The organism is Kordia periserrulae, from assembly GCF_003054265.1.
Classification (GTDB): domain Bacteria; phylum Bacteroidota; class Bacteroidia; order Flavobacteriales; family Flavobacteriaceae; genus Kordia; species Kordia periserrulae.
In genome coordinates, this window is sequence record NZ_QBKT01000008.1 from 115,344 (window position 1) to 173,014 (window position 57,671).

The following is a 57,671-nucleotide window of genomic DNA, read 5'->3' on the forward strand; positions in this document are numbered from 1 at the left end:
CTATGGATGTCGCCAAGAATATTAGTGAAGGTTTTGCCAGAAACGTGATTTCTGCAAACTTTAATGGTACCACAGTAGAAACTACTACGCCACTTACCCAAGATGGAAAGCTCACTTTATACACCTGGAAAGATGATGAAGGAAAGAAAGCGTTTTGGCATTCATCTGCGCATATTTTAGCACAAGCAATTCTGGAATTGTACCCAGAGGCGAAATTATGGGTGGGTCCTGCTATTGAAAATGGTTTTTACTATGATATCGATATGGGCGAAGAAACCATCACAGATAAAGATTTTACAACCATTGAAAACAAAATGCTAGAGATTGCTCGCGGAAAGCACGATTTCAAAATGCGTTCGGCTACCAAAGAAGAAGCTTTGGCATATTATAAAGATAGAAACGAATACAAAGTAGAATTGGTAGAAGGCTTGGAAGATGGCACTATCACGTTTTGCGATCATGATACCTTTACCGATTTATGTCGCGGTGGACACATTCCAAACACAGGAATTGTAAAAGCAGTCAAAGTAATGAGTGTCGCAGGTGCCTATTACAAAGGCGATGAAAACAACAAGCAGTTGACGCGTATTTACGGTATTTCGTTCCCAAAACAAAAAGATTTAAAAGATTACTTAGAACTTTTAGAAGAAGCCAAAAAACGCGACCATAGAAAACTTGGAAAAGAACTAGAATTGTTCACATTTTCACAGAAAGTTGGACAAGGATTGCCATTATGGTTACCGAAAGGTGCTGCATTGCGCTCGCAATTGGAAAACTTTTTGAAAAAAGCACAGCAAAAAGCAGGATACGAAATGGTGGTTTCTCCACATATCGGACAAAAAGAATTGTATGTGACTTCTGGTCACTTTGCGAAGTATGGAGAAGATAGTTTTCAAGCTATTAAAACGCCTAAAGAAGATGAGGAATTTTTGTTAAAACCTATGAACTGTCCGCATCACTGCGAAATTTACAATACGAAACCATGGAGTTATAAAGATTTACCAAAACGTTTCGCAGAATTCGGAACGGTATATCGCTACGAGCAAAGTGGAGAATTGCACGGATTGACACGTGTTCGTGGATTTACGCAAGATGACGCACACATTTTTTGTACGCCTGACCAACTCGATCAAGAGTTTAAAAATGTGATTGACTTGGTAATGTACGTATTTGGTTCCTTAGGATTTGACAATTTTACCGCGCAAGTTTCTCTTCGCGACCCAGAAAAACCAGAAAAATACATCGGTTCTGATGAAAACTGGGAAAAAGCAGAATCAGCAATTATCAACGCTGCAAAAGAAAAAGAGCTCAATTATGTAGTTGAATATGGAGAAGCTGCTTTTTACGGACCAAAGCTCGATTTTATGGTAAAAGATGCCTTAGGAAGAAGCTGGCAATTAGGAACAATTCAAGTAGATTACAATTTACCCGAACGTTTTGAACTTACTTATAAAGGCAGTGATAACGAGCTTCACAGACCTGTCATGATTCACCGTGCTCCTTTTGGAAGTATGGAACGATTCATCGCTATTTTGTTGGAACATACAGGTGGAAATTTCCCGTTATGGTTGATGACAGAACAAGCTATTTTATTACCTGTAAGTGAAAAATATGAGAATTACGGGAAAAAAGTTTTAACTTTGTTAGAAAATCACGAAATTCGCGCCCAAATCGACAATCGTAACGAAACAGTCGGAAAAAAGATTCGTGAAGCAGAAATGAGCAAAGTTCCTTTCATGTTAATCATTGGTGAGCAGGAGGAAAAAGATGGCACAGTTTCTGTACGAAGACATGGCGCAGGTGATATAGGTACAATAACTATGGAAGCGTTTGCTGACTTAGTGACATCAGAAGTACAAAATAGCTTGAAACCATTTAATGTTTAATTTAAAATTTTAGAACCATAGCAATACGAAGAAAAAGAAGTAGAGCTCCAAGACGAGAAGTCAAAGAGGATCCACACAGAATTAACAGAAAAATCAATGCTCCTGAAGTACGACTTGTAGGAGACAATGTAGAAGTTGGCGTTTATCCTACTAGGAAAGCACTAGCCATTGCCGAAGAACAAGAATTAGATTTAGTTGAAATTTCACCTAAAGCTGATCCTCCTGTTTGTAAGGTAATGGATTATAAAAAATTCCTATACGAACAGAAGAAGCGTGAAAAAGCAATCAAAGCCAAAGCTTCTAAAGTTACTGTTAAGGAAATACGTTTTGGACCTCAAACTGATGAGCATGACTACGAATTCAAAAAGAAACATGCGATGAAATTCCTTCAAGACGGTGCCAAGTTAAAGGCATACGTATTCTTTAAAGGACGTTCCATTATCTACAAAGACCAAGGACAAATTTTATTATTAAAATTAGCCCAAGAACTGGAAGAATATGGAAAGGTAGAACAAATGCCAAAATTAGAAGGAAAGCGAATGATTATGTTCATCGCACCGAAAAAGAAATAATACTTCGACTTCGCTCAGCATGATATAGAATTTGCTGTGAGAAATCGAATCGAAGAAAATAAGCGAAATATTTTTAAATACTTAGGAAATATGCCTAAAATGAAAACAAAATCCAGCGCTAAGAAGCGTTTTAAGCTTACTGGAACTGGTAAAATTAAAAGAAAGCACGCTTTTAAAAGTCACATCTTAACAAAGAAGTCTAAAAAGCGCAAGCTAAAGTTAACGCACAGTACATTAGTACACGATAGTGACGTTAACAGTATTAAAGAACAATTACGTTTAAAGTAATCCGTTCTTTCGGTTAAAACAATTTATAAACCCTGGAGTTAGGCCTTTGTGATTGCAAATTTAAGATTTTAGATTTACGATTTTAGAAAAGACTAAGTGTCGATTATCGACCGCCTACTACAAAAAATCATTTAAAAATATGCCAAGATCAGTAAACGCGGTAGCTCGTAGAGCCCGAAGAAAAAAGGTATTAAAACAAGCCAAAGGTTACTTTGGAAGACGTAAAAACGTTTGGACAGTTGCAAAGAATGCGGTTGACAAAGCTATGAGTTACTCATACAGAGACCGTAGAAATAAGAAAAGAACATTCCGTGCATTATGGATTACTCGTATCAACGCGGGTGCACGTTTGAATGGAATGTCATATTCTCAGTTTATGGGGAAAGTAAAAGCTAATAACATCGAATTGAACCGTAAGGTTTTAGCCGATTTAGCAATGAATCACCCAGATGCTTTCAAAGCAATTGTTGATAAAGTAAAATAAATCGTCAAACATATATATTTCGCTTAGAAACCGATACTTTTTAGTGTCGGTTTTTTTTATGCGCTAATTTGAAATATGATTTTCATCAAAACCAAAAAAAGAGGTTGTTTACAAAGTATAAAATTCGTCAAACCAAACTTGATTTGGTTTCTCATAACAATTGAAAATCCATCTAGTGAGATTTTGAGTCAAGCTCAGAAGGATGTTTGTAGTAACTTTTTAAACAACCTCTTTACTGTTAATCGGGCTTTCTCCATTTTGCCAAATCATCGGTAGCTGTAGTGCCACCTTTTACCAAATGTGGTTACTGGATTGAAAATTTCTTGAATTTTTCTAACATGACTTATGGTTTAAAAATTTATACTGCTAGAAGATACATAAAATACTGCTATAAACTGCTAAACTCATAAATCCTTAAACTAAAACAAAATCACGTTTTCTGTTTTTTCTTCTTCGCTGCTGGAAATAGAATATTGTTTAAAATCAATCGGTAGCCTGGCGAATTTGGATGTAGTTCCAATTCCGTTTTTGGATCTCCTACTCTATGTTGATAATCTTCTGGATCGTGTCCGCCATAAAATGTAAAAAAACCTTTTCCTTTAATGCCGTGAATATAACGACCTTCGCCGTTAGTCCTATTTTCGCCTAAAATTAATACGGATGGTTTTATTTGCGAACGATCAAAACTGGTGGTTTGCCCCATAAAACCTTTTACCAATGCAGTATGGTTTTGACATAGCATCGTCGGAATCGGATCCCATTTTGCTGAAAAATCCATCAATGTGAAGTAATCAGCATCTTTTACAATACGTCTTTTGGACGTCATATCAATCGAAGAAAACTCGTATTTCGTCGGACTGCGCTCTAGTTCAAAATTTGTAAACGCAAAGGTTTTATTAAAATCAATTTTACTTTGGTAATTTCTATCCGACACATCGCCATCAAACATTGGTTCGCAAATATCTACACCTTCTGCCGCCAAGGCAATATCAAAACTATCCGTAGCACTACACATGGCAAACATAAATCCGCCACCAATCACATAATCACGAATTTTTAATGCCACTGCTAATTTTGCTTCCGAAACTTTATCGTATCCTAACTTTTTTGCCAATACTTCCGCTTCTTTCTTCTCACGAATATACCAAGGCGCTGAACGATAAATACCGTAAAACTTTCCGTATTGCCCTGTAAAATCTTCATGATGTAAGTGCAACCAATCGTATTTTATCAGCTCATTTGACAACACTTCTTCGTCATAGACAACTTCATACGGAATTTCCGCATACGTCAACACCATGGTCACCGCATCGTCCCAAGGCACATTTCCTTTTGGAGAATATACCGCAACTTTAGGTGCTTTTTCCAAAATAACTGCTTCCTGATTTTTACTCGGACTTGCAATTTCTTCCAGAATTGTCGCTGTTTTTGCATCTGATAAAATTTCATACGAGACACCGCGAATTTTACATTCCTTTTCAACAGCTTCCACAGCAGGCAACAAAAACGAGCCGCCACGATAGTTGAGCAACCATTTTACTTTGATTTTTTTCTCAAGCGACCAATAGGTAATTCCGTACGCTTTTAAATGGTCTTTTTGCGACTCCGCATCCATCGGAATTAGGATGTACGAGGCATAACTACTCACTGAAAACAAGAGCAGTAGCATCAATGCAATACTATTTTTTAATTTCAATTTCATCATCTTTATAAATGGAAAGATACGCAAAAATTATTCCTATAGGAAAGATTTATCTTTTCTATAACAATTCTTACAAAAAAGTGCATTTCACCGACCGTTCATCGATATTTTTTTAATCGTTTTTAAAAATCAAACGAACAATTACACCCATAAAATCTACTCAAAATGTGATTATTAGCCGCTTTCAAAACTCATTAAAAAGGTCTCAAAAAGCATGAAAAAAAATCTTTCCTACAAAAAAAGGGAAAAACACCAAGCGAAAAAGCATAAAAACACCAATAACTACAAATTGATGTGTTATTAGTTTTACGAATCTCAATTTAAGTACAAATTTTATGGAAAACACAGTAATTATCAACTCCATCGGAAATGCAACTCCTGGAGCCTCAAAAGTATTGTCGGATGCGCTCAAAGTTCCGCAAGATTATATTTTAAAACTATTGTACAACGCGCCTTCAATTTTATTTCAAAAAGTAGACAAAGCCACTGCTGAAAAGGCGGAAGATACACTGACCAAATTAGGATTAGATGTTTCTATTTGTTCAAAAGATGATGAAATTGACCTCACTACAGAATTGATTGACATTAGCGTGAGTTTGGACAATATTTTAATGCTACCGAAAATTATTGAACAATTGGCGTTTTTTTTAGGTTGTAAGCAAGCGGAAGTATTGAATTTAATGCTGAATGAGCCAAGTATTGTGCTTGGAAATGTATCGGTTGCTACGGCAAAAGCTTTACAGAAACGCACAGATGCGAATGTGCATTTTTCAAACCCTAGAAAAGACTTGTATACCATTTTAATCAGTAAGCAAGCTGAAAATACACAACTTAAAAATATTGAAAAAGTACTCAAAACTAAGGCAACGGAAACAGACACTGCTTTTGTGATTGAAGACGTTTCGTATGACCATTCACAATTATTGTGGAGACAATACCAAGCAAATAAAACGGTAAAATTGTTGAATCAAAGTCATCAATTAGTAACAATCATTTTAGAAGATTTTGATGTAACCAACGAAGCGCATACTACATTTTTGACTGAAAAAGTTGGCATGCCTGCGGAAATTTTATCGGATGTATATGAAGCGCTTCCAATTTCACTTTTTGAAAATGTAAACAACATTCAGGCTTCTGCAATTATGGACGATTGTGCATCAATCGGACTCACGACGACTATAGAAAAAGACTTCAACTTTAAGAAAAAACTACACATTACAGAGATTGAAGATGCTGAAAATGTCACTAAAATTTTAGCACAATTTATCCCAGAAAAAGATTTACCAAAAGCAAACGCAACAAGCTGGACAAGTAACGAAGAAGTTCCACCGCTTATTGCGAGATATCTCTTGGCACAACTTGAACAAATAGAATGTAACCCAGAAATTATCAACTAATTATGGAAAAAACAATGCTACACTACCGCATTGCGGAACGTGGGAAAATGCACGCTTTGGACAAAAATTACAAAGAAGCATTACGTCATTACAAAGAAGCTATGAAATTAACGCAGCAAGAAAAAGACAGCGAACTGTTTTATCAGCATTACAGTCAATGTGTGATGGAAACGTTGGAGCTTTCTGGCGCGTATGATCAAGTAATTTCATTTTGCGAAAACTATCGTGAGTTCTTACAAGACAAAGAACAAAACGTATTGGTGAGAAAACACAAAGCTTTTGTTAGTGAACGTCAAGCAATTCAACATGTACTCAAAGAAGAACAAGAAGAAGCAAAAGCACTATTGCAAGACATACAAAAAGACCTCGGAAAAGGCAAGCAACCGATAACGGATGAACTGTTGGGTTGGTTGGTACGAGGCTACAAAGTCAATAAAGATCAATTGACCAAACTTCAGAGGAAACACAATTATTTTATAGTGAGAAAAGAATCAGTCAATCCAAAAATTGCCATGGATTTACCTGAGGGCATTTCTCCTTTTTAACTTTAAAAACAAAAAATGGCAGACGTAAACACATTTGATCAAGGATCAAAAATACTACAAAACGTAGACGTGAGTAGTATGGTCACAGCGCTCGCCTTGGGTATTGCAGAAGCTCAAGAACGGCTCGACACGAACTCGGTTTCGCAGCTTATTCGACTTTCCGAAAGTAAAGTCGCTGGGAAATCATTATTGGAATTAGGATTTCAACCGGCATTTTATGCTTTTGACTTTGCAGATATTTCCGCAAAAATTAGCTTAAAAATGGCGGTGAAAGAAGAAGTTGAAGTTGATTTTAGTCTCTCCGTAGATTATAAAAACAACCAAACTTTTGACCAAGACTTTTTTGACGAATTAAAAGAAAGCAAAAAGAACTCGGTTAGTAAATATTCAAAAACACAAAAAGACATTGCACTAAAAGCAAGTACTTCCGAAGACATTAGCATTAACGAAAAAACCACAAAAGTTCACGAAGAAGAAGGCTCGTATTCAAAGATTGAAAAATCGAAAGAGCAAATGCGCGATGCAGCGCAAAACATTCGTGTAGAAAGTGTAATTGAAGACAAAAGAGTATTAGACCAGAACTCTTTAACAGATGTCTACATTGCAAAAGAAGGTGGCTATGTAGTTGTGACTGAACCTTACATTCACACAGACACAGAAGGATTATTGAAGTTAGATCAAACCTATCTTCCAGCTGCTGATCCTAGCAACCCAGTAATCACTCTCAAAACAGCAAAAACATTTGAGAAAGAAGTAGACTTTGCAACCACATTGGCAAATGCTAGAACTGAAAATGGCGGAACGGTTGTTGGAATTTCTTCCACAGGAATCCACAGAGCTAGCGGAACCAAAGTATATGAGTTTTTCTTTGATTGGGATAAATCGGTGATTGATTATTCGTATTCTACGGGCGTAAAATCAGACTCACTCAACGAAGCAGACGTTACGGCGTTAGCAATGACATTAAAAAGAGATCCTGCATTAGTAATTACTGTAACAGGTTATACAGATGGAAGCGGAAGTGCTAGTCAAAAAAATGCGGCTTACAATGAAGCTCTTGGTAAAAAAAGAGCAGAATCGTTCAGAAATAAACTCAGCAAAATTGCAGGTGTCACCTTTACGGATGCACGTGTAAAAATTGCAACCGAAGGAGAATCACTAGCAAACGGAAGTACTTCTAAAGATGCAACTATTCGTAAAGTTACTGTAACATTTGCAAGTGGCGCACCAGATTATATTCTTTTCAATGGTGGAGAAATTACAAAAACAGGGGCAGCTCCTAAAAACTCAGGACCGAATCATTTTGTATATGTTGAACCAACAAATGTAACTGCAAATACAGGTTTAGACATCACTTTTATGTATGGTGGAGAAACCTATTTACTGCGCCAAGGAGCTACAGACAACCTATCGTCTTTGGTAAATAGCAAAGGAAAATATGAAGAGTTGTTTATTGAAAAAGTAGACGAATCGTATTACCTATTACACGAAGAAACAAAAGTAAATTATTTTGTGCATTCATCAGAAAACAAAGAATTGAACGTAAAAGTGAATAACGAGTCTTCTGAAGAAATGAACAAAGAATCAACTGAAGTATATGTTGGTGAAACACAGAACGAATTATCCAAACTCAAAAAATCACAACAAGATTTTAAAGGAGACCGTTCATTGGCAATTAGTGGTTCACTTGACGTACGATATGCGCGTCAATTCAACATGTCTGTAGAAGGAAACGCTTCTGTTTCGGCACGTATGATTTCGGTACCGCCGCCAACAGCGTTGGAAAACTACATTCAATCGTTGACAAACACGAACACAAATTCAAACTAAATAATCGATGAGCACGACACCTAAAGTAATACAACAAATTACCAACGCTCCATTGCCAATGATGCTGGAAAAGCTGGGAATGTCTATTGCCAATGCGCAAGCGGCATTAGATGCAAATTCTATTCGATTGGCAAATGAGTTAGCTGCGGTAACGATTGATCTAGGTGGTGAAGAATACAATTTATTAAGCCTTGGTTTTGCACCCACATTTTACGCTTTTACAGAAGCTTCTGTAGAAATGAAAATGGAATTTTCTATGGCTGAATCTGAAAGCTACGGAGGCGCATTAGGATTCAGCTATGGAAATAGCAGCAACTCCAACAACAACGCAAACTCCAACAACAGTAGTAGTGACAGCACTTCTACGCAAATGTTTGGTGTTTCTGTTTCGGCTCATTATTCTCGAAAGTATTCTACATCGGTAGAAGGCTCTTCATCAATTGCGGCAAAAATTGTTTCCTTACCCGCACCTGATATTTATTTTGAAATTTTAAAATCAACCATAAACAAAGACGAATAATAAATTAAAAAACAAAAACTATGTTTCATAAAAATCCAGAAATAGGGCAAGAATTACTCAATGTACCTATGGGACAAATGATTGAGAGCATGGCAACATCTATTGCCAATGCACAAATGGCGTTGGATTCCAACTCAATCGAAGTAGCAGAAATGATGGGAGGATTGAGTCCTGTCAAATCTACCATTAACGGTAGAGAATTTATCAACTTTAAGGACAGTCGTGTATTTTTTGGAAAAGAAAAAGTACAAACTAGTGATGCTGTTGAGTTATACAACTCTAATTCAGATGCAGCCTACAGAGCAGCAATCATTGCAAAAATTGATCCAGCAGATATTGAAGACGGATACGACAAACCTGTAGTAAATGTTGACAAAAATCCTGTTGGAGCAAACGATGCTGTGTTTACTCCAGACAATCCGAAAAATGCGGATGTTTATTACAGACATGGTGGCGATTGGTATGAGTATAACGCTGGAACCGAAGTATATGCTTCTATTACAGCTCCGACAGTTGTTCCAGGAAAGAAGATGAAAAAACCTGAAAAGGCAGAAAAAACATTGTACTTACCACAACGTTTATCCATGTTGGAATTGGGCTTCTCTCCTACTTTTTATCAGTTTGTAGATACTATTATCAAGGTATCAATCAGCATCAAGTTTACGCGTGAAGGTTCCTCTTCGTATCAATATCAGCGTAACTCAAAAAGTACAGACAGAAGTGCGAGTTTTAGCTGGAGAAGAGGTTTAAAAACTAACAAAACGGTTACTACAACACAGGTAAACGCTGGATTCTCACAAAAATATAGCTATTCGGCAGAAGGTTCTAGTTTGTTACAAACCAAATTAGTTCCGATTCCGCCACCAGCAGCATTGGAAGAGCGTGTTCAACAACAAATGGCATTGGCTAGAGAAGAAGCTGAAAACTAAGATTTCATGGGAAGAATCACCAGAGAAATACAAAATGCACCCTTACCCGAGATGATTAAATCTCTGGGTATAGGGATTGCAGAAGCGCAACGAGCTTTGGATCGGGTTTCAATGGATTTAGCAAAAGAACTTGTAGAAACCAAAGTAGAAATGGGCGGTGAAGAATATAGCTTACTAGCTTTAGGATTTACACCAACATTTTATCAGTTTGTTGATACTTTTTTTGAGTGTAAAATGTCTGTTTCTATGATGGAATCGAGAGAATTTGGAGCTTCTGTGACTGCGAGTGCAGGTTTTAATGTCGGATTTGCCGCAGTAAGCGCTTCCGTAACAGCTAGCTATTCGCAAAAATATCAGTATTCCGCAGAAGCGAGTTCTTTAGTCAGAACCAAATTAGTAACCGTTCCAAATCCACCTGTTTTTGAACAACGCTTGCAAAGCATGATTCAAAATGAGTTGGATAGTAAAAGACCACAATAACATTCTAATACCAGTATATTAAAATGGCAAAACATTGGAAAAAATTTGTAAAAAAAGAAAAAGCACCAGCGCAAGAAAACGAAGAACTCAAAGATATTACTTCGTTACTATCGCCAAACGCTAAAAAATCAGACAAATCCTTAGAAGATGTTGCCGAATTTAATTCGAGTTTAAAGTCATTGATTGACGAGCAAAAACAGCTTGAAGAGCAAATGGCTGAACTCACTGGTAAAAAAGAAGCATCAAACACTGATAAACGATACGAGCATGAAATAAAAACGATTGATCAGAAACGAAAAGAAGAAGCAGCCGCTGAAGCAAAACGTAAGAAACGAAAAGAAAGTCATCGCAAAAAAGAAGACGATCGTTGGGAAGTAACACCTTCTTTCCATAAAAAAAGGAAAGAAAACACAAACATTCCGCCTGTTTCTAAACAACGTACAACAGCTATTCCAAATACCGATTTTATTCAAAAAAAGAAAGCTGACAACTCTTCTATTCCTGTTCCTGAAGTTCGCAAAAGAACAGCGCCATCAATCGAAACTAAAAAGAAAAGAGAAAAAACATCTTTATTAAATTTTGGTGAAACGATTGAAAAAACAAAAAAGGTTGTAGACGATTTTACAAAGCGACCAAAGAAATCCGTAGCTACGGTTGCTAAAAAAGCGAAACAGAAGTCACCAACAGTCACACGAAAAGCGCCAAAAAGAAACACGCAAAAACCAAAAAGGCAACAACAAACACTGTTACAGCAAGTTGAAAAACGAATCAAAGAAACACCGCTTCAACCGAAAAAGAAACTGGTTGAAACGGTTTCTAACACCACAAAAAAGGTAGAAAAGAAACTAGATTCTTTTGTCAATAAAACTGTTAAAAAGAAAGAAGTACAAACAGTAAAAACGGTGGTTCAGAAAGCTTCTAAAGCTATTGATACATTGGATACAATTGGCAAAAAAGTTTCCGAAGTAAACGATACATTCCATACGGTTCGCACGAAAGGAAATGAACTGCAAACAGGCATCGAAAAAGTTACCAGTGTAGTAAAATCACCCGAGCTGCAATCACTCAGTAAAAAAGTTTCCAAAAGCGTTGGTATTGTGAACAAAGTAGGAAACAAACTCAATAAGGTAGACCAATTATTTAATACAGCGAACAAAAAATTAGACAAAACAAAAACAGTGACAACTCTCTTTGAGAAAAAACTGAATTCTGTTGATTTTATCAGTGGAAAAGATTCCAAAACGAACAATGCTTTCGATTTTGGTTTCATTCAACAACAAGAAACAAAAAAAGAAGAAACTAACAGCTTTAATGTAGGAAATAAAAAGTTAGATGTAGCAGTCAATGTCATTAAAACCGCTCAAAATGTAAAGAAAGGTATTGATATATTGAAAGACACAAAAAAGCAAAAAGATAGTTTCGCACTTTAAAAAAATACTCATGAGCACAGCAAATAACGCATTAACCCTAAAACAAATACTATTGGGAATTTCCGATAGTTTAAATGAGGCACAAAATCATTTGCGGAATGTAAAACCGTATGACGAATTTGGACGACCAAACACATTGTATACATTGCCGTATTTGGATTTTAATTTACAGGTAGAAGCTGAATTTGAGAAGGAAACTAGTAGTACTAGTTCGCCTACAACTGCCGCTAAAACAACTGCAAATACAGCCGTTATGGCAGAATCGTATGAAAAAAACTATGCAAAAGTAATCTCCTTTAAACCTGTTGCCGCTACTAATGTAAATACGGATACGAAGGAAACTAATAAAATTACCAGTACGATTTCTGGTCGTTTTATTGCCATAGTTCCTAATGAAGGTTTACCGCAAATGATTATCAATGCTACACCTAAAGCAACTACAAATATTCACATTTTTGATATTGATGTGGAAGTTTTTAACGCTGCGGGCGAAAAAATTTCAGACGCATTGGTAGAGTTTAATTACAATCAGGAGAAAACTAACAAACTAAATCCTGGTGAAATTTTATCACACGGCACCACGTTTTTAAACACAAGCGAAATTAGAACAGATGCTACCGGAAAAGCAACTACACAGGTAAAAGTTGACGGTGTCGATTTTGCAAAAGGATATATTTTAATCATTGAAGTCAATGTAGGAAATGTGTTGACTAAAATTTCAATTCAACAATAATCATGGCAGTTAATATACAAACCATTCAGTTTGCGCATCTTTTGTACGATACGTACAATAAGCCTATTAAAACGGGAAAAGTCCAAATACAGTTCTATAATGTCAATTTAAAATCGTGGTTATCACTTACAGATGTATTGATTGTTTCGAATGGAAAATTAGCGCATTCGTTAGCAATTCCATATAGAATTTCAACAACCGATCAAACGATTCGTGTAGTTCGAGAAATGCTCAAATCTGGCGGAACACCTTCGTTTCGTATCATAAATGCAAGTTCGTCATCTAGACTTCCCGAAGTAATTGAGACAAACTTTAAAGCTGTCATTAAAGATGATATAACACTTACAATCGATTTTGATAAAAGTTGGTTGTTAGACCCGAAAAAATACATCGCAAAAGATGATCATATCGTAATTGCGACGCAAGTTCCAATGTTTGAACTTACAAACACAATTCAAACCATAGAAATAGAAAAAGACAAAGCTATTGCACAGGTTTCAGAACTTAACGCAACAATAACATCACTTTCTGACGAACGCCAGCTGTTACAAAATCAGCTTTCTAACATTCAAAATGATATTGAAACGCAGCATCAACAATTGGCCGATTTGAATACTAGTTTGCAAACGGTAAGTTCTAATTTAGAAAGTGAACGCACATTGAGAGAAACGTTGGAAGCTGACAAAACAAATTTGGAAACCCAACTCGCCGCGCAACGCGAAGAAATGGCAGCCATGGAAGCCATAAGTAACGACGGTTCTAATTTTGAAGTCTTATACAATGAATTGCAAATTGAAGTCGCTGATATCCATAATTTGAATACTGATTTACAGCAACAGATAGATAGCATCACGATTGAACGCGACGATTTACAGCTTCAAATTTCTACCATTTCCCTAGAAAAAGAAAACTTACTCGCACAAGTTTCTGAAATTTCGACTGAAAGAGATAATTTACAACAGCAAGTTGCTGATATTTCCATTCAAAAAGAAAATTTAGAACAGCAAAATGAATCGTTTTTAGCAAATATTTCGGAATTGCAAACCGCTGTTCAACGTGAAAAAGAATTGACCAAAGCTACGCAGTTGGAGTTACAGAACACAAAAATACTCATTGAAACTTTAGAGCAAAACAACACAAAACTTCAACAGCAATTGGAAGAAGCGCAAGATTTCTCCATTACCGATCATCCTAATAAATTGTCTGCGAGTAAAGTCTACAGCAGTATCGTAAACGACGTTATAAAAGCGGATGCAGAACTTGCAAACTCTAACTATAAACTGTCTAATATTTCAGTAAACTTAAAAACAACGGTTGAAAAAGGCCCTGAAGGAACCATTTTTGGCTTGTTAGATTATGAATCTGCGAAAGACGTTAACAGTGCCGCTATCAGTGATATTACGCTAGATATTGTACCGTCACAAAACACGGTAACGATTGAAAAAGATGAAATGCCAAATGTGTTAGGATTGACGGAAACTGCCGTTAGAAAAGTATTGCAAACGTATGGCTTACGACTCGACGCTGTATATCATGCTACAAAAGATGAAAACTTGGTGGAAGGACAGTCCTTTAAACAATCGCCAGCACCAGGAAATCCAGTAGAAGAAGGACAAGAAGTACTAGTAATTTTCGCAAAACCATTAAACTAAAAAAATTATGTCAAGCAACTCGTATGATTATGTAAAAGATGCCTTTGCCGCACCGTTAGGAGATTTTATCGCCTCAATTGGCGAAGGTGTTGGAGAAGCACAAGCCGCATTGGATGAAGGCTCTTTACGACAAACTTTAGAAATATATAACAGTGATCCTGATAAAGCTTCAGAAACCTTAAAAATGCTTCGTGAAGTTGGGTATCAACCGACATTTTACACGATTCCAAAAACAACAGCGAAAGCAAAAATTTCATTGTCGATTTCGCAGCAAAGTACTGGGAATTCTTTGCCAAGTTCGCGTGCCTTCAGACCTAAAATGTATGCAACGCCCGTGAATGCGTCTAATACGAATAAATACAATTTAGGATTGAACGCTACGGCAGAAATTGAATTTGATATTGTTCCAGTGCCACCGTCAGAAGCACAAATCATTCGTTTTTTACCGAATATTATCGAAAAGGAAGATGAAAACGGAAACATGGTAAAACGAACCTTTGGTGAAATTAAAAACTTATTGACGGAATACGGACTCAACTATGAATTTGGCGAAAATATAGACCAAGAAACCATCACCGACGAAACCACCTTTGATACGCAATCGCCTGCTTTTGATGTCAACAAACCAAGTATGATAAGAGCTGAAGATGTGATTACGTTGGATGTGGATGTTTGATGTTGGGTTTTGGGTGTTGGGTTTTGGGTTTTGGGTTTTGGGTGTTGGGTTTTGGGTGTTAGGTGTTAGGTGTTAGGTGTTAGGTGTTAGGTGTTAGTAAAATTACTTTTACATTTTTTCTGTTTGATGTTGAATGTTGAATTGTTCTTAAAAGCTCAATGTTTCAAGAGAAAAACAAATAAACAAATCCTCGAATTAACAAATTGACAAAACACAAAACAAACTCTTACACCATATCAAAGCTGCTTCACGCCCGAAGTCAAAAACGGCATAATTGGCAAGCAACTCATGACTTTGACATCTTCCCAAACGGAACTTTCATTGCCTAAAAATGCTAAAATGGTTTCAATATCACGATTTTTAAAAATGGTAGCGAAAATATCTTTTCCTGCCATTTTTTCGGATAAAATCACTTCTAGCAATGTTCTGTCGTACCATTGAAACATCTTGTCGCGAAACGTTACTCTTGGATTTGGATGTTTTCCTTTTTTAAGTAGATGGATAATGTTTTCGGTATGTTTTTGCACAAATTGAAACGTATATCCACTACTCGCTTTCGTAAATCCGCCCGCCGTTCCTAGATTGATGATGTTTTTTTCGTTGGGAACTTTTCTAGAGAATTTCGCCAATGACATGGGAATGATTCCAAATTCAGTGTGTTGAATTTCGTACTCATCAATGTGTAAATAGTCTTTGATATACGATTTAAGTGCTGTTTTGTATTGTTCTTTCTCCAATACTTTTTTTGTGAATAAGGTATATTCTACCAACGCTTCGGTTTCGCTCGTTGGCAACACATACATAAAGGTGTCTCCGTGTTCTTGTGACAATCGGAAGTCCATCAAACGTCCGACTTTAGCATCAAAAACGGGCTTTTTTGCGTTGATTACCCAGCCTTCAAAATGTTGCAATAAGGAATTTTGCGTGTCCATTTTCGGATAAAACAAAGAGGTAGAATTGAACACGTACGTTGCGTTATATTCAGCGTTTTCAGTAGCCACACGCGCTTCTCCATCTACGGAAGTGATAGAACTTATGGCTTCATGAACAAAAGTTACATTTTCATGTTTCTTAGCGAAATCCAACACAAAGTTATAAAAGTCAATACCTTGAATCATTTTATAACGATAGTTTTCCATAGCATATTGACGCTGAAAATCATCTGATAGAAACTCCAAGGTTTTCCATTGATGGGTAACAATTTCTTCAAACAAACCTTCGCCTTTTTCCCAAAAACACCAGGTTCGATCGTTTTTATTTTTTTGCGATTTGTCTATGACTAAAATTTGCTTCTGACGCAAGTCGTTGTCGTTCAGCATTCGATACAACAAACTTAATCCCGCACAACCAGCTCCTGCAATAATGTAGTCATATTTCATGTAGAAAATATTGTTTTTTTGTCATTCCTGCGCAGGCAGGAATCCATTGTGTTTCGAAAGTGGATTCCGCAACGTACTGAATCAAGTTCAGCACATGAGTGCGGAATGACAAATTAATTCATTGCAAAAATACGGAATTCTACCCTAGAACGGAACTTCGTTATCATCTGGATTGAAATCGTCATCGTTCATCGAGCTTCCAAACGCTTCGTCCGCGCTTGGCAGATTGTCGGTTCTGAACGTGTCGTCATTGGCTGCGTCGTTCATTTTGGAATGGAATTCAAACGGCGAATCAAAAGTTTCCAAGTTATCAAACTTACCTAAGTGTCCTAAGAATTTGAGTCGAATGTTGTCCAAACCACCATTTCTGTGTTTTGCCACGATGAATTCTGCCTGACCTTCCGTTGGTGAACGTTCTTCATCATCCCATTCTTCAATTTTGTAGTATTCTGGACGATAGATGAATGATACAATATCCGCATCCTGCTCAATCGCTCCCGATTCACGTAAGTCAGACAGCAACGGACGCTTGCTTCCTCCACGCGTTTCCACCGCACGCGATAACTGCGATAAGGCAATCACAGGCACATTCAATTCTTTTGCCAACGCTTTTAGGTTACGCGAAATGGTTGAAATTTCCTGTTCACGGTTTCCTCCTTTTTGACTTCCACCGGCAGTCATTAACTGCAAGTAGTCAATCATAATCATTTTGATGCCATGTTGCGATGCCAAACGACGCGCTTTTGCTCGCAAGTCAAAAATGGACAACGACGGTGTATCGTCAATAAATAACGGTGCTTTTTCGAGCCCTTTTACTTTTACGTTCAATTGTTCCCACTCATGTTTGGCTAGTTTTCCTGTACGTAATTTTTCGGAAGATAAGCCTGTTTCCGAAGATATTAAACGCGTAATTAACTGTACCGAAGCCATCTCCAATGAGAAGAAAGCTACGGGAATATTTTGGTCTACCGCAATGTTTCTTGCCATCGACAAGGTCAACGCCGTTTTACCCATACCTGGACGTGCCGCTACAATGATTAAGTCACTTGGTTGCCATCCTGAGGTTAGTTTGTCTAATTGTGTAAATCCTGTTGGAATTCCGCTTAACCCTTCTTTGTTGGAGATTTCCTCAATTTTCTTTTTTGCCTGAATTACTAAGCTTTGTGCTGTTTCTGACGATTTTTTAATGTTTCCTTGTGTCACTTCATACAAACGCGATTCGGCTTTGTCTAACAATGAAAAAACATCGGTGGTTTCATCGTAGGCATCTTCAATAATTTCATTGGAGATTTTAATCAAACTACGTTGAATGAATTTTTGCAGAATGATACGTGCGTGAAATTCAATATGCGCCGAAGACGAAACTTTCTGCGTAAGCGAGATTAGGTAAAAATCGCCACCGACAACTTCTAACTTTGCGTTTTTGCGAAGTTGCGCTGAAACCGTTAACAAGTCAATCGGCTCTGAGTTTTCAAAGAGTTGAAAGATAGCTTCATATACCAGCTTATTGGCTTCTTTGTAAAAAGCTTCTGGACTCAGAATATCAATTACCTCATCCACACCTTTTTTGTCGATCATCATAGCACCAAGCACTACTTCTTCTAAATCGACCGCTTGTGGTGGTAATTTTCCTCTTTCGAGACTTATCAGGTTACTTTTATCAGTTTTATATGATTGTTTAGGGTTTACATTTTCCATGACAGCGAAAGTAAAAAATACTTTTACTTTGGGGTTTTTATTTGCAACTAGAATCTCAACAAATTTATTGTTGATAAGTTATTTTTTTTGTTGATAAGCGGAAAAAAAATCCGAAGTCTTCACTTCGGATTTTTTCATGTTCCTATGTTATATAGGTTTATCCTTTAAATTCACCCATTTTAGAATATTTCTCCATGCGTGAACTTACCAAATCCTCTTGTGATAAGTTTTTTAATTTGTCATAATTAGCAACAATGGCATCACGAACAGCAATAAATGTATTTTCATGATCTCTGTGTGCGCCGCCTACTGGTTCGTTGATAATTTCATCAATTACCTTGATTTTCATCGCGTCTGTTGCGGTAAGTTTTAAGGCTTCTGCTGCTTTTTCTTTGTGTTCCCAACTTCTCCATAAAATAGATGAACAGTTTTCTGGAGAAATTACCGAATACCAAGAGTTTTCAAGCATTAATACGGTATCTCCAACGCCAATTCCCAAAGCGCCACCAGAAGCTCCTTCACCAATAATTACAGTGATAATTGGCACTTTTAAACGTGTCATTTCTAAAATATTACGTGCAATGGCTTCTCCTTGTCCGCGCTCTTCAGCTTCCAATCCTGGATAGGCGCCTGGAGTATCAATTAAGGTGACTACAGGAATTCCGAATTTTTCCGCAGATTTCATCAAGCGTAAGGCTTTGCGATATCCTTCTGGATTTGCCATTCCGAAGTTTCGGTACTGACGTGTTTTGGTATTTTTTCCTTTTTGTTGACCAATAAACATATACGATTGATCGCCAATTTTCCCCAATCCGCCAATCATGGCTTTGTCATCTTTTACATTTCTGTCGCCGTGCAATTCTAAAAACGTATCACCGCAAATCGCGTTGATATAATCTAGCGTGTACGGTCTGTTAGGATGACGTGATAATTGCACTCGTTGCCAAGGCGTAAGGTTTTTATAGATATCTTTTTTAGTGGCTGCCAATTTTTTTTCGATTTGCTGGCAGGTTTCAGTCACATCAATTTCACTTTCATGACCAATAGCCACACATTTCGTTAGCTGATCTTCTAATTCTTTTATAGGCAGCTCAAAATCTAAATATTCCATGCTTTTGAGGGTATGTTTCGTTGTTTCAGTTTACAAATATAAAACTTTAATTTAGGAAATATCAATGCCACTTAGGGATTTTCGTTTTCGACGATTTTTTAAAATTCCATTAGCTAGTACGGTGGCTATGACTAAGAGGCTTCCGTAGTAAAATCCGGCACTCATTTTTTCGTCTATCGGAAATAGTATCAACGCTAATACAATTCCGTAAATAATTTCTAAATTATAGGTCAACACTACTGTGTACGGACTGATATAGCGCATGATGTGTGTAGACGCAATAAACGCATACGCCGTACAGACAGACGCGAGAATGAATAAATATATCCAATCTTTTTGTGTTAGGTTAAAGAAATCTTCTTTCATAAAACCATCTGCGGAAAACGCTAAATAGATAGAAATAAAAGCAACGCCGCAAATAAATTCATAAAACGAAATCGTAGCAGCATTGTGACGTTCTACAAATTTACCATTCAACACTGAAAATAATGCAGAAAGAAAGGCTGACGACATTCCTAGAAGGATTCCGTTGATGTATTTGAATTCTGTATTTAGAATGATAGAAACGCCCATGATCACAATAATTCCAAAGATGATTTCATACCATACGATTTTGCGTTTATAAACAATTGGCTCTATAAAAGAAGCAAAAAACGCTCCTGTAGAAAACATGACAAGCGTTATAGAAACGTTGGACACATCTATGGCGCCGAAAAACGTTATCCAATGCAATGCGACAATAATTCCCGCCAAGGCAAATTTAAAAAACGTTTTGAGCGTTATTTTTAGTCTAATTTTAGACAGTTTGATAAAAACTAACATCAATACGCCAGCGATGAGCATGCGAAACCACACTAAAGGAATCGCCGAAATCGTGATTAATTTTCCTAGAATCGCTGTAAAACCTGCAATAAAAACGAGCAAGTGTAAGTGCAAATAGTTTTTGAGTTTATCGCCTAGCATTGTACAGTAAATAGAAGGCTAACACACCAAATACAATATTAGGAACCCAAACCGCTAACATTGGCGAGAATCCTGATTTTTCTGCCATCGTACCAAATATTTTATCAAAAAAGATATAGATAAACGCAATAGCGATTCCGAAAGCAAGGTTTACGCCCATTCCACCTCTTCGTTTCATAGATGATACTGCAACCGCAATGATGGTGAGTATGAATGCCGTTATTGGCAAGCTCCAACGTTTGTATTTTACGAGTAAATGTTTGCTCACATTCGGCGAACCTGATTGTCGTTCTTTTTCAATGAACTTGTTCAATTCTTGATAGTTCAATGTTTCTGCCATGTAGGTGACTGGCGTTAAATCTTCTACGTCAAATGGAAAAATGGTATCTACTTTACGCTCACTAATCAAGCTATCGTTCATAGCACCTACAATACGTTTTTTGTAACCACGCATGGTATAGGTACTATCTTCTTCGTTGAATTTTAACGAACGAGCTTCTATTTTGTATTCTAATTTGTTGTCTTCAAAATGCTCCAACGTGAAAAAATCGCCGCGTTTGCTTTCAAAATTAAAGGCTTTTAGGTAGATAAAATCGTTATTTGTGATTTGCTTGTAGATTTCACTATTGTCACGCAGTTCTTTTCGTCCTTTTTTGATGTATTCAAATCGGAACTCGTTAAAACCTTTACTGGCATTGGGAACAATGTACATTCCCATCACAAAAGCAACAATCGCAACTACCGAAGCCGCTATTAAAAACGGACGCAAAAAACGCAAGTAGGAAACTCCCGAACTTAATATGGCAATGATTTCGGTGTCGTTTGCCATTTTGGACGTAAACCAAATCACCGAAAGGAATAAAAATATAGGAAATAAGAGATTGGCAAAGTACAGTACAAAATTGAAATAATATTTTACAATTTCGTCCGCAGGCGCTTCTGAAGCTAACATTTTGTCGATATTTTCAGAGATATCTACCATGATTCCAATTGGAATAAACAGCAGCAACATCACGGAAAACGTGAGCAAATATTTTTTTATAATGTACCAATCAAGTATTTTCATCTGTTCAGTTTATAGACGTTTGTCCATTTGTTTGACCATTTTGTTTTTCCACTCATAAAAATCTCCCGCTAATATATGTTTTCTAGCTTCGCGAACCAACCAAAGATAAAATCCTAAGTTATGAATGGTGGCAATTTGTTTTCCGAGTAATTCATTTACCGTGAATAAATGACGCACATAGGCTTTTGAGTATTCCAAATCGACATAAGTAATGCCCATTTCGTCAATTGGCGAAAAGTCATCTGCCCATTTTTTATTTTTGATGTTGATGGTTCCGTGTGCGGTGAATAGCATTCCGTTTCTGGCGTTACGCGTTGGCATGACACAATCGAACATATCCACGCCAAGTGCAATGTTTTCTAAGATATTGATAGGAGTTCCAACGCCCATTAAGTAGCGTGGTTTGTCTTCTGGAAGAATTTCACATACGACATCGGTCATGGCGTACATTTCTTCGGCAGGTTCTCCAACGGACAATCCGCCAATGGCATTTCCTTCAGCTTCGCGCGAAGCGATAAATTCAGCCGATTGTTTACGCAAATCTTTATACGTACTTCCTTGAACAATTGGAAAAAATGCTTGACGGTAATCGTATTTAAAAGGTGTTTTTTCTAAATGTGCTAAACAGCGATCGAGCCAGCGATGCGTCATGTGCATGGAGCGTTTTGCATAACGATAATCGCAGGGATACGGTGTACATTCGTCAAACGCCATGATAATGTCTGCACCAATTGTACGTTGAATTTCAATGACATTTTCTGGCGTAAAGAAATGATACGAACCATCGATATGCGATTTGAATTTGACACCTTCTTCCTTAATTTTTCGATTCGCAGAAAGTGAATAGACTTGATAGCCACCAGAATCTGTCAAAATATTGCGATCCCAATTGATGAATTTGTGCAATCCGCCCGCTTTTTCGAGAATTTCTGTTTGTGGGCGTAAGTATAAATGATAGGTATTTCCTAAAATAATATCAGGATTGATATCTTCTTTCAGTTCGCGTTGATGAACACCTTTTACTGTTCCAACCGTTCCCACAGGCATAAAAATTGGGGTTTCAATCGTTCCGTGATCGGTCGTCAATACGCCTGCTCTCGCCTTACTTTGTGGGTCTTTTCCTTTTAAATCAAATTTCATGTATGCATAACTCTTGCCGAATGATGATTACGAGTTACTTCTGGCGAACGCCAACACAACTACAAAACTATACACATAGCGGCATTATCAGTTGGCAAATATAGGTAAGATTGTGCGATGATTTTGCTAATCAAATATTAAAATTAGAGATTCACGTAAAATTGATTAAAATGAAAGTAAAACAAAAAGCTTATTCAATATCTTTAATTAATTTGTTGGGATTTTGTCTAGTATCAAATATTGTAATTATTTCAATTTCATTTAATTCATTTGATACTCTATAATAAAAAGTATTTTGTTTTGTAACTACACATTTATATAGTCCTTTATATTCATTTGATTGTGGACAACTAGTAGGTAAATTTGAAATTTGTTTGATTTTTTCAGAAAACTTTTCTAAAAATTTGTTTCTTGTTTTAGCATTCCATTCCTCCAGAAGGTAATCGGATAGTTTTAAAAGTTTTTTCTCAGCAAGCTCTGATAAATAAACTTTCATCTAAGAAATCTTTTTTAGAAATTCATCATAAGCAATTCGTTTTCCTTCTTCAAGCTGTTGAATTCCTTCTTTGATTTCATTTTGTTGGGAAGGACTTAATTCATCCCAAAAATCTACTTTTTCTTTATCAACAAAATCTGCTATTTTTTGAATAAATTCATTGTTCTCAATAGCAAGTATTGTTTTTACTAATTCGATTTTCGTTGATTGAATGTCCATAATCTTATAATTATAGTATCAAAAATACAAAAAATGCACTTCACTTCTTTTATCTTTTTCCTTATCCACAAAAATTCGTTAATAAAAGCCTGCTAAGTTGCTTTGTTTGCGCCGTTTTATGACTTACTTTTGATTCTTTAAAAAAACTACTAACACATACACAATGTCTGATAACAAATCGTTAGAAAATTTAGTGACTCAAGTACGCAGAGATATCTTGAGAATGGTACATAAAGTGAATTCTGGACATCCAGGAGGTTCGCTCGGTTGTGCTGAATTTTTAGTTACCCTTTACAACGACATCATGAAACTGAACGACGGTTTCGATATGGATGGCAAAAACGAAGATGTATTCTTTTTATCAAACGGTCATATTTCACCTGTAATTTACAGTGTGTTGGCGCGTAGAGGTTATTTTCCTGTAGAAGAATTAAACACGTTTCGCTTGTTAGATTCGCGCTTGCAAGGACATCCAACTACGCATGAAGGTTTGCCAGGCATCCGAATTGCTTCAGGTTCGTTGGGACAAGGAATGTCGGTCGCTATTGGAACTGCCTTGACCAAAAAGTTAAACGGCGATGACCATTTGGTGTATTCATTACACGGAGATGGTGAATTGCAAGAAGGTCAAGTGTGGGAAGCTGCTATGTACGCCGCAGGAAACAACGTCGATAATTATATTGCAACAATTGATTACAATCAAAAACAAATTGACGGTGCTACTGACGATGTATTGCCTTTAGGTTCGTTGACTGCAAAGTTTGAAGCCTTTGGTTGGGACGTTTTAGAAATTACTGACGGAAACAACATTCAAGCGATTAAAGACGGTATGGCGGAAGCTAAAGCTAGAACAGGAAAAGGCAAACCAGTTTGTGTATTGTTACACACAGAAATGGGGAATGGCGTTGATTTTATGATGCACACACATGCTTGGCACGGAAAAGCACCAAATGACGAACAATTGGAATCTGCTTTAGCGCAAAATCCAGAAACTTTAGGGGATTATTAGGATGAAGCAGTTTTTATATATAGTTGTTTTTTTAACTGGCTCGCTCCTTTTTGCACAGGAAACGTTTACGGCAAATTTTGATTATGAAGTTAGCTATGAAATTCCTAATGGCATGAAGGGAAAAGATACACTTACCATAGCATTTGATAAGACGGGACGCTACGTGTGGACAGATTTTAAGAAATTATTTGATAGGTTTTCTATTATGCTTCCACAAGAGAACAACCTTATGACCAAAGATATGGTATTAGATGTCATTTATGATTCTAAAACAACAAAAGTATATATGAATCTGAATAGTGACAATTTTTCTTTTTTTATAAAGATGAACCTAACTGCTTTTTTGCCAGGTAGAGTCAATCCTGCTCCTTTTAAGGAATCTTTTAGTTTACTTAGTGAAAAATCTGAAGATAAAGCTACACTGTTAAACAAAGAATATCCAGTTTACAAAGTGTATCCTGATAACTTGCCTGAAGAAAAAAACAAAATTAGTTTAGTTTTCGCTGAAGAGTACCCAATTGATAATGATGAATTATTAAGAGCACTTTTTGATTTAATGATAGATGACGAAAATGATGGAAAGATTACAACTAATTTCCCAAAAGGAGTTATTTTACAATTGTCAGGATCAGGTCCACAAAACGAAGTCATTTTAAAAGCTATCAGCATCAAGAAAATTTCAAGAACTATTACAATTAACAACACACTAGAAATAAAAGAATGAAAAAATATACCAACACAGGAAGTAAAGATACACGCTCAGGATTCGGAGACGGATTGACAGAGCTTGGAAAGACAAACCCAAATGTAGTAGCACTTTGTGCCGATTTAACTGGCTCGCTAAAGATGGATGACTTTAAAAATAATCATCCAGAGCGCTTTTTTCAGATTGGAATTGCAGAAGCAAACATGATTGGCATTGCCGCAGGAATGACCATCGGTGGAAAGATTCCATTCACAGGAACGTTTGCCAACTTTTCTACGGGACGTGTGTACGATCAAATTCGTCAATCAGTGGCATATTCTGATAAGAATGTGAAAATTTGTGCATCGCATGCGGGAATTACGTTAGGAGAAGATGGCGCTACGCATCAAATTTTAGAAGACATAGGCTTGATGAAAATGTTGCCAGGTATGACCGTCATTAATACGTGCGATTACAATCAGACGAAAGCGGCTACCTTAGCAATTGCTGCACATCACGGGCCAGTATATTTGCGTTTCGGGCGTCCGAAAGTAGCAAATTTCACTCCAGAGAATCAAAAGTTTGAAATTGGAAAAGCAGTGCAATTAACGGAAGGAACTGATGTAACTATCATCGCAACGGGACATTTGGTTTGGGAAGCGTTGCAAGCAGCTGAAACGTTGGAAGCAGCTGGCATTTCTGCGGAAGTGATTAACATTCACACCATAAAACCATTAGACGAGGAAGCGATTTTAAATTCGGTAGCAAAAACAGGTTGTGTCGTAACGGCAGAAGAGCATAATTTCTTGGGCGGATTGGGCGAAAGCGTTGCTAGAACATTGGCATTACACCAACCAACTCCTCAAGAATTTGTAGCGACGAATGACACTTTTGGAGAATCGGGAACGCCTGCGCAATTGATGGAAAAGTACGGTTTAAATGCAGCAGCTATTGTAAAAGCTTCACAGAAAGTTATCGCAAGAAAATAATACTTTCTGAAAAAAATCGTTTGTATTTGTATAACATTAAACATTAACATCATGAAAAACAACCTATTATGTTTACTATTATTCTTTGCTTCAATGAGTTGCTTTGCGCAGTTTGGAGTAAAAGCAGGATTGAATTTCAGTTCAAACGGAGAATTGCGTGAAATTGCGACTGCTGGAGAAAATATCATTGAAGATAGCGGAGACGCGAAAATTGGTTATCACATTGGTGCCTATTACGATATCAATTTTAGTAAATTATACTTGCGTCCAGAAGTTGTATACACAAAAACGCAAAGCGAATACGGTTCTAACAATTACGACATGTCTAAAATTGATGTGCCTGTATTGTTAGGTTTAAAAATCATTGGACCGTTGAGTGTTTTTGCTGGACCTGCATTTCAATATACCTTAGACAACGGTTTTGATGATGTGACCATTTCAGATGTTGAAAATGATTTTACGGTCGGATTCAATTTTGGAGCTGCTGTAAAATTTGGAAACATTGGATTGGACGTTCGTTACGAAAGAGGTTTTACTGAGAATGAAGCTAGTATTTTAGATTCTAACAATGTTCGCATCGGAACGTTGGATTCTCGCCCAAGCCAGTTGATTTTTAGTTTGTCTTTACGATTGTAAAAAATCTTCTTTATAAAAATAGAAAAGCACTTCTTTTTACGGAAGTGCTTTTCTATTTTATACTATTTCGTGATTACTTAATTCGCATCTAAATAATCTGGAATTCCGTCACCATCTGTATCTGTTAAAACTACCGTTCTGATTGTGGTCACTCCTTCACTATTTGTATCTCGCGTTTTAATGATTTCATTTGCTGCATAGGTTGGTTCTGCATCTCCAGGATTGAGCGTGTACGTATTTTGAACGATTTCGTTAACGGTTGGTGTTCCGTCGCCGTCATCGTCAGAATCTCTAAAGTTTGGAAAACCATCGCCATCTGTATCATCGTCAGACACATCTTTATCATTGTCTAAATCTTCCATTGACGTTAACAATCCGTCCAATTCAGTATCTAAAAACTCAACATCAAAAATGTTAAATGAGAAGATTAATGGTGAATATTCTGGAATGCCAGGTTCAAACAAGTTGAAATATCCCATTCCTGATGGCATAAAAACGGCGCCTATCCCTCCGTTTCTCGGTTGCAAGAAGCCATCTTCATCTTCTACAAAACCTTCTGCAGTTTTAAATTCTGGAATTCCCAATTGGAAACCTCTAACCGTACTAGAACCAGCACTTACCAGCGGAATTTGGAATCGTGTCAAACGCAAGTCAAATGTTGACAAATCTAACAATTGCCCGTGATACACCAAACCAACAGCGTCAAAATTTGAAAATGACTTACCGCCACCTTCACGCACTTTTAAGATGTAATATTTATATTCAACATCGAAGTACGTTGTGGTGCGCTCTTCAACCTGATTGATTAACGGAATTTTGTCTGCATTTACGCCTGCAATTGTGTCAAAAACAATTCGCACATCATCATTAGCAGGACTTTCAGGATTTGTCAAATCAAAATCCTCATAATTGTAAAAGTGCGTGCTAAGAAATTCCAGCAAAGCTGCTTGGTCTTCAATTTGCTGTTCGCCTCTATCGCGTAATTCCGCAAATGTGACTGGATCATCATCTCTTTTACACGCTAAAACAGCTACTATAGCAACTATTGTTACAAATGTAAATTTTACAAACTTCATCATTGTTTTTTAAATTTTGGGGTGCAAGATACAATTTTATCCTACTTTTGTATATTCTTTAACGCAGTTTTTAGAGATTTTGTATGAGGATAGATAAATACTTATGGTGTGTGCGTTATTACAAGACACGAAATATAGCAACAACAGCTTGTAAAAAGGGACATGTTAAGGTAAATGGTGCTACAGTAAAGCCATCAAGAGAAGTGTATGCAACGGATAAAATTGAGGTTCGAAAAGATCAAATAACGCGTCATTTAACCGTGTTAGACATTCCGCCGAGTCGCGTTGGCGCTAAGTTAGTTGATATTTATCGTGTGGATACGACTCCGAAAGAAAATTTTGATCATTTAGAATTGTTAAAACACGCTAAAGACCATTATCGCAAACAAGGAACGGGAAGACCTACTAAAAAGGATCGCCGTGAAATTGATGAATATCTCGATGATAGTTTTGACCATGATGAAAGTTATTCTTAATTTTACTCGATAAACCGAGATTTAAAATCGTACTACATGACTGTAACGGGAAATATCATTCTAAATCACCAGCAAATTCAACATAAAACGCGCCGCATTGCCTATCAAATTCTGGAATCGAATGTGAACGAAGAAGAAATTATCATTGCTGGAATTGCTGATAATGGATTTGTTTTTTCGCAAAAAATAAAGACAGAATTAGAAAAAATCACAGATGCTACCATTACGTTGTGTGAAGTTGTTATTGACAAGTTGAATCCGCTAAATCCTATCCGAACTTCATTAGAAATTACCGATTACATCAACAAACCTTTGGTATTAGTTGACGATGTTTTAAACTCTGGAACGACCTTAATTTATGGTGTAAAACATTTTTTAGATGTGCCTTTAAAGAATTTTAAAACGGCAGTGCTGGTCAATCGAAATCATAAAAAGTATCCTATAAAAGCTGATTTTAAAGGCATTTCTTTATCTACTTCCATCCAAGAACATATTGATGTGGTATTTGCAGAAGAAGACACTGCATATTTAATTTAGGAGTTTTTTAATTTCCGCTACTATTTCTTCAACTGTTTTACAGTCAGTTACAACGTTGTGTGTCGCTTGTTGATAAAACACATTGCGTTCAAAAAGATGTTTTCCAATAAATTCTGGCAAATCTTCATCAGAAATATTACGAATTAACGGTCTTTTTGATTTTTCGTCTTTCACTCTACTGATAATTTCTTTGATGGATGTCTGCAAATAAAACGTATCAATCGTGTACTCATGAATTAAATTCATATTATTAGCATAACAAGGTGTTCCACCGCCTAAAGACAAAATTATATCTGTTTGCATTTCCAAAACTTCTTTGAGATACTGATGTTCTTTCATTCGAAAGTAAATTTCTCCCTGTGTTTCAAAAATCTCAGCAATGGTTTTCTCTTCTTTTTGTTCTATATAATTGTCTAAATCAATTACAGGCATTTCTAATGCAGTTCCTAATAATTTTGAAACCGCAGTCTTTCCACTTGCCATATATCCTAAAAGTACAATTGTCATTTTACTATTATAAATAATTTATTTTTAAGCCCTTACAAAAATCAGAAAAAAAAAGACAAATTTATATTAAAAAAGCCTTGAAAAATAAAATTATGATGTTATATTTGCACCCGCATTCGGAAAGAGATATTTATTCTTTTTGATTGACCTGGTAGCTCAGTTGGTAGAGCATCTCCCTTTTAAGGAGAGGGTCCTGGGTTCGAGCCCCAGCCAGGTCACAAAGTGACATAAAGTCGAATGACTTTGAGTGCTAAAAGCACTTTGGGGCGATAAGTTTATAGTAAACTTACTGAAATAAGCCCCAGCCAAGTGACAAAGGTCAAAAGGTCTTACGACCTGGTAGCTCAGTTGGTAGAGCATCTCCCTTTTAAGGAGAGGGTCCTGGGTTCGAGCCCCAGCCAGGTCACAAAATGAGTTAAGCAATTGCTTAACTTTTTTTATTTTTGCAAAGCACATTTACCGAAGTGCTGGAATTGGTAGACAGGCATGGTTGAGGGCCATGTGTTCATTAGAGCGTGTGGGTTCGAGTCCCATCTTCGGTACTGAATGGGACAAATGAACGTTTTCGTTTTTTTGTCCTTTTTTATTTTTGTTCGTAACTACTGATAATGAACTTATTAACTCCAGTACACTATTCGGTTTTGTGGTTCGACAGCTATCATTTTCTTTGTTAAAGTAGATTCCGTTAGGAAACAATAGGTTTTGTAATTTCTGCTTTTCCGTGTAACCTCCTAAACTCCACATTGTATGTAAGTTACAAGCTAACTTTAAAGATTTTTCAATATAGTTTTCAAGGTTCGACTTTTCTAAACTCGTTTTTTGTATTTCTTTCTCGATTTCGTTTATCTCATTTTTGAATTTGATGGAAAACTTATCGTAGATTGAATTGTCAATTTCCCCAATAGCGAAACGCTCTTGAATCTTCTCCAACTTTTCCTTTAATATCTTGAGATTGTATTTTAAACTCGCTGTATTGTCTTTATTTGAATTTGAAAAATAATCAAATGTGTACTTCAATTGCTTTTTTATTGGCGCGATTAATCTCTTATCAATTTGGTACGAATTCAGTATTTCTATAAATTGATTGTTTAGTGCTTTTGCACTTTTATTAGTACAACAAGATTTTGTGCCACATTTGTAATAATGAATGTTTTTCTTTTTGACAATATAGCCCGTCAAAGCTCTATTGCACTTACTACATCTTACAAAGCCACCTTTTAATGGAAGATTGATATTTGCTTTATGTTGTTTGTAATTGTGAGGATTGTTCAATTGTAAACCACTAGCTTTCAGAAATAGTTCTTTTGACACAATTGCTGGATGCTTTCCTTCTATGATTTCTCCATTTAATAAATTGTGTGCAATGAGTCCGCAATACACAGGATTTTTAAATATTTTGGTTATGTGTTGTCTGAACATTTTTATGCCTTGCTTTTGAAGTCGCTCAACAATTTGTGTATTGGTTAGTCCTTCATTGACTTTCCAAAGAAATATATTTCTAATAATTTTTGCCTTTTCATCTTTGACAATAATCGGAGTATTTTTCTCGTCTCTCGCATTTTTATACCCAAACGGTGCTTTTCCCATCCAATATCCATTCAAAAGTCGCTGACGCATTCCCATGATGGTTTTGTCGCGGCGTTGGTCATTATCGTATTTACTAAAAAGTAGATTCAGATTTTGAAAAAACATTCCTGTTGATGTTTCCACATCGACGGGTTGCGTCACAGAAAGTACATTGATACCGATTCGTTTTAATTCTTCAACCATTGTGATGGCACTTGCACCCGCACGTGAAAATCGATCAATACTATACACGATGATAAAAGCAATTCTTTTCTTCTTTACATACGAAATCATCTTTTTAAATTCTTTTCGGTCATCCGTTTTTGCACTTTCATACGTTCCGCCAAAATATTCTTTAATATCTAAATTGAGTCGTGTTGCGTATTGCGTGCATTGTATCTTTTGACTTTCCAAACTTGTATTGTCTTCCTGCTGTGAACCCGAAACCCTAGTGTAGATAACGGCTTCATTTTTTGTAATTACCTTTTTCTTATTCTGCTTTGCGAAGATTTGAAATTGTTGAAGATTGCTCATTTTCGGTAATAATTTGATGTGTTAATAATGCCAATTCTTTTAGCGTTTGTATGATATGTTCAGCTTCTTCCAAAGATATATCAGTCAAACCATCGAAGCTTTTTAATTCTTCAACGGAGATTGTTTTTAGCGTTGATATGTCTTTTACATTTTCCATACAAAGAAACAAGTCTACTACAAACCGTGATTGATAAAAGGTTTGTTTCTGTTCCTTGATTTGAAATTGTAAGATTGCTTAAAATCACATTTAATATTACGAAGAATTGAAACAACTACCAACACTTCTCCTATTAATTAACAGTTAAAATCTTACTATTTTAAATCAATAAACACTTTTTAATTTTTATTTAGTAACTCTTCTGTAGTCTTTCAAAGATGAAAAGAAAAAAATACACTTTTCGCGATTCGACTGGATTTGATTGGATTTGACCAGATTCGATTAGATTCGACGAGATTATATTACTTTTTTTTAAAAACTAGTTCTTTGAAAGAACCTTTTCAAAGATTGTATTTTTCGATAATATGCTTACTTCATAATGTAGGATAGTGTCGGATAATGAAGGATTGTGACAGATTATGTCGGATAGGACTGATTAAAACAAATATGGAATCAGTAACTATTGTGAAATTTCCACTTGTTGCAAATTGTTGCGTTTTGTTGCAAGTTGTTGCGAAACCCAATCTTATAGTTTTTTAGTAACATAACTAAATAACTGTAAGGGAAAATCAGGATAAGACAACATTGATTCTTGTTGCAAGTTGTTACTTTTCGTTGCAAACCGTTTCAGGATTCAATTGATTTTAATTGAAACTGATTGATAGTCATTTATTTAGGTATAGCAAGTATCAAAAATAGATAATATAAGATAGAATCAATGCCCTTGAAACTTGTTCAAAGTTGTTGTTTCTTGTTGCGACTTGTTGCAAACTGTTGCGTTTTGTTGCTAATCGTTGCATTTTAAGTAGCAAACAGCTTTTTTTTATAAGATTTTTACATTGATTCTTGTTGCAAGTTGTTGCTAATTGTTGCAAACTGTTGCAAAATTATTTACGGAAAACCATAAAATTCATTCGTATTCTAATTCATTCGTGTTAATTTTTACTCTTTGAGGTCAATATTTTATCCTTTTTGGCGAATAATTACTGTAAATTATTTATGTTTGTTGTTGTTATTACTTACGTAGTGTAACGAAAGAACACTAAAAATAAATAAGTGTATTTCTGTTTTATATATGTAAATGGTAGATTTGAGTGTAACAAAAATCTAAAATATTTACATTATGAAAACAAGAAGTTATTTTTTAGCAGTAGTAGCATTATTTATTTTCAGCAACTATAGTTGTACTGAAGTAGATTCAATAACAGAAGAAGATTCAATTAACAATGTACAAGCAATTGAAGACGGCGAAATCACGGACGACGATATATAAAATAGTTGCTTTTATTATAGTAACGACATTACTAATATATCTACACGATCTTATACCCAAAGGGAGCGGAAAAATAGGAAAATCGTCCCTTCGGGTATATTTTTATACTGTCAATTCTGAATTGAGATTTTTATTAGTCTGGATTCTTGTGTATATATTAGCTAATTAGCTAAAGGAAAAATATGGCGATTCGTGATTTGGTTGCCAATTTTAATGACCACTTACCAATTATTAATAAGAGTTTTTAGCTTACAAACTACATCATACAACGATTTCAATTTTAAATTCGTTGTCTCCCTACTATTGTTTATAGCCTTAATCATATTTTATTTTACCCGCAAGCGAAAAGAGTACACGAATGAGTAATAAGAATATTTTAAAGGAAATAGATTTCTTTTTAGAAAACAAAATGGCATATTCTGCTGAAGAAAGAAAAGCTATTAAGAAAATACTGCGAGAAACTTTAAAAGGATTGGGCGATTCAGTTGTTAATTTTATTGATAAAGAAAATAATAAGTAGTTTAGTTTTTCTGCTTTTCAGCTTGCTCTTCTTTGTAATCATCAAAGTCGAGCCTAAGTTCTCCAATATTCTTGACCAATAATTTTATATCAGTTCGCATATCATCAAGTAAAGGACTCACAAGTTTTACTACACTACGCGCAATTATAGTTTCTATAGTACTTTTATTTTTAGACTCTATTTCAGAACCTTCTGCTAATTCACTTAGCATATTTCCTTTTCCTAATAACAACCAATATGGGTTAATATTTTTATAAATAGTCAAAATAGTGACTATTTTATCACCTCCTAATTCACTTTGAGCGCCTTTTCCTTTAAAGTTAGATGCAGAAATACCTGTTTTTTCAAAAAAACTTTTCTTTGTTAATCCTTGACTATCAATATATTGAAGCACTCTACTTTTTATAGGTGATAAAATTTTGTCCATTTTTTTGTTTAAAGTCTAAATTTAGACTATTTTTGATATGTTACATTGTAAATCTATGAAAAAAACACGAAACCTTGTGTCAAAACGCAAAGTTTCAAGGCGGTAAACCTTTGTCTTTTCATAGTATGATGTTTGTTACACCCTAGAGATTCCCCTTTCCCTTAAAACTGTATTGCTTAATAAAATAACTAATTCTAATGTTAAAATTATGAAGCAAAAACTCGCAAATTATTTAAAACTAGGAATTCTATTTTTTGGAATTTCTCTATTATTATTTGGTTGTCAAAGTGATGATCAAATTATTGTACATGATGAACACTCTCATTTGGAAAAAGGGAGAATTGAGAATTTCAGCAAACTTAACTCATTTGTTGAAACACTTAATAAGAAACCTAACGACGAAGTTGGTAGTAAAACAACTTCATTGGAAACTGCTAATGGTTTTGATATTATCAACGACCAAGACTTGTATATTCAAGAAAAAGATGGTGTAGAAACATTTTCGATTCCTATTCATAAGCACCATCAAAAAGCAAAAACATTTAGTAATCTGATAGTTAGTTTTAGCGATACAGAACCTACTCAGGCTTTTATTCTTACCTATCACCCCGAAGATACTTATATACAAGCAGTCAGCACGAATGAACAAACACCATTTTTAGGTAATATTAGTAAAGAAATTGTAAACTATGACGGTAGTTTAGAGTATCTAAAAATTGGAGAAGCAGAAGATTGTGAAACATTTACAATCAGGTATTGCACTTTTGGAGAAGAAACGGGAAATGTACACATAGGTGGTTCAAATTGTACAGAAGGCTACTATTGGGATGAAAGTGTTACTATTTGTAATGATGACGAATACTCTTTACAAGATATTCCTTATGCTACTGGCGGCAATCCTGTTGAAAATTCAACAAATAGCGGAGACTACTCAACTTCGGGAACTAACTCAGGCGACACGACTACACAAAATCCTTTAGTTGTACCAAATCCGCCAAGAACTTTTTCTATTGTAAATATAGATGCCATGTCATTAGAAATGACAGAATGGCTCAATCAACCTGAAAATATTGAGTTCAAGGAAGAAATGATAAAATTCTTGGACGAAGAAGGACATTTGCCCAATACAGATTTAGAAGCCTATTTACTTGTCAAATCAGAATCATCGTCAACGCAATGGCAAGACTATTCAGGTTCTTTCAATAATATTCCGTCGTTACAATTTAGCCAAATTCGACACGAAGTAGATTATTCAAGAGGTTATACATACACCGAAGTCAAACTTTTAAATGGTGACACTATTTTATATGGTGATTTTGCAAGAACTATTGATGAAGATGGCAATAGCTTCACAACAGAGCCTGACGAACGAATATTTTACAACAGTAAAGAAAAACAAGCGACTTTTCACAATTCCTGAACCTTACAATCAATATCCTAGTGTTGATCTCAGTCATTTATGGACAAACTTTTGGGGTGCGGTTCAAGTAGGCGTTCGGTATTGTACGCCTTTAGAAGATTTTGTAATTCTCATTGACGGAAAAGATTTCGATGGTGTTGAGCAAAGCAGAGCCGTTTCGGGAATATCTATTTTAATTGATAACACACCATTTGGAAAAGTATTCAAAATCGTAAAAAGAGCAGGGCAAACTATTGACGCTTCCATTCCAATCGTTAGACGATTTACGACAACTATTTTCAAAGTTCAAAGAAAATTAGTCAAAGAATACAAAGGTGTCGTGAGTACAATGTCAAATCTCAGAAAAGGAAATTTTGGAGAAATGGCAACTGATGTTGACTTAATTAGCAAAGGCTATCAAGATTTACATGTAAACAGAATTTCCAATATAGACACACCGACGAGTCAAGGAATTGACCATGTATTTAAAAATCCTGAAACTGGGCAATATTTAATAGTGGAATCAAAATATACAGGCTCGTCTTCACTAAGCACGTTAGCAGATGGTACAAGGCAAATGAGTGATGATTGGATTGTTGGTGGAGATAGATTATTTAACGCAATCGGGCAAGATGCAGATTTGTACAATGATATTATCAACAATGGTTACGAAAGAATACTAGCAAAGGCATATCCTGACGGAACAGTTGTATATAGAAAAATTGGTGCGGATGGTTATGTAATTTTAGGAAATGCAGGAAATTTCACTCCCTAAATTTATATCTTTGAGTTATGAATAAAAATTTAGATATCAAAACATTATCTGCTTCTAAAGAAGACCTTTTACGAATCATAGAAGCATCAAAGGAAGATTTAAGGAATAACAAAATTCTTCCTGAACGAGTTGATGCTGTTAAAAGAGTCCAAATTGTAAAATATACCAATTTGTTCAACATTTTATATGCTACAAAATCGGACAATTCATTTTTAAAAGAAAAACTAGAAGAACTGATTTTGAAGTTGCCTGAGTATTGGGTTCAAGATAAGGTTAAAGTGTTTCATGGAAGAAAAAGGATTGAGTTACATCAATACAGTTTAGATGCGTATCATCAAATGTTGATGATAATGTCATTGGCAGTTATTTTTGACGTATCTAAAGACAAATTCGCAACAATAGTTCAATTGATTGATAGAGATAATGTGAAAGACTTTTTATACGAACATTTCATTCGCTATTATTTTCCCGATAGAGAGAAAATAACCGAAGAATCATACATAAAGTTTTTTGCCATTCCAAAGATGAACAAACGGATTGTTGATATTTTAGAAAACGATGACAAAACAACTCTTTCAAAGAACTTGAAGCAATATTTGGATAAGTATTGGTACAAAACGCACAAAGATTTTTCATGGTACGATAGTCATAAAAAATATCCCAACGCTTTTTATGGATATTGGGCGTTTGAAGTTGCTGCATTAGTCAAAATGAAAGACTTGGATGATAGTTTATTTCGCGATAATGAGTTTTATCCTGACAGATTAATATAACACAATTTGTACATCTAAAACTCCGTAGTTTAAGTAATGAAAAACAGCATTTATATATTATTTCTTTTAGGGGTTGCTTTTTCTTTTTCACAAGAAGAAAAGAAGCAATTTAATGGAGAAATTCATGCAATCTTTAAAACTGTATTGCACAATGAAGATGCTTTTCAAAAAGATGCTGAAAATTACTTGCGCATAAGCGATTCTATAGTTGCAAATGATTTTCTGAGCAATCCTGATAGCAGCAGAAATTCTCAATATGCAAATCTTGAAGATCGTTTGAGTAGCAATAGAATTGCAAACATGATTGCTCTTGATTACAATACAGGAAACGATTGGCGAAGACCGAAATTCAACCGATGGATTTTATCAGATACCATGATAAAAGTATATGAATTTCATGAAAAACCGTTTTTATTAGATCGTGAAACTGGGCAATATCTCAATCGTTACACATATAAACCATTAAGTGCGGAACGTGTGCTTTCTGAATATAGATTTCACAACAGTTCATACAAGAATATTGTTGTAGATAAAGAAGATACAAAAACCATTGCTGGAGTAGAATGCTTTAAAATTATTGTGAGTTATGACGATAGAAAGTTTATTGGCTTCAATCAAAATTATGTAGTCATTCATGAAATGTATGTGACCGATAAAATCAAGTCAAAGTACAATCCTTTAGAAAATAATCTCAACATATTGAATACATATTTTCCAATGTATGTAAAAAGTTATGCAACGGGACTAAAAGGGAGATATTTTGAAAAACAGATTGTAAAACTAGCTGATGAAAGCAACGCAAATGAAAAACAATTAGCGACTTTATTTAAGAAAACTAAAGATAGCTTACTATCTGAATACAAGTTGCTTATTGAAAGTCAAAAAGCAAAAGAACGCGCTACATATTCACCAAAAGAAGAGAAAAAAAACCTGTACCATTTGCAGAACAATTGGACGTATTGAAAAGTTTAGGGTATGAGTTCAATCCGAAAACTACGCTGAAAGACTTTGAAAGAGAACTAATAAAAAATGGAATTATTGATACTACCATTACAACAATGGAAGAGTATTTTACTCAAAAACCATACAGTGAATTATACTTTTATATGGGTTGGAGAATGCCTGACTATAAAAATAAAATGAGTCTTCAATTTAGCAAAGATGTAGTTTGGCATAACTTGGATTATCTCGGAACGGAAAATGGTTATATAAGTTTATTGACGCAATTAGAAGCGATTTCTGATGGTGAACTTAGGTTTGAAAATATTAACTTTTCTATCGATAGTGACGGATTTCAATGGATAGCTTTTGATGTAAACGGCATGGCTAAAAAATGGAAATTATTAAAGGTGAATTACGTAGATGATTCGTTTGTATCAAGATTTGTATATCTGACAGAAGAATTCAATACCAAAGGAAAATTTACATATTTCGATATTGGAGATGAATCATACGTAATCGACTACGCAACGCCCGAAAAACAAACAGAATTCATAGAAAAAACAGGAATCCAAAGAGAATGGCTGACCGTAGGTAAACATTTCTCAAAACCCAACGATTAGTCAAATAGTATCATTTCCCTAAAGTTGATCAATAGCCATAAATCAATCAACTTTAAATCCTAAAAATGACAACTAACAATTTAAAAACTGAATTTGCAACCTCTGAACTATTTACCACATGGGAACTATCAATGCTGATTATCGGCATAGGGTGTTTGGGAATTTTAATATTCCTTTCCATTGTGATATATAATTACATCCATCGTTTTGATTGGGATGATGAATTACATAAATAAAAACACGTCAAGAACAGTATCATTTTTTCACTAATTAATTTACTACTAACAGAATAATTTACCCTAATCCTAATTATCGTAAAACTACAATTATTCTGAAGCTGAAAACCTCAATTGTGATGATTGAGGTTTTTTTATTGAATTTTATACGGCGTCAAATGCCAAGAGTTTTCCAAGAAACCTTTTTATTCCAAATTCCCGCGCGGCAGGCTGGCTACTTCGCTAAAAAGGTCTACCAGACCTTTTCTTTACGCTCGTCCCCAACGTCAAATGCCAAGTACTTCTAAAACTTACGATAACCCAAGATAAACACGTTATATCGCTTGTTTTCACGGCGTCAAATGCCAAGTACTTCTGAAAGTTGTTAAATTCAAGTTTAGTTTCAACTTCAATTTCCCACGCGGCAGGCTGGCTACTCGCTCAATAGGTCTACAAGACCTATTTCTTCCGCTCGTCCCCAACGTCAAATGCCAAGTACTTCTAAAACTTGGGAATGTAATCTTGATTGTCGCAGCCATTCTGTTTTCACGGCGTCAAATGCCAAGTACTTCTTCAAAATTTTCAAGTTCAAGTTCAGTTTCAGTTTCAAATTCCAACGCGGCAGGCTGGCTACTTCGCTAAAAAGGTCTACCAGACCTTTTCTTTACGCTCGTCCCCAACGTCAAATGCCAAGTACTTCTAAAACCTGCTGGTTGCCTTATGTTAATGAAAGCTGGTGAGGTTTTCACGGCGTCAAATGCCAAGTACTTCTAAAACCAAAGCGGTGGCAACGGCGATTGTCGATTGCTACGTTTTCACGGCGTCAAATGCCAAGTACTTCTAAAACTTAGGTAATCACTATTATTAACCCTTAATACAATGTTTTCACGGCGTCAAATGCCAAGTACTTCTGAAATGGTCAATTTCAAGTTCAGCTTGAATTTCAAACTCCTTCACGTCAGCTGGCTACTTCGCTAAAAAGGTCTACTAGACCTTTTTTTTACGCTCGTCCCCAACGTCAAATGCCAAGTACTTCTAAAACTTAAATTCAAGGGCAAGGTGTTTAAAGCAACGGCTGTTTTCACGGCGTCAAATGCCAAGTACTTCTAAAACAACGACGCCGGATTGGCAGGAGGTTAGAAAATGAGTTTTCACGGCGTCAAATGCCAAGTACTTCTAAAACAATAGGTGTTGGCATTGTCCTATTCTGTCTGTACGGTTTTCACGGCGTCAAATGCCAAGTACTTCTAAAACAATAGGTGTTGGCATTGTCCTATTCTGTCTGTACGGTTTTCACGGCGTCAAATGCCAAGTACTTCTAAAACAATAGGTGTTGGCATTGTCCTATTCTGTCTGTACGGTTTTCACGGCGTCAAATGCCAAGTACTTCTAAAACTCGATAGTAAAAAATGCCTAACATTAGCAGTAGCTTTGTTTTCACGGCGTCAAATGCCAAGTACTTCTAAAACCATTCCGAAAAAGCACCGCGCCTTCGTGCAAAAGATGTTTTTACGGCGTCAAATGCCAAGTACTTCTAAAACTAAATGAACTTGTTGGGTAACCAACGCCTCACAAAGTTTTCACGGCGTCAAATGCCAACATTTAACAAGAAACTTTTTTACTTCAATTTCCTGCCCGCCAGCTGGCTACTTCGCTAAAAAGGTCTACAAGACCTTTTCTTTACGCTTCGTCCCCAACGTCAAATGCCAAGTACTTCTAAAACAAGAGACAGAACACTAATCAACACATTCGTGAGAGTTTTCACGGCGTTGAATGCCAATTAATTTCTATATCATTATGGAGGCAAATGACACAAAGGTTCAACAGTTTTCACGGCGTCAAATGCCCAATATCATTATTTCAAAGAACGTTTTATTTACTATACTTTCTGAATACATCCATAACCTTTGCTTTTTCCTGTGGCAATGGCGGTGAGTGGCGGTAATAGGATGTTGGTGGAAAATGTGAGTTGTATGCCACGCTCAAAGAACGTTCCAAACGGTTTGTAGGTTCGGAAACTTTTGGGTTCGCTGATGTTTTGGACTTCCAAAGTATAGTTAGGCAATGAAAAACCTAATTGCTTGTGTACCAATTCGTCAATGTTCTTTTTGAGTCGCGTTGTAAGGTCGTCCACATCTTTCCAAACAGCCTGTAAGTTTTGATAACTATTCCGTTTGCTACGCGGAAACAGATAACGTTCTATGTGATAAGTTTGCGGTTCAGTAAGTTGTACAGGCGTGTAATATGCCGTTTGCTGAAAGATGTTGTTAGATTCAGAAGTTTGTTTCATGTAGGCTTCTGCAAAATATCCAACTGCCCACGAAGCTTTGTTGCCAATACCCGCCAAGGCTGCAAATCCTTGATCGTTGCGAAATTGTATCAACGGATAGTCTGAATTTTTGTTGTGAAACAAATGATACAATTCTGGATGTTCGGTTTGTTTGACCATATCCAACACATCGCCTTGCCATTTTGCCGTTCCCAAAGAACGGTCTGAGGTTTCCATTGTTTTAAGTTTCCGATCGTAAAAAGTAATTTGTGTGATGGTTTGTGGTGTCATGATTCGTTTGTAAAAGATTGTATAAATTTTTCTGTTTCTTCTTTGCCAATCCATCGGATAAGATCATTTGTTTTTTTCTCATTAAAAAAACGTTCTCTATGCCTAGATGGTTTTTTCTTTCTTGATGCTGTTACATTCAAAAGCACATAATTTATTTCTGCTGTATCAGTAATACATTCTTCGTTACGCATGTCAATCCATTTGTCCATTTTATCAGCAATCAAACCGTAATCATTCGTTTTAGGAAGCCATTCAAAAAGTCCTTTGGCTAAATTTTCTTGTCGTTCTTTTGCTGCGTTCGCTTCTTTTTCCGCTTCTGCTGCTTCAGCTTTTGCTTTTTCTTCAGCTTCCTTTTTTAGCCTTTCTGCTTCTTCAATCGCTGCTAAACGCTCTTTTTCAATTTCGATAAATGCGTTTATTTCTTTTTGATAAGATTCTGAATAATTATGCGGTTCAATTCCTAAAAATTGAGTAAAACGTGGCAAGGCTTTTTGCTCTTTGATGATTTGCGGGAAATCTGTCAATTCCATATACGTCAATTTTTTTGACTGATGAGAAAATCGCGCCATCGCAATAAGTTCTTGCAATTGTTCACTTTCTGACCAAGTTCCTTCGAGCTTTTCCGCTATCCACCACGATTCCATATAGGTTCTAAAAGCCATCATGGCTTTATTTCGGACTGATTCATACATCATTATATCTATCGCAACCGCACCATATCCATAGGGTTTTGCCATGCCGATACCATGATGACAGTTTTCTACACCGTTAAATGTCAAAGCACACAACAACGCACCTAATTCTTCGGGTAATAGATTGTGATAGACTATTTTGCTTTTAAAAGTGGTCCCAGCAGGCAATGGCTTAAATGTGGTAGAAAATGCAGACTCATCAGCGCCTAAGCTATCATCTATTTTTTTGATTGGATAGCGTTTACGTCCTGCTAGTGGAACATCATCATTATACGTTATATATTCGCCATTAATTATAATAGTCGAATCATCTCTGATAAATTCTTGTGGAATATAAAACGGATAATAACTTGCTTTGGGTTCGCCTAGTACCAATGTTTTGGGTTTACATTCTTTCACAAAACCTTCTGCAAAAGCATGTTGAAAACTCACTCTTCCTTTACTACTTTCTTTCTCAATTGAATAGCCAAATAAAGTTTCTACAAAATCATACTGTTTTTTCTCGTGATGCGTTCCTTTAAGTAATTCTTTTACTCTCTGGTCAAAAGGCAATTTATATAGCATGGACAAGCCAAAATGCTTGATGTTATCCTTTTCATCTAACTGAAGAAATACGGGAACTCTTTCACCGTTGGCTAACACTTTTCGCCAATGTTCCCAATCGGTAGTTCGTTTTTTAGAATCGTCTTCGTAATAGGCAAAGAAGAAGTCCTTCATAACTTGCTTTGGCACTTCTTTCTTTTTAACATTTGGTTCCCAAAAAATAAATTCTTTGTTTTTTCCTTTCCATACTCCTTCTCTTACCTCTTTTCGTTCTGAAGACTGACCAGAGAACACAATCGTTCCTGATGCACCATTTGTAATGTCAGGTTGAATTTTATACCGTTGCTGTTCATGTCTATGCCGTCTTCTTAATTCAACCAACTTATTCTCTACTTTTAGGTTTCTATCTTTTAAAAGTTTGTATTTCCTCAATGCAGATTTATTCTCTCCAGGAATTTTTTGGTCAAAATTCTCTCCAAATAACTCAACAAAATTTGTTTTGAAATACGCGTCTATTTCTTTATGCTCAATTCTTCCTATCTGCGCTGTGTTGTAATCAATTTTATATGTTTCTCCTTCAAAATATAACCAACCGCCTTTGTTTTTTTGAGCAAAACTTTGCTTATCATAAATTTTTTCATTGTTCCAATCACGTTGACTAAAACGATGATCGTTTATTCTATTTAACTTACCAAAAGATATAATCTCCAAGACATTGGCAATCGTTCCTTTGATGCTACTTCCTGGGATGCAATACTGATCATTATGCTTCATGAATTCATATTCTTGATGCGCATTTGGATTAGAAACAGTCGATTTCCCTCTGACAAAAATGGGCGTTTTCGCAGTGATGGTTAGATCAATTTCTCCAGACAACGCTCCTTGCAAGGGAATATCTTGACTTACATAGTCTGCCCAATCAGGCAAACATACTTCTTTATTAATTGGGACAAAATTATAGGCTGATGTTACGGTACTCATGATACAATTCCTTTAAAAATTTGATGACTATATACGTATTCTTGAAAATTAGGAGAAAGTGAATCTTCCTGTTTTTTGAAAACTGGAATAAATTCTAATGCTTTGATTCCTGTGTTTTCAAATGCTTTGTGCGCTGGAAATTTTTGTTCATTTTCCAAATCTGCAAAACCTTCACTTTTATAACAGTAATACACACCGTCAATGTTTTTGATGGTTAAGCTTATTGTTTGATTTTCGTTAACCAAATATCCTTCTACGATAAAAGGAATCGTTGTTGTGAAATATTCTCTATAATTCACAAGCTGATTTATAAATACAAAAGGTTTATCTCTATCATCTTGCCACAGATAACCAGTCCAAGAATATTGCGCATCAAAAATATCCCATAACTCGTCTGTTGTTATTTGTTGTGTACGTGTAGTTTCCATAATCTAATTTGCTACTTTTAAAAATCCGTTTCCGTTGGTGGTGTTTCCTCCTAAAGCCAATCGACCATTTTTTAAATCGTCAATAGCTTTGTCAAAAGCTTCTAATACTTTTTTGTCTATTCCTTCTTTATGCGACAACCAAATTTTTAGCTGCGTTGGTTGTTTAATTGCATATACTTTTTCGGAGAAAAGCATTTTGTCAATCGTTCCGCCTGTAAAGCGATCGATACTGTTGTGTTGAAAAGTGGTTTCTGCATTACGAATAAATTTTTCATCAATCGTAACATCTTCAACAATGACATTTCCGATATGACCATTTTCGTTTTTACTTTCGGCTTTGCTTCCAAATAAACTTTCTAAGGCTGCTTCTGCTTCTTTTTGAAGGTCTTTGTAGTCTTGTAAACAGATTTTAGATTTCCAATCATACGCGGGACATAAGTAATAAAAGGTGCGATGTCGCAACACACCTTTGATGGAAGCACCTGGAATGACATAATTGGTTGCTGCTTTTGTGAAATTTCCATTGAAATTCCACAACATGCATTTTTCTTGCAAATTGGAAGCATTTACCTCATCATCTCCATAACCGACTCCGATATGAATGGCATCGGTTGTAAATTTGAATTGTTTGTATAATTCAAAAGTTGATTCTGTTGTTTTTGGTGTAAACTTGTTTCCTTTTACAATCGCTGAATACGGCGTAAAAGCACAGAAATCTTGTAAATCGTCCATATTGCTAAAATCAAATTTTCGATGTACGATTGAAATTGGTTTGATTTGTCCTAAACCATTGGTGGCTTGACTACCCAATAAGAAATCTTGACGGTAAAAAAGGGTTAGTATTTCTTCCCAAATTACATCTTTAGCTTTATTAACTTCTAGCTTTAGCTGTAATTGAAAACGACTGCCTTTGTGTACAATGGCGTTGGTAAATTTTCCTTTTCCATCCGTAACGCCCAAATGATTGATGCACACATGTTCTCGATTCGGTAAGATTTTATAATGCTTCAAAAGTTCATCTTGAAAAACCGCATTATTCAATTGTGTATATACTTTTCCATTGCTGTCTTGCAACAAGGCATCATTTACGATTAAAGACGAACCTTCTCCTGTATTCTCTTCGGAATTCGGTTCTGTTTGTATTCCTAATAGTTTTAATGCATCTTCAGAAGCTAACGATTTGATGACTCCTTTTAATGAAGTTCCAGGAATCACAGGTAGATTGTTCCAATCTCTTCGTACCTGCGTATCGCTATAACTATTTTCCAATCCGCTGGCAATGCAAAGCGGACTTTGCAATTCGAGGATAATATTTGCGAGGTATTTAATCATTTTTCAAGGTTTTTGGAAGTTCAACACATATTTTTAATAACAAATCAACGGCATTTGATTTGTCTAAAAGTCTTTCAATGACGTCTGCTTGCGGTCTACTCCAATTTGCATTTGCCTTTTCACGTAAGTATCCTTTTTTTGTATCCGTCAATTTTTCTCGTAAGATTTCTTTCGGATTCTCAGATGCAATGGCTTCTAATACATAATTACGAATTGCACCCCATTGACTTTTTGTAGTTTTCTCGAAAAGTGTTTTGTGGTCTTCGATAAACTTTTTAGCTTCCTCATAGGCTGTATGATCTTTTTGAATGATTTCATTACGCTCTGAAAGCTGTTTTAAGAAGTCACTTTCAACATCTTTAGCTTCACTCATCAGATTCAAGCGAATTCCCTCGGTGGTTTCTTTGATGACTTCGCAATGCAAAAATTCAGGATTGACTAAAATTTGTCCAAAACCTTCTGATTTGTGTACACCAACACCTTCGTTGATAGTTTGTGTGCTAATTTCAATGTCTTGATTGTCTTCAGTACTTTCAAACACCAACACACTTCCTTTTTTAATTGCGATGCGATCGGCATCTTCATTTCGTCTTTTAGAATTATAGGTGTGAAAGAATTTAAACTGGATAGAAGACGATTCTTCTGTAAGTTTTGCGTTCTCCATGCCAAAATCAGCAGCGTTTATTTGCGTAGTATAGCGTCCGAACTCATTCAAAAAAATCAAATCACTCAATGCATAAATGATGATTTGTTTGCCTTTTACATTGGCTACTTCTTCAGCTTTTGTAGTTTCGGAAACTTCTATGGTAACATATCCAAATTCTCCTTTAGAAGTGCCAATATAGTGCGCTCCGTTAAGTTTTTGAATTGCTTCTGTGATTTCGTCGGAAGGTTCTTTTACAGCTATTGTACTTTGAAATTGCACACCTCTTTTTAGATAACTATATAAATACATAGCTTCATCTTTAGAACGTCGCTTTTCTAAATCTCTAGCAGATTTTAATCGTTCGCCTTGTGGAACAGTGAAAAGCGAAAGTTGCGCGTCTTTAGCAATGACAAATCCTTCTTTTTGTTGCTTTTTTTTGTGATTTCCCGTTGGAGAAAACGTAAAGCTATTGTTACCTTCCGCATCTTTTGTTTTATACAACGAAAACGGCACAGGCAAGCCAACTTGTTGTTGACAGATTGGATACGCATTCCCAAAACGAACATTTCCAGCATGAAATAATTCATAAACAGCATCTTTATTTTGTGTTTTCAAATTTGCATACGATTGCTTTGCGACCAATCCCAAGAGTTTTGCACCTTGTACATAATCGACAACATCCGATTGTACTTCCGAACCCGATTGCGTGCGCAAAACCAACGGTTCTTTGGCAGTAATAGTTACAGTATAATGTTGCATGTTTCTTCAATTTTTACGACACAACTGCCCAAGCCTTTGTATCTGTCTTTTCCAATTTCTTTGATTAATCCTGCCATTAAATGCAGGTCTTTTTTTAGGTTTTCAAGCACAGTTTCATTCGTCATGTTTTCAATAGTAATCGTTCCTTCCAATCGCATTGGAATAACCACTTTGGTGGTTCGTAGCGAATGTTCTTTGGCTTGTTTCGTTTCTGCTTCAATAGCAGTTGTTGTTATATCTTTAAAGAATAAATGATGATAGTTTTTTGGAACAAATTCCTTTAATCGTACCGAATTGAATTTGATATCGCTTTCTTGGATATATTTTTTCCCAAACAACTTTTCTAATCTCTCGTCTGCTGTTGAAAGTGCTTTACAGTATTGTAAAACTGCGATTTGCTCTTTGAATAATCCCTTTAAGGCTTTTCCGCCGAAAATAGGATGATCGTCTTCTAGTATCGGACTGTTATCAACGCCGACACTTTGCCCTGCTTTGTCTTGATGCAACCAATACGAATGAAAGGTTACGGAATAGGAAAGTATGTTCATGTGGTTACAAGTTTTTGAAGATTGATCAGATTGTATAAATACGGTAAGTCCAGTGTCTCCTTTTGCATGTTTTTGATGAATGCAACGTCAGATTCTGGTAGTTTTTCCAACATACGATCTTTGAGAAACGTTCGTTGCGGATTGTTGACAATGATTTGTGAGAGATAGTTTTCCAAATCTGCTTTAGGAAAATCATCTTTTTTGAGCGCAACTATATCTTTTTGAAATTGTGCTAACTCGCCAATGCTAAACGGTTTTGCGTTGTAGAAGGTTTCTTTTTCCGTTGAACGCAATTCAGAAGTTATAATACGGTCAAAATCGCTCGCGTACGTATTACGGACACGATGTACGCGAATGGCACTGTATGTTCGATTGCTTCCTGCTTTGGCACTTTTGCATAAATCTTCTACCAAATCTGCCGTGTAATGCAGTGGAAACTTTTGTTTGGTAAACGCAATACCCGCAGCCACGGTTAAGCCTTTTTTATCTGTTTCTTTGATTTTTTGGGATTCTTTTTCAAAAGTCTCCATGTAAATTCTTGTAAAATCAAACGCATGTTCCGCTTTGATGATTACTGTTACATCATCGCCGCCAATCAACACAGGGCGAAACGGAATTTTAGGCTTGTTTTTATCGGTAGCATCTTTTACAATAGGAAACGTTTCTTTAATTGCTGTTCTCAAGGCACAAAGTGTCGCATTTTCCACTTCATTTGAAAATTTTTGTAATGCTTTACTATTGGCTTTATCGATTAGTTTTTCTATGAACTTTCCCAACCCATTGGTATCAATATGTACCAATGCGATATAGCTTTGTTCGGAAGCGATTTCTTCTAGTTTTATAGGGAACTCGGCATGAATATTTTTAAGCTTATCCAACAACAAATTACCTTCGCTATGTGTATCCTTTACTTTTGTGGAAAGATCGAGTTCTTGTTGAGTCTCAGTTCGATTAGGATACGATTGAATCTTTCGAGTTCGTTGATTTCGAGCAACGCCCATACACGCCAATCGTGGATAATATACAGGTTGTTGTTTTTTGGTAGTTAGTGAATGGTTTAAGCTTTTGATGTCGCCCGCAGATGGATCGTTTTTTTCTTTTAAAGAGTGAATGGCTTGACAAAATTTTAATTCGGGATATGCTAAAGTGATTTTCATGGAAAACCGCGCATAGGTTTCTTTAAAGCTGTCCAACTCTGCATCTGAAATGGAAAACACACAACGAATGTTTCCTGCTGCTTCCAGTAAAACAGTAGCGTTTTGTAAGAAGTCTTTGAAATGTGTTTGAAACTCCGATTTACAGACTTTTTCCACAATTTCACTTGCACCAATGATTTCTTTGAGTTTGTTGGTTTCAAAAATGTACGACTGAATGCTGTACACCGTAAAACCATAGTAGAATGTATGCATAATGTTTGGTTTACAATTGATAGTCACAAGAAAGTGTAATTATCAACGGCGTTCCATACCATGAAGAAGGTATTCTTTTAGAGATTTTAGACCGCTTCGCTGTTAGACTTGTTCCTGCGTAGGCAGGAATCTCTTAGATCGCTTTGCTGTTAGACTTGTTCCCATGTATGAGGAAATCTTTTATAAAGATTTTTTCAGTCTTTAACTTTATCTAACTATGCCCGCCAAATGATAGGAATTGCAAGTTTTCACGGCGTCAAATGCCAAGAGTTTTCCAAAAAACTTTTTTACTTCAAATTCCCGCGCGCCAGCTGGCTACTTCGCTAAAAAGGTCTACCTGACCTTTTCTTTACGCTCGTCCCCAACGTCAAATGCCAAGTACTTCTTAAACTTGAAACTGCTTTGAAACAACACTATCAAGGAATTGAGTTTTCACGGCGTCAAATGCCAAGAGTTTTCCAAGAAACATTTTTATTTCAAATTCCTGCGCGCCAGCTGGCTACTTCGCTAAAAAGGTCTACCAGACCTTTTCTTCACGCTCGTCCCCAACGTCAAATGCCAAGTACTTCTTAAACCGTTAATGATATCTCATACCGATCTCTTAGAAAGGTTTTCACGGCGTCAAATGCCAAGTACTTCTAAAACTTGTCGTTGAGGTTTCTAGTGAAGAGCATTTATGTGTTTTCACGGCGTCAAATGCCAAGTACTTCTAAAACCAAGCGACCGCACTTGTGCCGAAATTCAAATTGAAGTTTTCACGGCGTCAAATACCAAGTACTTCCAAAACAAAACAGGCGAGCATGTTCACATTGATGTGAATTGTTTTCACGGCGTCAGATGCCAAGTACTTCCAAAACGGAGGTTGTTATCTTGGATGAATAGCTAGGTCTTGTTTTCACGGCATCAAATACCAAGTACTTCCAAAACAACCCTTAAAGATTTGGAGATTAGCGAATTCGAAAGTTTTCACGGCATCAAATGCCAAGAGTTTTCCATGAAACTTTTTTACTTCAATCTCCCGCGCACCAGCTGGCTACTTCGCTAAAAAGGTCTACCAGACCTTTTCTTTACGCTCGTCCCCAACGTCAAATGCCAAGTACTTTAAAACTAGGCGAACTTAAAAGTAGACCAAAGCGTTCGAAGGTTTTCACGGCGTCAAATGCCAAGAGTTTTTATGTTATTTCTCTGGAAAGTATTTTAGCAAATTGTTTCTATCTTCTTCAAGATCATTTAAAATTTTGCTTAATGAATTCCTGATTTTCTTTTTCTGAGAATATGATAATCTATCTGTTAAAGAGCTATTTTCATTGTCAGGAGAGTTAATTTTTATTGTTAAAATGTTATCTCTGATGTATTCAATTACCCAATATAATTGTAAATTCAATTCTTTTGGCATTTCTAGTTCTTGAAATGCTCTTTTGGTAAACTCCGTGATAAGAACTGATTTTAAAGGTAACTTTTCTTCGCTTCTGAGCAATTTTAATAATTTAATTATTGCTGTTTTTTCCCTTTCATTATTTCCTAAATCTTTTTGAACTTTAGGATTCATTTTCAGTTTCCTTTCCCCTTTAGAGAATTTTGGATTCTTGTAAAGGTTGTATTCGTTCTTTCCTTTTTCAAAATCTGTTCTCAATGCAGGAACTACATCAATAATTTCTTCATATCCATTTATATCATAGATTAAACCTAAAGAAACTCCCTGCTCTCTAACTCCAACCAAATCTCTATCGTAAAAATGGCTTTTCAAAAAATTATAAACGGAACGATACATATTACCCTCTCTTTGGAAACTTGTTCTTTTGAACTTGCACAGAATGTCCAAATCAGATAGTCCACTTAGTTCAGTTTTTTGAACTTTAGAACCTTGATATGATGGTCTTCCTAACAGGTTTGATCCAAACTTTTGAAATAATGCAGCTTTAATTATCTTTCCTTTTAATAAAACTTCTTTATCTATTTCATCAGGCTCGTATGTTTCTAAAACTGATGCTAGATAATTGATTTCATCTATATCGTCCAATATTTCCTCATCAGAGAATGTCGAAGCTAGAAAGCTTATGATTTTAAAACTTACTGCACCTAAAATTGCTCCAAGGATTCCATAAGTTACGAATGAAGTAAAGTTAAATTCTTGATTAGGATTTTCTTTTAATTCGTTGGATTGACGAGAATAGTTTAATAGTAGTCCTAATGTACCACCAATAAAAGCTCCTTTTGTTGTAAAGTTGTCTTTGTCTTTTTTCATTTTTACTTTTTTATTTTTCTTGAAATGGTGGCGTCGGAATTATTTTCTCAGCTATTTCTTTTGCTTTTTTTGGATTTATACTTTCATTTGGATAAGCATCTAAAACCAGTGATGGTAATAGTCGCTGAGTTAAATCAGAAAATGTAAAACCATACGCTCTCTTATCATTTTTCCCTGTAATCGTGATTAAATTATTGATGTCATTATCTGTAAAACCAAGTTCACTTAACGGTTCTTTTAATACAGCCAATCTTTGTTCTTCGTTAGGTCTGTTAAATTTTAAGATATCAGCAGCTCTTCTTTTTATGGCAGGATCTAAAGAATTTAGACGATTGGTACACATGATAATTGCTGCGGGAAGTTTTCCGTTGGCGATTCTGTCAACACCACGAATAAAAGCATTTACACCAGCTTTATCTTCATGGTGCATTTGACTGCTTTCGCGTGATTGCGTCAAAGCATCTGCTTCATCCACTAAAAGAATTACAGCTCCTCTTGATTTTTCGGAAGAATTTTGAAGTTTTTTGGCTGTTTCAATGGTGTAATCAAATGCGGATGATATAAGTTTGGTCATTTCTCCAACATGACCTTGTCCTCTTGCAGATAAACTCAAGGGCAAAAGCGTAACATTAATTCCTTCTTGTCTAGCAACAGCATCGCCAATACAAGTCGCTAATTCTGATTTACCAGACCCTACATCTCCTTCTAAAATTATTAATGGAGGTCTTCTTAAAACAAAATTTTTTATACGTTTTGCTTTGGGATGATATTTCTTTATCCACGATTCTATTCCTTTCGGATTTATCAAAAGACTTAACATTTTTGTCATTATGGCTTTATGCCCGTCCAGTCCTACCAATACGTCTAGTCTATCTTTGTAATCTATATCAGGATATATTATTGCTTGTTCAAATAAGTCACTTGTAGATTTTGGTGTACTCATGTTTACTATTTTTTTATTGTGAAACGATTCAGTGATTTGCTCCCAGAAGTGTATGTTTTGTCTTGTGACATATATCCATCTACACCTGGCTCAGGTGCCCCAGTTCTTTTAAAGGGTAAATTATCTTCATAATTATTTCTTTCATCTAAACTTAAGTCATACCAGGCTGATGATGGTACTAGATAACTGTGAAATGATGCTCCTTCTACATTAGCATGAGGATTTATTCTTCCTGGATCATCATCATCACCTGATGAATTTGCTAAATCTTGTGCTGTATATCTCACTGTTGGATCAATCCAATCTCCATTTCTTTGGAATCCGTAGGTGACAGTATCTAAATAACCATCTTTTAAAAGTTGTGTTATTTCTTCTTCTAAATCAGAAATATGATTTTCTGATGGTTGACCGTGAAACCGTTGCATTCTTTTTAAATCTGTTGCTACTTTAGCTGCTAATTTTTTAGCATTCGTAATTGTAAAACTGTTGTTATATGTTCCGCTGAAACTCATAATCTTTTTTTTAAATGTGAAATGATGGACCAAATACTTTTTTCCAGTAGTAGACAGTATCTTCTTTAGTAGTAGCTGCTAAGGCAGCGTCAATAGCATCACCTGCATCAATCGCTGCATCAACAACTAAATCTGTTTGTGTTGTTGTATATAGTTTTGCTGCATTATTTTCTTCGTTTACAGGATCAATCATTTGAACGGGTTCTGAGAAATAACCGATATCACTATATGAATAGTAATCGTCAAAGGCGATTTGCTTTCTAAAATTTGTGGTTGCTATATACGTGAAGAAACTTTGTAATGCTTCTGGATAATCCGAAAAGTCTTGACCTTCATCGGCAAGTTTTGCCATAATAAGCTCAATCATGAATGACTTAAACTTAAAATTAGGATTTTCGTTTTTCAAATTTCTTGCCCAATATTTTGCTAGTCTGATTACCTGTGCAAAATGATTGGTGTTTTTTGCCTTACGCTTTTTTATGAAGTCTCTATGAAATGGTATATTCGTTTTTAAGAATGAACCATCTTCTTGACTGACAAGATCGCCATACCAATCGGGATCATCGTAATAAAGAATTGGTACGATGTCTACATCTAACCCTGATCCTCTAAAAGAGACTTTTACACAATACGTTTGTGGCTCTACTTGATCGGGACTAAAGTTTGGGAACGCTTTTCGTAGCTTTTCTGCTAAATACTCTAACAATTCTTGTATGCTAGATGGTTTTGCATCAACTTTTACATAACAGCCCACATCAATATCATTGATAGATTTAAGAGCTGTACCTTTTGATAGACTCCCTGATATTATTAGTCTTTTCAATACGAAGTCTGGATGTTCATTTAGGTAATTTTTTAATTTTTCGCTGAGTCGATTCGCTTGTGCTCGATACTCTTTGGCTTTGTCGCTTGGCAAGTTGACTGTGTTTTGAGCCCATCTTGCGATGTCTTTGTGTGAGACGTGTTCTCTTCCCATAATTTTAATTTGATTTATGGGAACAAGAACGCCACAAAAGGAAAGATTCTCAATACCTTGATGAGGGTATATTGAGTCGGAGACTCATTCCCGTAGCTTGTGCTGAACTTGATTCAGTATAGGCGGGAATCTTTTTAATTGTTTCAATAAGTTTTTTAGTGCTGTTTTGGAGATTTTCTCAGAAAGTTTTCAAATTCAAGTTCAGCTTCAACTTCAAATTCCCACGCGCCAGCTGGCTACTTCGCTAAAAAGGTCTACTAGACATTTTCTTAACTCTCGTCCCCAACGTCAAATGCCAAGTACTTCTAAAACATAAAATGGCAACAATAACAAATGGCACTAACTGGTTTTCACGGCTTCAAATGCCAAGTACTTCTAAAACTCATTAATTTAAACGATGTAGAAAAACCTCCCATGTTTTCACGGCGTCAAATGCCAAGTACTTCTAAAACCCTTGCAGATATGAAAAGCTAAATCATCGGTTTTGTTTTCACGGCGTCAAATGCCAAGTACTTCTAAAACAATATAAGGGAACAAGATACCGATTCCAAAAAAGTTTTCACGGCGTCAAATGCCAAGTACTTCTAAAACACGTAAAGAGTATAAAAGACAGCGAGCGATTGTTTTGTTTTCACGGCGTCAAATGCCAAGTACTTCTAAAACCCTTGCAGATATGAAAAGCTAAATCATCGGTTTTGTTTTCACGGCGTCAAATGCCAAGTACTTCTAAAACCCGTACTTTTTACAAACTCAGTAAAATCAACACTTCCCAAGGATTTTAACATTTCCATTTTAGCCATATTATGCATTGGGTTCAAATTATCATAGATCGTTTTTCGTTACAGAGGTAGTCTATATTAAACCTATTTTTTGCTATGAATCACTTGATGATTCTTTTTCATCTTTCATTTCTTCATTTTCTTTATGAAAATTTTTAAGCTTTAAAACATTCATAGCATTGGCATATACATGTGCATGAGAATTTACATAGTCAAGTAAAAATCTATTTTTCAAGTTTCTGAACTCTTGTTCGTTTGACGGGAAACGTTGATCGCTAGAAAAATATAGAAATCCAATTTTAAGTTTTAAAAATTCGTTAGTGAAAATCAATATCTCTTTTCTAAAACCATCTTTGTTATTTCTATGGTCTATCCATTGTCTATTTTCAGCATCACAATTATCCAAAATTACCATATCAAAATCACTGATATGTAAGCCTTTATTTTCTTTGGTTTCTTCATTTTTTAGATTAAGCACTGCTATTTTAGCTTGTTCAAAACTAAGTGAATCTATTCGAATGTGTTCACAATTAAAAGCCACACCAGCTGTACTTTTCTCAAAAATTTGCTCTAAAGTATCATTTATAGGTGTAGCTGTTTCACTAATGATTAATATTCGTGATTTGGCACGTAAATCTGCATTTACAATTTCTGTATTTTGAATTCGTAAAAGAGTTTCATTTTCTATTTTTTGTACTTGCATTATGGAATCGTCACACTCTTTCTCCAAAGCGACCACATTATTGTTAATTTGTTGTTTTAAATACGATTTTAAATAAAACCCTATACCAAAGAATGCAAATAAACCTGAAATCAATCCTATAAGTAATCCTTGCGAACCTATTTTTGTAAAAAATAAATTGTCAATCTCATTTTTATTTTCAAGCGATTGTTCTCTATTTTTCAAGATATCTTTTTGTAATGCATTTACTTCTTTACCTACGTGTTGTAGCATATATGATTCTGAAATATTATTGGATTCTTTTATTTCAGTAGTTTGTGTTTTGTCTTGTGCAATTAGCAATACTGAAAAACTAATTGCAAGAATAAAAATTGACTTTTTCATGGTGGTGGTGTTTTTAGTTAGTGATTAATACGGTATTTTTAATTCTTCTAAGATTTCTACAAGTGCTACAACACTTACGGCAAAGTTTGCTCGATATCCTTCATAGTTTTCATGAATTCCAGCATAATGAATTCCTAATACTTTTCCAGATGTAAAATCAATTACGGGAGAACCCGAATTTCCTGCCCATGTTGTGCAATCGTGTTTGTATATGTATTTACTAGCTGGTAGTTGACTAAGGTAGCCTGGCGCGAATTGTTTCTTACCGATGACTCCATTGAAGTATTTATTTTTTAACTCTCTGTGATGTGGCTTGCTGCATGACGGATATCCAATTACATAAATTTCTTCTTTTAGATTTGGTATTTCGTATGAAAGTTCCAAACCTTCTGGTAATTTTTCACTTTTATAATTTTCTTTATCTACGCGTAATAAAGCGATATCTAAATCGCGTTCTTTTGCACAATAGATGACTTGTTTGATATCAAATTCAAATTCTATTTGCGTAGCATGCTCTTCTTTAAAATCAATTCTTACCGTATAACTGTCAAAATAGCGATCCTGTTTAAATAGTATGTCATTCCCTCTTCTTTCAATGAATTTATTGGCAACATGTCTGTTTGTAACGATGATGTCGGTATTTTTGATAAGCCAACCTGTGCCAATGAAATCTACATCTTCACCTTTTATTTCAATTCGCCCGACAGATTGAATTGCTTTGGTAATTGCATCTTTCTTTTCCTCTATTTGAGTTTTCCACTTGGTAGCCTTAGAAGTATCTATTGTATCATTATTGATTAAAAAAACTGGACGATCAGCTTCTTTGATAATGCTTTGTTCTATACGTTTATGTAAGTCCAATTCCACAGATAAATCCTCAATAGTTGAATTGAATATCTTGTTAATAATATCCACATCTTCTTTATCTGTTAGATACTTTTGCAGACTTTTAAAAAATGCTTCGTCATTACTGACATCGATTTGAAGTAAAATTTCTCGAAAAATTTCTGGTTCATCTTTGTATCGGTTCTTTAGATTCGTGATGACATCTAAAGGAGTCTTTGGAATGTTTTCATTTTCTGAAGTGTTTTGCGTTGCTTCCATACATTAAATTTTAGTTGAAAGCAAGAACGTAGAAAAGGAAAAAAAGGACAATACCTTGATGAAGGTATATTGAGTCGAAGACTCATTCCCACGCAGGTGGAAATCTTTTTAGTTGCTTTGTGATTGTTTTTGATTTTTGTTTGGAAATTTTCTCAGAAAGTTGTCTAATTCAAGTTCAGTTTCAACTTCAATTTCCCGTGCGGCAGGCTGGCTACTTCACTAAAAAGGTCTACTAGACCTTTTTTTTACGCTCGTCCCCAACGTCAAATGCCAAGTACTTCTAAAACCACTAAGGAGCGAATTTCCCAAAGACTAGATTATGTTTTCACGGCGTCAAATGCCAAGTACTTCTAAAACAATAACGTTTCGCGAAAAGTGGCTAGCCCACAAGTTTTCACGGCGTCAAATGCCAAGTACTTCTAAAACAGAAGATTTGGAGGCCACAGCGAAGAGTTCACAGTTTTCACGGCGTCAAATGCCAAGTACTTCTAAAACCCGATGGAATTACACAGCGGCACTGCTACTGTAAAGTTTTCACGGCGTCAAATGCCAAGTACTTCTAAAAACAATCATGGAAGTTTCAACAAGAATTTGGATTAATGTTTTCACGGCGTCAAATGCCAAGTACTTCTAAAACAGAAATGACTGCTGAAGTAAGTGAAAATGAAACGTTTTCACGGCGTCAAATGCCAAGTACTTCTAAAACTAAGAGCACAAGTCTTATTTGAAGACTCTCATGGTTTTCACGGCGTCAAATGCCAAGTACTTCTAAAACAAAATAATGAACAATTTAAAAAAGAGGGGGAAAGTTTTCACGGCGTCAAATGCCAAGTACTTCTAAAACTTGAAAAACAGTTTAATTTTAAAAACCCATTTAATTGTTTTCACGGCGTCAAATGCCAAGTACTTCTAAAACCCGTACTTTTTGTAAACTCAATAAAATCAACACTTCCCAAGGATTTTAACATTTCCATTTTAGCCATATTATGCATTGGGTTCAAATTATCATAGATCGTTTTTCGTTACAGAGGTATTCCATATCGAGACTAAATGTACCATATTTTTTTAACTTTTTAAAGCTTGTTTTAGAAATATTTATAACAATTATGCTATCCTCAGAAACTATATTCTTTAACTGTAAATGTAGGGATGGAAATTTTTTAGGATTCTCTGTTCCTACAAATACAGATTTTTGTAAGCGCTCATATCCAAACGCAACCAAGGTATTAGCAAAATGTGTACGTTTACTATCAGATACTATATCATACATGATTAGATACATAGATGTCTATTTCTTTTTTTAAATTTTGTGCTAGTAGATAACAGTGTGTTTTTACAGGAAGAATTTGTTTATTAATTTCTATTTTTTGATACAAGTAGTTGTGAAAAGCTGTTAAAATTACTTTTTTCCCTTTTTTATGAATCCATACAGCTTTGGCATTGTTTTTAAAATGAGATGCATCTAGCTTTTGTTCGTCAATAAGCTGTAATAACAAACGGTCAATCAATGGTCGAATCGGTTCAATTAAGTCATACGTTAGCGAACTTTTATTTAACCCATTAACATGTAATAAGCCAACATAAGGGTCTAGTTTTGCTGCTAAAATCCCTTGATGAATTACCGAATACGTACACCCATACAAATAATTTAGTGCCGCATTAAACATATCTAAGGAAGGTCTTCTACTTCTTTTATCAAATTGAAACTTTTCGGGTAATGTCCTTCGTAACGTTTGAAAATAATGTTTTGATATATTTCCTTCTATTCCAAATATAGTGGCGCGTAAATCGGTTCATATAAAACATTATTTCAAAGAACTTTCAAGTTCATATCCA

At 35.6% G+C, this 57,671-nt stretch carries 56 protein-coding genes, 3 tRNA genes, 1 pseudogene and 3 CRISPR repeat arrays (1 of these 63 only partly in view); of the genes and pseudogenes, 31 read left to right on the plus strand and 29 right to left on the minus strand.

Annotation, left to right across the window (positions count from 1 at the left end; genetic code table 11):
- From thrS to rplT, 4 genes are all read left to right on the plus strand, one after another.
- Positions 1-1,886, plus strand: partial view of a threonine--tRNA ligase gene (gene thrS, locus C8N46_RS15975; protein ID WP_108115926.1) — the 3' portion only. 58 nt of this gene lie to the left of the window's left edge; the window shows 1,886 of its 1,944 coding nt (coding positions 59-1,944); the start codon falls outside the window, past its left edge; it ends in the stop codon at positions 1,884-1,886.
- A 23-nt stretch (positions 1,887-1,909) separates the two neighbouring features.
- Entirely contained in the window at positions 1,910-2,458 is a 549-nt protein-coding gene (infC, locus tag C8N46_RS15980; RefSeq protein ID WP_108115927.1) for a translation initiation factor IF-3, read from the plus strand.
- A gap of 90 nt (positions 2,459-2,548) precedes the next feature.
- Positions 2,549-2,746, plus strand: coding sequence for a 50S ribosomal protein L35 (gene rpmI, locus C8N46_RS15985; RefSeq protein WP_108115928.1), 198 nt, complete (start codon positions 2,549-2,551; stop codon positions 2,744-2,746).
- A 139-nt stretch (positions 2,747-2,885) separates the two neighbouring features.
- A complete protein-coding gene (gene rplT / locus C8N46_RS15990; protein WP_108115929.1) occupies positions 2,886-3,230 on the plus strand; it encodes a 50S ribosomal protein L20 in 345 nt (114 codons plus the stop codon).
- 430 nt (positions 3,231-3,660) lie between these two features.
- Here rplT and C8N46_RS15995 read toward each other — a convergent pair whose 3' ends face one another.
- Positions 3,661-4,932 (minus strand): asparagine synthetase B, encoded by a 1,272-nt coding sequence (locus tag C8N46_RS15995; RefSeq protein WP_108115930.1) that lies wholly within the window; start codon positions 4,930-4,932, stop codon positions 3,661-3,663.
- Positions 4,933-5,267: 335 nt separating this feature from the next.
- Between C8N46_RS15995 and C8N46_RS16000 the strand changes: the two genes are divergently transcribed.
- The 10 genes from C8N46_RS16000 to C8N46_RS16045 are packed head-to-tail and all read left to right on the plus strand — an operon-like array spanning position 5,268 to position 15,124.
- Entirely contained in the window at positions 5,268-6,329 is a 1,062-nt protein-coding gene (locus C8N46_RS16000) for a hypothetical protein (RefSeq protein ID WP_108115931.1), read from the plus strand.
- Positions 6,330-6,343: 14 nt separating this feature from the next.
- On the plus strand, positions 6,344-6,874 hold the full coding sequence (locus C8N46_RS16005; RefSeq protein ID WP_211314504.1) for a hypothetical protein: 531 nt from the start codon (positions 6,344-6,346) through the stop codon (positions 6,872-6,874).
- A 15-nt stretch (positions 6,875-6,889) separates the two neighbouring features.
- On the plus strand, positions 6,890-8,704 hold the full coding sequence (locus tag C8N46_RS16010) for an OmpA family protein (protein ID WP_108115933.1): 1,815 nt from the start codon (positions 6,890-6,892) through the stop codon (positions 8,702-8,704).
- 7 nt (positions 8,705-8,711) lie between these two features.
- Positions 8,712-9,224, plus strand: a complete 513-nt coding sequence (locus C8N46_RS16015; RefSeq protein ID WP_108115934.1) for a hypothetical protein — start codon at positions 8,712-8,714, stop codon at positions 9,222-9,224.
- A gap of 20 nt (positions 9,225-9,244) precedes the next feature.
- Entirely contained in the window at positions 9,245-10,153 is a 909-nt protein-coding gene (locus C8N46_RS16020; protein ID WP_108115935.1) for a hypothetical protein, read from the plus strand.
- A 6-nt stretch (positions 10,154-10,159) separates the two neighbouring features.
- Positions 10,160-10,633, plus strand: a complete 474-nt coding sequence (locus tag C8N46_RS16025) for a hypothetical protein (RefSeq protein WP_108115936.1) — start codon at positions 10,160-10,162, stop codon at positions 10,631-10,633.
- 23 nt (positions 10,634-10,656) lie between these two features.
- The gene (locus C8N46_RS16030) at positions 10,657-12,063 is read left to right on the plus strand and encodes a hypothetical protein (protein WP_108115937.1); all 1,407 of its coding nucleotides are present in this window, start codon (positions 10,657-10,659) and stop codon (positions 12,061-12,063) included.
- Positions 12,064-12,073: 10 nt separating this feature from the next.
- The gene (locus C8N46_RS16035; RefSeq protein WP_108115938.1) at positions 12,074-12,796 is read left to right on the plus strand and encodes a hypothetical protein; all 723 of its coding nucleotides are present in this window, start codon (positions 12,074-12,076) and stop codon (positions 12,794-12,796) included.
- Between the two features lie 2 nt (positions 12,797-12,798).
- A complete protein-coding gene (locus C8N46_RS16040; RefSeq protein WP_108115939.1) occupies positions 12,799-14,448 on the plus strand; it encodes a PASTA domain-containing protein in 1,650 nt (549 codons plus the stop codon).
- A 7-nt stretch (positions 14,449-14,455) separates the two neighbouring features.
- Positions 14,456-15,124, plus strand: coding sequence for a hypothetical protein (locus C8N46_RS16045; RefSeq protein ID WP_108115940.1), 669 nt, complete (start codon positions 14,456-14,458; stop codon positions 15,122-15,124).
- A 236-nt stretch (positions 15,125-15,360) separates the two neighbouring features.
- Here C8N46_RS16045 and C8N46_RS16050 read toward each other — a convergent pair whose 3' ends face one another.
- The 8 genes from C8N46_RS16050 to C8N46_RS16085 form a co-directional block, all read right to left on the minus strand.
- Positions 15,361-16,503: a lycopene cyclase family protein gene (locus C8N46_RS16050; RefSeq protein ID WP_108115941.1), complete on the minus strand. Its 1,143-nt coding sequence runs from the start codon at positions 16,501-16,503 to the stop codon at positions 15,361-15,363.
- Positions 16,504-16,647: 144 nt separating this feature from the next.
- A complete protein-coding gene (gene dnaB / locus C8N46_RS16055; protein ID WP_108115942.1) occupies positions 16,648-18,201 on the minus strand; it encodes a replicative DNA helicase in 1,554 nt (517 codons plus the stop codon).
- A 157-nt stretch (positions 18,202-18,358) separates the two neighbouring features.
- Complete coding sequence (locus C8N46_RS16060) at positions 18,359-19,312, minus strand: acetyl-CoA carboxylase carboxyltransferase subunit alpha (protein ID WP_108115943.1); 954 nt, start codon at positions 19,310-19,312, stop codon at positions 18,359-18,361.
- 51 nt (positions 19,313-19,363) lie between these two features.
- Positions 19,364-20,275, minus strand: coding sequence for a DMT family transporter (locus C8N46_RS16065; protein ID WP_108115944.1), 912 nt, complete (start codon positions 20,273-20,275; stop codon positions 19,364-19,366).
- A complete protein-coding gene (locus C8N46_RS16070; protein ID WP_108115945.1) occupies positions 20,262-21,341 on the minus strand; it encodes an LptF/LptG family permease in 1,080 nt (359 codons plus the stop codon). Before C8N46_RS16070 ends, C8N46_RS16065 begins: the two co-directional genes overlap by 14 nt.
- 9 nt (positions 21,342-21,350) lie before the next feature.
- Complete coding sequence (gene tgt, locus C8N46_RS16075) at positions 21,351-22,481, minus strand: tRNA guanosine(34) transglycosylase Tgt (RefSeq protein ID WP_108115946.1); 1,131 nt, start codon at positions 22,479-22,481, stop codon at positions 21,351-21,353.
- Between the two features lie 190 nt (positions 22,482-22,671).
- On the minus strand, positions 22,672-22,977 hold the full coding sequence (locus C8N46_RS16080; protein ID WP_108115947.1) for a type II toxin-antitoxin system RelE/ParE family toxin: 306 nt from the start codon (positions 22,975-22,977) through the stop codon (positions 22,672-22,674).
- Positions 22,978-23,196: a hypothetical protein gene (locus C8N46_RS16085; protein WP_108115948.1), complete on the minus strand. Its 219-nt coding sequence runs from the start codon at positions 23,194-23,196 to the stop codon at positions 22,978-22,980. It abuts the gene before it with no gap.
- A gap of 163 nt (positions 23,197-23,359) precedes the next feature.
- On the opposite strand from C8N46_RS16085, the gene C8N46_RS16090 reads away from it, so the two are divergent.
- From C8N46_RS16090 to C8N46_RS16105, 4 genes are read left to right on the plus strand one after another with little or no spacing between them, the layout of a single operon-like run.
- Positions 23,360-24,205 carry a transketolase gene (locus tag C8N46_RS16090; RefSeq protein WP_108115949.1) on the plus strand — a complete coding sequence of 282 codons (846 nt, stop codon included), beginning with the start codon at positions 23,360-23,362 and terminating at the stop codon, positions 24,203-24,205.
- Between the two features lies 1 nt (position 24,206).
- The gene (locus C8N46_RS16095) at positions 24,207-24,929 is read left to right on the plus strand and encodes a hypothetical protein (RefSeq protein WP_108115950.1); all 723 of its coding nucleotides are present in this window, start codon (positions 24,207-24,209) and stop codon (positions 24,927-24,929) included.
- The gene (locus C8N46_RS16100; RefSeq protein WP_108115951.1) at positions 24,926-25,879 is read left to right on the plus strand and encodes a transketolase family protein; all 954 of its coding nucleotides are present in this window, start codon (positions 24,926-24,928) and stop codon (positions 25,877-25,879) included. The genes C8N46_RS16095 and C8N46_RS16100 overlap by 4 nt, the downstream gene beginning before the upstream one ends.
- Before the next feature lie 51 nt (positions 25,880-25,930).
- The gene (locus C8N46_RS16105) at positions 25,931-26,515 is read left to right on the plus strand and encodes an outer membrane beta-barrel protein (RefSeq protein ID WP_108115952.1); all 585 of its coding nucleotides are present in this window, start codon (positions 25,931-25,933) and stop codon (positions 26,513-26,515) included.
- 77 nt (positions 26,516-26,592) lie between these two features.
- Here C8N46_RS16105 and C8N46_RS16110 read toward each other — a convergent pair whose 3' ends face one another.
- On the minus strand, positions 26,593-27,594 hold the full coding sequence (locus C8N46_RS16110) for an FKBP-type peptidyl-prolyl cis-trans isomerase (RefSeq protein WP_146169848.1): 1,002 nt from the start codon (positions 27,592-27,594) through the stop codon (positions 26,593-26,595).
- 80 nt (positions 27,595-27,674) lie between these two features.
- Here C8N46_RS16110 and C8N46_RS16115 point away from each other — a divergent pair, with 80 nt between their 5' ends.
- Together C8N46_RS16115 and C8N46_RS16120 are read left to right on the plus strand one after the other, a co-directional pair.
- The gene (locus C8N46_RS16115; protein WP_108115954.1) at positions 27,675-28,067 is read left to right on the plus strand and encodes an RNA-binding S4 domain-containing protein; all 393 of its coding nucleotides are present in this window, start codon (positions 27,675-27,677) and stop codon (positions 28,065-28,067) included.
- 36 nt (positions 28,068-28,103) lie between these two features.
- The gene (locus C8N46_RS16120) at positions 28,104-28,604 is read left to right on the plus strand and encodes a phosphoribosyltransferase family protein (protein ID WP_108115955.1); all 501 of its coding nucleotides are present in this window, start codon (positions 28,104-28,106) and stop codon (positions 28,602-28,604) included.
- Here C8N46_RS16120 and C8N46_RS16125 read toward each other — a convergent pair.
- The gene (locus tag C8N46_RS16125) at positions 28,596-29,111 is read right to left on the minus strand and encodes a shikimate kinase (protein WP_108115956.1); all 516 of its coding nucleotides are present in this window, start codon (positions 29,109-29,111) and stop codon (positions 28,596-28,598) included. The genes C8N46_RS16120 and C8N46_RS16125 overlap by 9 nt on opposite strands.
- A 145-nt stretch (positions 29,112-29,256) precedes the next feature.
- On the opposite strand from C8N46_RS16125, the gene C8N46_RS16130 reads away from it, so the two are divergent.
- The 3 genes from C8N46_RS16130 to C8N46_RS16140 all read left to right on the plus strand — a co-directional run bounded on the left by C8N46_RS16130 (position 29,257) and on the right by C8N46_RS16140 (position 29,653).
- Positions 29,257-29,329, plus strand: a tRNA-Lys gene (locus C8N46_RS16130).
- A 115-nt stretch (positions 29,330-29,444) separates the two neighbouring features.
- Positions 29,445-29,517, plus strand: a tRNA-Lys gene (locus C8N46_RS16135).
- Positions 29,518-29,569: 52 nt separating this feature from the next.
- Positions 29,570-29,653, plus strand: a tRNA-Leu gene (locus C8N46_RS16140).
- A 751-nt stretch (positions 29,654-30,404) separates the two neighbouring features.
- Here the strand turns inward: C8N46_RS16140 and C8N46_RS21070 are convergent.
- Positions 30,405-31,211, minus strand: a pseudogene (locus C8N46_RS21070) (recombinase family protein); the annotation flags it as partial.
- Positions 31,168-31,368 (minus strand): hypothetical protein, encoded by a 201-nt coding sequence (locus C8N46_RS16150; protein ID WP_108115957.1) that lies wholly within the window; start codon positions 31,366-31,368, stop codon positions 31,168-31,170. The pseudogene C8N46_RS21070 and the gene C8N46_RS16150, both read right to left, overlap by 44 nt.
- 1,123 nt (positions 31,369-32,491) lie before the next feature.
- Between C8N46_RS16150 and C8N46_RS20590 the strand changes: the two genes are divergently transcribed.
- Positions 32,492-32,641 carry a hypothetical protein gene (locus C8N46_RS20590; protein WP_158269179.1) on the plus strand — a complete coding sequence of 50 codons (150 nt, stop codon included), beginning with the start codon at positions 32,492-32,494 and terminating at the stop codon, positions 32,639-32,641.
- Positions 32,642-32,999: 358 nt separating this feature from the next.
- Entirely contained in the window at positions 33,000-33,161 is a 162-nt protein-coding gene (locus tag C8N46_RS20595) for a hypothetical protein (protein WP_158269180.1), read from the plus strand.
- 1 nt (position 33,162) lies between these two features.
- Here C8N46_RS20595 and C8N46_RS16155 read toward each other — a convergent pair whose 3' ends face one another.
- Positions 33,163-33,588 (minus strand): hypothetical protein, encoded by a 426-nt coding sequence (locus C8N46_RS16155; protein ID WP_108115958.1) that lies wholly within the window; start codon positions 33,586-33,588, stop codon positions 33,163-33,165.
- 208 nt (positions 33,589-33,796) lie between these two features.
- Between C8N46_RS16155 and C8N46_RS16160 the strand changes: the two genes are divergently transcribed.
- From C8N46_RS16160 to C8N46_RS20600, 6 genes are all read left to right on the plus strand, one after another.
- Positions 33,797-35,008 carry a hypothetical protein gene (locus C8N46_RS16160; RefSeq protein WP_108115959.1) on the plus strand — a complete coding sequence of 404 codons (1,212 nt, stop codon included), beginning with the start codon at positions 33,797-33,799 and terminating at the stop codon, positions 35,006-35,008.
- Complete coding sequence (locus C8N46_RS16165; RefSeq protein ID WP_108115960.1) at positions 34,926-35,762, plus strand: hypothetical protein; 837 nt, start codon at positions 34,926-34,928, stop codon at positions 35,760-35,762. Before C8N46_RS16160 ends, C8N46_RS16165 begins: the two co-directional genes overlap by 83 nt.
- A gap of 17 nt (positions 35,763-35,779) precedes the next feature.
- Positions 35,780-36,535 carry a PoNe immunity protein domain-containing protein gene (locus C8N46_RS16170; RefSeq protein WP_108115961.1) on the plus strand — a complete coding sequence of 252 codons (756 nt, stop codon included), beginning with the start codon at positions 35,780-35,782 and terminating at the stop codon, positions 36,533-36,535.
- Between the two features lie 36 nt (positions 36,536-36,571).
- A complete protein-coding gene (locus C8N46_RS16175) occupies positions 36,572-37,498 on the plus strand; it encodes a hypothetical protein (RefSeq protein ID WP_108115962.1) in 927 nt (308 codons plus the stop codon).
- Entirely contained in the window at positions 37,495-38,097 is a 603-nt protein-coding gene (locus C8N46_RS16180) for a hypothetical protein (RefSeq protein ID WP_146169849.1), read from the plus strand. The genes C8N46_RS16175 and C8N46_RS16180 overlap by 4 nt, the downstream gene beginning before the upstream one ends.
- Before the next feature lie 65 nt (positions 38,098-38,162).
- Positions 38,163-38,333 carry a hypothetical protein gene (locus C8N46_RS20600; protein WP_158269181.1) on the plus strand — a complete coding sequence of 57 codons (171 nt, stop codon included), beginning with the start codon at positions 38,163-38,165 and terminating at the stop codon, positions 38,331-38,333.
- Between the two features lie 1,858 nt (positions 38,334-40,191).
- Here C8N46_RS20600 and C8N46_RS16185 read toward each other — a convergent pair.
- The 15 genes from C8N46_RS16185 to cas1 form a co-directional block, all read right to left on the minus strand.
- Positions 40,192-40,872 carry a hypothetical protein gene (locus C8N46_RS16185; RefSeq protein WP_158269182.1) on the minus strand — a complete coding sequence of 227 codons (681 nt, stop codon included), beginning with the start codon at positions 40,870-40,872 and terminating at the stop codon, positions 40,192-40,194.
- The gene (locus C8N46_RS16190; RefSeq protein ID WP_108115965.1) at positions 40,869-43,088 is read right to left on the minus strand and encodes a TIGR03986 family type III CRISPR-associated RAMP protein; all 2,220 of its coding nucleotides are present in this window, start codon (positions 43,086-43,088) and stop codon (positions 40,869-40,871) included. The genes C8N46_RS16185 and C8N46_RS16190 overlap by 4 nt, the downstream gene beginning before the upstream one ends.
- On the minus strand, positions 43,085-43,516 hold the full coding sequence (locus C8N46_RS16195; RefSeq protein WP_108115966.1) for a TIGR04423 family type III CRISPR-associated protein: 432 nt from the start codon (positions 43,514-43,516) through the stop codon (positions 43,085-43,087). The genes C8N46_RS16190 and C8N46_RS16195 overlap by 4 nt, the downstream gene beginning before the upstream one ends.
- A 3-nt stretch (positions 43,517-43,519) precedes the next feature.
- The gene (locus C8N46_RS16200) at positions 43,520-44,848 is read right to left on the minus strand and encodes an RAMP superfamily CRISPR-associated protein (RefSeq protein ID WP_108115967.1); all 1,329 of its coding nucleotides are present in this window, start codon (positions 44,846-44,848) and stop codon (positions 43,520-43,522) included.
- Positions 44,841-46,253 carry a type III-B CRISPR module-associated Cmr3 family protein gene (locus C8N46_RS16205; protein WP_108115968.1) on the minus strand — a complete coding sequence of 471 codons (1,413 nt, stop codon included), beginning with the start codon at positions 46,251-46,253 and terminating at the stop codon, positions 44,841-44,843. Before C8N46_RS16205 ends, C8N46_RS16200 begins: the two co-directional genes overlap by 8 nt.
- Positions 46,235-46,801 (minus strand): hypothetical protein, encoded by a 567-nt coding sequence (locus tag C8N46_RS16210; protein ID WP_108115969.1) that lies wholly within the window; start codon positions 46,799-46,801, stop codon positions 46,235-46,237. Before C8N46_RS16210 ends, C8N46_RS16205 begins: the two co-directional genes overlap by 19 nt.
- Entirely contained in the window at positions 46,798-48,210 is a 1,413-nt protein-coding gene (locus tag C8N46_RS16215; RefSeq protein WP_108115970.1) for a Cas10/Cmr2 second palm domain-containing protein, read from the minus strand. The genes C8N46_RS16210 and C8N46_RS16215 overlap by 4 nt, the downstream gene beginning before the upstream one ends.
- A gap of 609 nt (positions 48,211-48,819) precedes the next feature.
- Positions 48,820-49,137: direct repeats of the CRISPR family, unit length 36 nt; unit sequence GTTTTCACGGCGTCAAATGCCAAGTACTTCTAAAAC.
- Positions 49,138-49,387: 250 nt separating this feature from the next.
- On the minus strand, positions 49,388-50,455 hold the full coding sequence (locus tag C8N46_RS16220) for a nucleotidyltransferase family protein (RefSeq protein WP_108115971.1): 1,068 nt from the start codon (positions 50,453-50,455) through the stop codon (positions 49,388-49,390).
- Positions 50,456-50,465: 10 nt separating this feature from the next.
- A complete protein-coding gene (locus C8N46_RS16225) occupies positions 50,466-51,398 on the minus strand; it encodes an AAA family ATPase (RefSeq protein ID WP_108115972.1) in 933 nt (310 codons plus the stop codon).
- A 5-nt stretch (positions 51,399-51,403) separates the two neighbouring features.
- Entirely contained in the window at positions 51,404-51,910 is a 507-nt protein-coding gene (locus C8N46_RS16230; RefSeq protein ID WP_108115974.1) for an HORMA-1 domain-containing protein, read from the minus strand.
- Positions 51,911-51,920: 10 nt separating this feature from the next.
- Complete coding sequence (locus C8N46_RS16235) at positions 51,921-52,886, minus strand: CBASS oligonucleotide cyclase (protein ID WP_108115975.1); 966 nt, start codon at positions 52,884-52,886, stop codon at positions 51,921-51,923.
- Positions 52,887-53,162: 276 nt separating this feature from the next.
- Positions 53,163-53,619: a CRISPR direct-repeat array (repeat unit 36 nt; unit sequence GTTTTCACGGCGTCAAATGCCAAGTACTTCTAAAAC).
- A 140-nt stretch (positions 53,620-53,759) separates the two neighbouring features.
- Complete coding sequence (locus C8N46_RS16240; RefSeq protein ID WP_108115977.1) at positions 53,760-54,731, minus strand: hypothetical protein; 972 nt, start codon at positions 54,729-54,731, stop codon at positions 53,760-53,762.
- Positions 54,732-54,755: 24 nt separating this feature from the next.
- Entirely contained in the window at positions 54,756-55,835 is a 1,080-nt protein-coding gene (locus tag C8N46_RS16245) for a S1 family peptidase (RefSeq protein WP_108115979.1), read from the minus strand.
- A gap of 251 nt (positions 55,836-56,086) precedes the next feature.
- A CRISPR array of direct repeats spans positions 56,087-56,751; the repeat unit is 36 nt; unit sequence GTTTTCACGGCGTCAAATGCCAAGTACTTCTAAAAC.
- An 81-nt stretch (positions 56,752-56,832) separates the two neighbouring features.
- On the minus strand, positions 56,833-57,117 hold the full coding sequence (gene cas2 / locus C8N46_RS21075) for a CRISPR-associated endonuclease Cas2 (protein ID WP_108115981.1): 285 nt from the start codon (positions 57,115-57,117) through the stop codon (positions 56,833-56,835).
- Positions 57,098-57,610: a CRISPR-associated endonuclease Cas1 gene (gene cas1 / locus C8N46_RS16255; RefSeq protein ID WP_108115982.1), complete on the minus strand. Its 513-nt coding sequence runs from the start codon at positions 57,608-57,610 to the stop codon at positions 57,098-57,100. The genes cas2 and cas1 overlap by 20 nt, the downstream gene beginning before the upstream one ends.
- Positions 57,611-57,671: the final 61 nt, after the last annotated feature.

Excerpts from the sequence above, each read along its gene's own strand:
- C8N46_RS16150 (WP_108115957.1), bottom strand. The coding sequence starts at position 31,368 with ATGGAAAATGTAAAAGACATATCAACGCTAAAAACAATCTCCGTTGAA.
- C8N46_RS16185 (WP_158269182.1), bottom strand. The coding sequence starts at position 40,872 with ATGACACCACAAACCATCACACAAATTACTTTTTACGATCGGAAACTT.
- C8N46_RS16160 (WP_108115959.1), top strand. The coding sequence starts at position 33,797 with ATGAAGCAAAAACTCGCAAATTATTTAAAACTAGGAATTCTATTTTTT.
- C8N46_RS16120 (WP_108115955.1), top strand. The coding sequence starts at position 28,104 with ATGACTGTAACGGGAAATATCATTCTAAATCACCAGCAAATTCAACAT.
- C8N46_RS16175 (WP_108115962.1), top strand. The coding sequence starts at position 36,572 with ATGAAAAACAGCATTTATATATTATTTCTTTTAGGGGTTGCTTTTTCT.
- C8N46_RS16210 (WP_108115969.1), bottom strand. The coding sequence starts at position 46,801 with ATGAACATACTTTCCTATTCCGTAACCTTTCATTCGTATTGGTTGCAT.
- C8N46_RS16000 (WP_108115931.1), top strand. The coding sequence starts at position 5,268 with ATGGAAAACACAGTAATTATCAACTCCATCGGAAATGCAACTCCTGGA.
- rplT (WP_108115929.1), top strand. The coding sequence starts at position 2,886 with ATGCCAAGATCAGTAAACGCGGTAGCTCGTAGAGCCCGAAGAAAAAAG.
- C8N46_RS16065 (WP_108115944.1), bottom strand. The coding sequence starts at position 20,275 with ATGCTAGGCGATAAACTCAAAAACTATTTGCACTTACACTTGCTCGTT.
- rpmI (WP_108115928.1), top strand. The coding sequence starts at position 2,549 with ATGCCTAAAATGAAAACAAAATCCAGCGCTAAGAAGCGTTTTAAGCTT.
- C8N46_RS16015 (WP_108115934.1), top strand. The coding sequence starts at position 8,712 with ATGAGCACGACACCTAAAGTAATACAACAAATTACCAACGCTCCATTG.
- C8N46_RS16235 (WP_108115975.1), bottom strand. The coding sequence starts at position 52,886 with ATGGGAAGAGAACACGTCTCACACAAAGACATCGCAAGATGGGCTCAA.
- C8N46_RS16025 (WP_108115936.1), top strand. The coding sequence starts at position 10,160 with ATGGGAAGAATCACCAGAGAAATACAAAATGCACCCTTACCCGAGATG.
- C8N46_RS16095 (WP_108115950.1), top strand. The coding sequence starts at position 24,207 with ATGAAGCAGTTTTTATATATAGTTGTTTTTTTAACTGGCTCGCTCCTT.
- C8N46_RS16070 (WP_108115945.1), bottom strand. The coding sequence starts at position 21,341 with ATGAAAATACTTGATTGGTACATTATAAAAAAATATTTGCTCACGTTT.
- tgt (WP_108115946.1), bottom strand. The coding sequence starts at position 22,481 with ATGAAATTTGATTTAAAAGGAAAAGACCCACAAAGTAAGGCGAGAGCA.
- C8N46_RS16190 (WP_108115965.1), bottom strand. The coding sequence starts at position 43,088 with ATGAGTACCGTAACATCAGCCTATAATTTTGTCCCAATTAATAAAGAA.
- C8N46_RS20600 (WP_158269181.1), top strand. The coding sequence starts at position 38,163 with ATGACAACTAACAATTTAAAAACTGAATTTGCAACCTCTGAACTATTT.
- C8N46_RS16220 (WP_108115971.1), bottom strand. The coding sequence starts at position 50,455 with ATGAAAAAAGACAAAGACAACTTTACAACAAAAGGAGCTTTTATTGGT.
- C8N46_RS16245 (WP_108115979.1), bottom strand. The coding sequence starts at position 55,835 with ATGGAAGCAACGCAAAACACTTCAGAAAATGAAAACATTCCAAAGACT.
- C8N46_RS16005 (WP_211314504.1), top strand. The coding sequence starts at position 6,344 with ATGCTACACTACCGCATTGCGGAACGTGGGAAAATGCACGCTTTGGAC.
- C8N46_RS16060 (WP_108115943.1), bottom strand. The coding sequence starts at position 19,312 with ATGGAATATTTAGATTTTGAGCTGCCTATAAAAGAATTAGAAGATCAG.
- C8N46_RS16195 (WP_108115966.1), bottom strand. The coding sequence starts at position 43,516 with ATGGAAACTACACGTACACAACAAATAACAACAGACGAGTTATGGGAT.
- C8N46_RS20590 (WP_158269179.1), top strand. The coding sequence starts at position 32,492 with ATGAAAACAAGAAGTTATTTTTTAGCAGTAGTAGCATTATTTATTTTC.
- C8N46_RS16100 (WP_108115951.1), top strand. The coding sequence starts at position 24,926 with ATGAAAAAATATACCAACACAGGAAGTAAAGATACACGCTCAGGATTC.
- C8N46_RS16240 (WP_108115977.1), bottom strand. The coding sequence starts at position 54,731 with ATGAAAAAGTCAATTTTTATTCTTGCAATTAGTTTTTCAGTATTGCTA.
- C8N46_RS16205 (WP_108115968.1), bottom strand. The coding sequence starts at position 46,253 with ATGCAACATTATACTGTAACTATTACTGCCAAAGAACCGTTGGTTTTG.
- C8N46_RS15995 (WP_108115930.1), bottom strand. The coding sequence starts at position 4,932 with ATGAAATTGAAATTAAAAAATAGTATTGCATTGATGCTACTGCTCTTG.
- C8N46_RS16215 (WP_108115970.1), bottom strand. The coding sequence starts at position 48,210 with ATGCATACATTCTACTATGGTTTTACGGTGTACAGCATTCAGTCGTAC.
- C8N46_RS16035 (WP_108115938.1), top strand. The coding sequence starts at position 12,074 with ATGAGCACAGCAAATAACGCATTAACCCTAAAACAAATACTATTGGGA.
- C8N46_RS16225 (WP_108115972.1), bottom strand. The coding sequence starts at position 51,398 with ATGAGTACACCAAAATCTACAAGTGACTTATTTGAACAAGCAATAATA.
- C8N46_RS16230 (WP_108115974.1), bottom strand. The coding sequence starts at position 51,910 with ATGAGTTTCAGCGGAACATATAACAACAGTTTTACAATTACGAATGCT.
- C8N46_RS16155 (WP_108115958.1), bottom strand. The coding sequence starts at position 33,588 with ATGGACAAAATTTTATCACCTATAAAAAGTAGAGTGCTTCAATATATT.
- C8N46_RS16010 (WP_108115933.1), top strand. The coding sequence starts at position 6,890 with ATGGCAGACGTAAACACATTTGATCAAGGATCAAAAATACTACAAAAC.
- C8N46_RS16080 (WP_108115947.1), bottom strand. The coding sequence starts at position 22,977 with ATGAAAGTTTATTTATCAGAGCTTGCTGAGAAAAAACTTTTAAAACTA.
- C8N46_RS16110 (WP_146169848.1), bottom strand. The coding sequence starts at position 27,594 with ATGATGAAGTTTGTAAAATTTACATTTGTAACAATAGTTGCTATAGTA.
- C8N46_RS16020 (WP_108115935.1), top strand. The coding sequence starts at position 9,245 with ATGTTTCATAAAAATCCAGAAATAGGGCAAGAATTACTCAATGTACCT.
- dnaB (WP_108115942.1), bottom strand. The coding sequence starts at position 18,201 with ATGGAAAATGTAAACCCTAAACAATCATATAAAACTGATAAAAGTAAC.
- C8N46_RS16105 (WP_108115952.1), top strand. The coding sequence starts at position 25,931 with ATGAAAAACAACCTATTATGTTTACTATTATTCTTTGCTTCAATGAGT.
- C8N46_RS16115 (WP_108115954.1), top strand. The coding sequence starts at position 27,675 with ATGAGGATAGATAAATACTTATGGTGTGTGCGTTATTACAAGACACGA.
- C8N46_RS16040 (WP_108115939.1), top strand. The coding sequence starts at position 12,799 with ATGGCAGTTAATATACAAACCATTCAGTTTGCGCATCTTTTGTACGAT.
- C8N46_RS16090 (WP_108115949.1), top strand. The coding sequence starts at position 23,360 with ATGTCTGATAACAAATCGTTAGAAAATTTAGTGACTCAAGTACGCAGA.
- C8N46_RS16050 (WP_108115941.1), bottom strand. The coding sequence starts at position 16,503 with ATGAAATATGACTACATTATTGCAGGAGCTGGTTGTGCGGGATTAAGT.
- C8N46_RS16030 (WP_108115937.1), top strand. The coding sequence starts at position 10,657 with ATGGCAAAACATTGGAAAAAATTTGTAAAAAAAGAAAAAGCACCAGCG.
- cas2 (WP_108115981.1), bottom strand. The coding sequence starts at position 57,117 with ATGTATCTAATCATGTATGATATAGTATCTGATAGTAAACGTACACAT.
- C8N46_RS16125 (WP_108115956.1), bottom strand. The coding sequence starts at position 29,111 with ATGACAATTGTACTTTTAGGATATATGGCAAGTGGAAAGACTGCGGTT.
- C8N46_RS16200 (WP_108115967.1), bottom strand. The coding sequence starts at position 44,848 with ATGATTAAATACCTCGCAAATATTATCCTCGAATTGCAAAGTCCGCTT.
- C8N46_RS20595 (WP_158269180.1), top strand. The coding sequence starts at position 33,000 with ATGAGTAATAAGAATATTTTAAAGGAAATAGATTTCTTTTTAGAAAAC.
- C8N46_RS16170 (WP_108115961.1), top strand. The coding sequence starts at position 35,780 with ATGAATAAAAATTTAGATATCAAAACATTATCTGCTTCTAAAGAAGAC.
- C8N46_RS16085 (WP_108115948.1), bottom strand. The coding sequence starts at position 23,196 with ATGGACATTCAATCAACGAAAATCGAATTAGTAAAAACAATACTTGCT.
- C8N46_RS16045 (WP_108115940.1), top strand. The coding sequence starts at position 14,456 with ATGTCAAGCAACTCGTATGATTATGTAAAAGATGCCTTTGCCGCACCG.
- C8N46_RS16165 (WP_108115960.1), top strand. The coding sequence starts at position 34,926 with ATGGCAATAGCTTCACAACAGAGCCTGACGAACGAATATTTTACAACA.